Source organism: Enterocloster alcoholdehydrogenati, assembly GCF_013282095.1.
Lineage (GTDB): Bacteria > Bacillota > Clostridia > Lachnospirales > Lachnospiraceae > Enterocloster > Enterocloster alcoholdehydrogenati.
This window is the reverse complement of the sequence record NZ_BLTJ01000001.1, coordinates 57,672-114,525: the sequence shown is the minus strand read 5'-3', so window position 1 is coordinate 114,525 and position 56,854 is coordinate 57,672. Positions and strand designations below refer to the sequence as shown.

At 48.2% G+C, this 56,854-nt stretch carries 59 protein-coding genes, 1 tRNA gene and 1 pseudogene (2 of these 61 only partly in view); 6 read left to right on the top strand and 55 right to left on the bottom strand.

Going from position 1 to position 56,854, the window contains the following annotated elements:
- The 35 genes from plsX to HW447_RS00385 all read right to left on the bottom strand — a co-directional run.
- Window positions 1–110: the 5' end (the start) of a phosphate acyltransferase PlsX gene (gene plsX, locus HW447_RS00555; protein WP_176253378.1), read on the bottom strand. 910 nt of this gene lie to the left of the window's left edge; 110 of the gene's 1,020 nt are visible here — the first part of the coding sequence; it begins with the start codon at window positions 108–110; its stop codon lies beyond the left edge, outside the window.
- A 157-nt stretch (window positions 111–267) separates the two neighbouring features.
- The gene (locus HW447_RS00550; RefSeq protein ID WP_176253377.1) at window positions 268–1,458 is read right to left on the bottom strand and encodes a phosphopentomutase; all 1,191 of its coding nucleotides are present in this window, start codon (window positions 1,456–1,458) and stop codon (window positions 268–270) included.
- A 27-nt stretch (window positions 1,459–1,485) separates the two neighbouring features.
- Complete coding sequence (gene cdd / locus HW447_RS00545) at window positions 1,486–1,920, bottom strand: cytidine deaminase (protein ID WP_330588918.1); 435 nt, start codon at window positions 1,918–1,920, stop codon at window positions 1,486–1,488.
- Window positions 1,921–1,938: 18 nt separating this feature from the next.
- A complete protein-coding gene (gene deoC / locus HW447_RS00540) occupies window positions 1,939–2,604 on the bottom strand; it encodes a deoxyribose-phosphate aldolase (protein WP_176253376.1) in 666 nt (221 codons plus the stop codon).
- Between the two features lie 27 nt (window positions 2,605–2,631).
- Entirely contained in the window at window positions 2,632–3,342 is a 711-nt protein-coding gene (gene deoD / locus HW447_RS00535; RefSeq protein ID WP_176253375.1) for a purine-nucleoside phosphorylase, read from the bottom strand.
- A gap of 36 nt (window positions 3,343–3,378) precedes the next feature.
- Window positions 3,379–4,314, bottom strand: coding sequence for an ABC transporter permease (locus HW447_RS00530; protein ID WP_176253374.1), 936 nt, complete (start codon window positions 4,312–4,314; stop codon window positions 3,379–3,381).
- Between the two features lies 1 nt (window position 4,315).
- Window positions 4,316–5,386, bottom strand: a complete 1,071-nt coding sequence (locus HW447_RS00525; RefSeq protein WP_176253373.1) for an ABC transporter permease — start codon at window positions 5,384–5,386, stop codon at window positions 4,316–4,318.
- Window positions 5,379–6,923, bottom strand: a complete 1,545-nt coding sequence (locus tag HW447_RS00520; RefSeq protein ID WP_176253372.1) for an ABC transporter ATP-binding protein — start codon at window positions 6,921–6,923, stop codon at window positions 5,379–5,381. Before HW447_RS00520 ends, HW447_RS00525 begins: the two co-directional genes overlap by 8 nt.
- Window positions 6,924–6,939: 16 nt before the next feature.
- Entirely contained in the window at window positions 6,940–7,782 is an 843-nt protein-coding gene (locus tag HW447_RS00515) for a YjjW family glycine radical enzyme activase (protein ID WP_176253371.1), read from the bottom strand.
- Complete coding sequence (locus HW447_RS00510; RefSeq protein ID WP_176253370.1) at window positions 7,782–9,326, bottom strand: YjjI family glycine radical enzyme; 1,545 nt, start codon at window positions 9,324–9,326, stop codon at window positions 7,782–7,784. The genes HW447_RS00515 and HW447_RS00510 overlap by 1 nt, the downstream gene beginning before the upstream one ends.
- A 30-nt stretch (window positions 9,327–9,356) precedes the next feature.
- Complete coding sequence (locus tag HW447_RS00505; protein ID WP_176253369.1) at window positions 9,357–10,478, bottom strand: BMP family lipoprotein; 1,122 nt, start codon at window positions 10,476–10,478, stop codon at window positions 9,357–9,359.
- 122 nt (window positions 10,479–10,600) lie between these two features.
- Window positions 10,601–11,380 (bottom strand): uridine phosphorylase, encoded by a 780-nt coding sequence (udp, locus tag HW447_RS00500; RefSeq protein WP_176253368.1) that lies wholly within the window; start codon window positions 11,378–11,380, stop codon window positions 10,601–10,603.
- Window positions 11,381–11,416: 36 nt separating this feature from the next.
- Window positions 11,417–13,246, bottom strand: coding sequence for a 5'-nucleotidase C-terminal domain-containing protein (locus HW447_RS00495; protein ID WP_243176165.1), 1,830 nt, complete (start codon window positions 13,244–13,246; stop codon window positions 11,417–11,419).
- 136 nt (window positions 13,247–13,382) lie between these two features.
- Window positions 13,383–14,180, bottom strand: coding sequence for a Crp/Fnr family transcriptional regulator (locus HW447_RS00490; RefSeq protein ID WP_176253367.1), 798 nt, complete (start codon window positions 14,178–14,180; stop codon window positions 13,383–13,385).
- 502 nt (window positions 14,181–14,682) lie between these two features.
- The gene (rpmF, locus tag HW447_RS00485; RefSeq protein ID WP_176253366.1) at window positions 14,683–14,865 is read right to left on the bottom strand and encodes a 50S ribosomal protein L32; all 183 of its coding nucleotides are present in this window, start codon (window positions 14,863–14,865) and stop codon (window positions 14,683–14,685) included.
- A 3-nt stretch (window positions 14,866–14,868) separates the two neighbouring features.
- Window positions 14,869–15,396, bottom strand: a complete 528-nt coding sequence (locus HW447_RS00480; protein ID WP_176253365.1) for a YceD family protein — start codon at window positions 15,394–15,396, stop codon at window positions 14,869–14,871.
- A 36-nt stretch (window positions 15,397–15,432) separates the two neighbouring features.
- Window positions 15,433–16,467, bottom strand: a complete 1,035-nt coding sequence (locus HW447_RS00475; RefSeq protein ID WP_176253364.1) for a response regulator — start codon at window positions 16,465–16,467, stop codon at window positions 15,433–15,435.
- Window positions 16,442–17,800 (bottom strand): PocR ligand-binding domain-containing protein, encoded by a 1,359-nt coding sequence (locus tag HW447_RS00470; protein WP_176253363.1) that lies wholly within the window; start codon window positions 17,798–17,800, stop codon window positions 16,442–16,444. The genes HW447_RS00475 and HW447_RS00470 overlap by 26 nt, the downstream gene beginning before the upstream one ends.
- A 147-nt stretch (window positions 17,801–17,947) precedes the next feature.
- Complete coding sequence (locus HW447_RS00465; RefSeq protein ID WP_176253362.1) at window positions 17,948–19,063, bottom strand: 1-propanol dehydrogenase PduQ; 1,116 nt, start codon at window positions 19,061–19,063, stop codon at window positions 17,948–17,950.
- 38 nt (window positions 19,064–19,101) lie between these two features.
- Window positions 19,102–20,517 carry an aldehyde dehydrogenase family protein gene (locus tag HW447_RS00460; RefSeq protein ID WP_176253361.1) on the bottom strand — a complete coding sequence of 472 codons (1,416 nt, stop codon included), beginning with the start codon at window positions 20,515–20,517 and terminating at the stop codon, window positions 19,102–19,104.
- Between the two features lie 24 nt (window positions 20,518–20,541).
- Window positions 20,542–21,366, bottom strand: coding sequence for an ethanolamine utilization protein EutJ (eutJ, locus tag HW447_RS00455; RefSeq protein ID WP_176253360.1), 825 nt, complete (start codon window positions 21,364–21,366; stop codon window positions 20,542–20,544).
- A gap of 22 nt (window positions 21,367–21,388) precedes the next feature.
- Window positions 21,389–22,030 carry a phosphate propanoyltransferase gene (locus HW447_RS00450; RefSeq protein WP_243176164.1) on the bottom strand — a complete coding sequence of 214 codons (642 nt, stop codon included), beginning with the start codon at window positions 22,028–22,030 and terminating at the stop codon, window positions 21,389–21,391.
- A gap of 51 nt (window positions 22,031–22,081) precedes the next feature.
- A complete protein-coding gene (gene pduA / locus HW447_RS00445; RefSeq protein WP_176253359.1) occupies window positions 22,082–22,360 on the bottom strand; it encodes a propanediol utilization microcompartment protein PduA in 279 nt (92 codons plus the stop codon).
- Window positions 22,361–22,394: 34 nt separating this feature from the next.
- Window positions 22,395–23,579, bottom strand: coding sequence for a methionine adenosyltransferase (gene metK, locus HW447_RS00440; RefSeq protein ID WP_176253358.1), 1,185 nt, complete (start codon window positions 23,577–23,579; stop codon window positions 22,395–22,397).
- A 22-nt stretch (window positions 23,580–23,601) separates the two neighbouring features.
- Complete coding sequence (locus HW447_RS00435; RefSeq protein ID WP_176253357.1) at window positions 23,602–24,915, bottom strand: aldehyde dehydrogenase family protein; 1,314 nt, start codon at window positions 24,913–24,915, stop codon at window positions 23,602–23,604.
- Window positions 24,916–24,960: 45 nt separating this feature from the next.
- Entirely contained in the window at window positions 24,961–25,224 is a 264-nt protein-coding gene (locus HW447_RS00430; RefSeq protein WP_176253356.1) for a EutN/CcmL family microcompartment protein, read from the bottom strand.
- 43 nt (window positions 25,225–25,267) lie between these two features.
- Window positions 25,268–25,837 carry a BMC domain-containing protein gene (locus tag HW447_RS00425; protein WP_176253355.1) on the bottom strand — a complete coding sequence of 190 codons (570 nt, stop codon included), beginning with the start codon at window positions 25,835–25,837 and terminating at the stop codon, window positions 25,268–25,270.
- Window positions 25,838–25,856: 19 nt separating this feature from the next.
- Window positions 25,857–26,579 (bottom strand): hypothetical protein, encoded by a 723-nt coding sequence (locus HW447_RS00420; RefSeq protein ID WP_176253354.1) that lies wholly within the window; start codon window positions 26,577–26,579, stop codon window positions 25,857–25,859.
- Between the two features lie 93 nt (window positions 26,580–26,672).
- A complete protein-coding gene (gene pduA / locus HW447_RS00415) occupies window positions 26,673–26,951 on the bottom strand; it encodes a propanediol utilization microcompartment protein PduA (protein WP_002568824.1) in 279 nt (92 codons plus the stop codon).
- A 43-nt stretch (window positions 26,952–26,994) separates the two neighbouring features.
- A complete protein-coding gene (gene pduB / locus HW447_RS00410) occupies window positions 26,995–27,789 on the bottom strand; it encodes a propanediol utilization microcompartment protein PduB (RefSeq protein WP_176253353.1) in 795 nt (264 codons plus the stop codon).
- A 28-nt stretch (window positions 27,790–27,817) separates the two neighbouring features.
- The gene (locus HW447_RS00405) at window positions 27,818–28,735 is read right to left on the bottom strand and encodes a glycyl-radical enzyme activating protein (RefSeq protein WP_176253352.1); all 918 of its coding nucleotides are present in this window, start codon (window positions 28,733–28,735) and stop codon (window positions 27,818–27,820) included.
- Between the two features lie 36 nt (window positions 28,736–28,771).
- Window positions 28,772–31,309 (bottom strand): glycyl radical protein, encoded by a 2,538-nt coding sequence (locus tag HW447_RS00400; protein ID WP_176253351.1) that lies wholly within the window; start codon window positions 31,307–31,309, stop codon window positions 28,772–28,774.
- A 157-nt stretch (window positions 31,310–31,466) separates the two neighbouring features.
- Window positions 31,467–32,039, bottom strand: coding sequence for a DJ-1/PfpI family protein (locus HW447_RS00395; RefSeq protein ID WP_176253350.1), 573 nt, complete (start codon window positions 32,037–32,039; stop codon window positions 31,467–31,469).
- Window positions 32,036–32,506: a EutP/PduV family microcompartment system protein gene (locus HW447_RS00390; RefSeq protein WP_176253349.1), complete on the bottom strand. Its 471-nt coding sequence runs from the start codon at window positions 32,504–32,506 to the stop codon at window positions 32,036–32,038. Before HW447_RS00390 ends, HW447_RS00395 begins: the two co-directional genes overlap by 4 nt.
- Window positions 32,507–32,527: 21 nt before the next feature.
- On the bottom strand, window positions 32,528–32,908 hold the full coding sequence (locus HW447_RS00385) for a BMC domain-containing protein (RefSeq protein ID WP_176253348.1): 381 nt from the start codon (window positions 32,906–32,908) through the stop codon (window positions 32,528–32,530).
- A 278-nt stretch (window positions 32,909–33,186) separates the two neighbouring features.
- On the opposite strand from HW447_RS00385, the gene HW447_RS00380 reads away from it, so the two are divergent.
- Entirely contained in the window at window positions 33,187–33,648 is a 462-nt protein-coding gene (locus HW447_RS00380) for a GlcG/HbpS family heme-binding protein (protein WP_176253347.1), read from the top strand.
- Between the two features lie 49 nt (window positions 33,649–33,697).
- On the opposite strand, the gene HW447_RS00375 is transcribed toward HW447_RS00380, so the two are convergent.
- Window positions 33,698–33,856: a hypothetical protein gene (locus tag HW447_RS00375; protein ID WP_176253346.1), complete on the bottom strand. Its 159-nt coding sequence runs from the start codon at window positions 33,854–33,856 to the stop codon at window positions 33,698–33,700.
- 89 nt (window positions 33,857–33,945) lie between these two features.
- Between HW447_RS00375 and HW447_RS18480 the strand changes: the two are divergent.
- Both HW447_RS18480 and HW447_RS18475 read left to right on the top strand, forming a co-directional pair.
- A pseudogene (locus tag HW447_RS18480) lies at window positions 33,946–34,467 on the top strand (peroxiredoxin); the annotation flags it as partial.
- A complete protein-coding gene (locus tag HW447_RS18475; protein ID WP_408609670.1) occupies window positions 34,462–34,749 on the top strand; it encodes a glutaredoxin family protein in 288 nt (95 codons plus the stop codon). The pseudogene HW447_RS18480 and the gene HW447_RS18475, both read left to right, overlap by 6 nt.
- On the opposite strand, the gene HW447_RS00365 is transcribed toward HW447_RS18475, so the two are convergent.
- From HW447_RS00365 to HW447_RS00335, 7 genes are all read right to left on the bottom strand, one after another.
- Window positions 34,746–35,630 (bottom strand): hypothetical protein, encoded by an 885-nt coding sequence (locus HW447_RS00365; RefSeq protein WP_243176163.1) that lies wholly within the window; start codon window positions 35,628–35,630, stop codon window positions 34,746–34,748. The genes HW447_RS18475 and HW447_RS00365 overlap by 4 nt on opposite strands.
- A 229-nt stretch (window positions 35,631–35,859) precedes the next feature.
- Window positions 35,860–37,050, bottom strand: coding sequence for an acetate/propionate family kinase (locus HW447_RS00360; protein ID WP_176253344.1), 1,191 nt, complete (start codon window positions 37,048–37,050; stop codon window positions 35,860–35,862).
- A 25-nt stretch (window positions 37,051–37,075) separates the two neighbouring features.
- Entirely contained in the window at window positions 37,076–38,068 is a 993-nt protein-coding gene (pta, locus tag HW447_RS00355; RefSeq protein WP_176253343.1) for a phosphate acetyltransferase, read from the bottom strand.
- A 131-nt stretch (window positions 38,069–38,199) separates the two neighbouring features.
- Window positions 38,200–39,543: a [FeFe] hydrogenase, group A gene (locus tag HW447_RS00350; protein ID WP_176253342.1), complete on the bottom strand. Its 1,344-nt coding sequence runs from the start codon at window positions 39,541–39,543 to the stop codon at window positions 38,200–38,202.
- Entirely contained in the window at window positions 39,536–41,413 is a 1,878-nt protein-coding gene (gene cooS, locus HW447_RS00345; protein WP_176253341.1) for an anaerobic carbon-monoxide dehydrogenase catalytic subunit, read from the bottom strand. Before cooS ends, HW447_RS00350 begins: the two co-directional genes overlap by 8 nt.
- A gap of 192 nt (window positions 41,414–41,605) precedes the next feature.
- Entirely contained in the window at window positions 41,606–41,938 is a 333-nt protein-coding gene (locus HW447_RS00340; RefSeq protein ID WP_176253340.1) for a cyclic-di-AMP receptor, read from the bottom strand.
- 76 nt (window positions 41,939–42,014) lie between these two features.
- Window positions 42,015–43,553, bottom strand: a complete 1,539-nt coding sequence (locus tag HW447_RS00335) for a S1C family serine protease (protein ID WP_176253339.1) — start codon at window positions 43,551–43,553, stop codon at window positions 42,015–42,017.
- A gap of 222 nt (window positions 43,554–43,775) precedes the next feature.
- On the opposite strand from HW447_RS00335, the gene HW447_RS00330 reads away from it, so the two are divergent.
- Window positions 43,776–45,035, top strand: coding sequence for a nucleotidyltransferase (locus tag HW447_RS00330; protein ID WP_176253338.1), 1,260 nt, complete (start codon window positions 43,776–43,778; stop codon window positions 45,033–45,035).
- 73 nt (window positions 45,036–45,108) lie between these two features.
- On the opposite strand, the gene HW447_RS00325 is transcribed toward HW447_RS00330, so the two are convergent.
- From HW447_RS00325 to HW447_RS00280, 10 genes are all read right to left on the bottom strand, one after another.
- The gene (locus tag HW447_RS00325; protein WP_176253337.1) at window positions 45,109–46,371 is read right to left on the bottom strand and encodes a class I SAM-dependent methyltransferase; all 1,263 of its coding nucleotides are present in this window, start codon (window positions 46,369–46,371) and stop codon (window positions 45,109–45,111) included.
- A 26-nt stretch (window positions 46,372–46,397) separates the two neighbouring features.
- Window positions 46,398–47,048 carry a histidine phosphatase family protein gene (locus HW447_RS00320; protein ID WP_176253336.1) on the bottom strand — a complete coding sequence of 217 codons (651 nt, stop codon included), beginning with the start codon at window positions 47,046–47,048 and terminating at the stop codon, window positions 46,398–46,400.
- A gap of 1 nt (window position 47,049) precedes the next feature.
- Window positions 47,050–48,414, bottom strand: a complete 1,365-nt coding sequence (locus HW447_RS00315; protein WP_176253335.1) for a PFL family protein — start codon at window positions 48,412–48,414, stop codon at window positions 47,050–47,052.
- Between the two features lie 31 nt (window positions 48,415–48,445).
- Window positions 48,446–48,718, bottom strand: a complete 273-nt coding sequence (locus tag HW447_RS00310; RefSeq protein WP_176253334.1) for an ACT domain-containing protein — start codon at window positions 48,716–48,718, stop codon at window positions 48,446–48,448.
- Between the two features lie 93 nt (window positions 48,719–48,811).
- A complete protein-coding gene (locus HW447_RS00305) occupies window positions 48,812–49,609 on the bottom strand; it encodes an MBL fold metallo-hydrolase (protein ID WP_176253333.1) in 798 nt (265 codons plus the stop codon).
- A complete protein-coding gene (coaE, locus tag HW447_RS00300) occupies window positions 49,606–50,217 on the bottom strand; it encodes a dephospho-CoA kinase (RefSeq protein WP_176253332.1) in 612 nt (203 codons plus the stop codon). The genes HW447_RS00305 and coaE overlap by 4 nt, the downstream gene beginning before the upstream one ends.
- Before the next feature lie 84 nt (window positions 50,218–50,301).
- The gene (gene polA, locus HW447_RS00295; RefSeq protein ID WP_176253331.1) at window positions 50,302–53,040 is read right to left on the bottom strand and encodes a DNA polymerase I; all 2,739 of its coding nucleotides are present in this window, start codon (window positions 53,038–53,040) and stop codon (window positions 50,302–50,304) included.
- A gap of 38 nt (window positions 53,041–53,078) precedes the next feature.
- Window positions 53,079–53,423 carry an anti-sigma factor family protein gene (locus HW447_RS00290; RefSeq protein WP_176253330.1) on the bottom strand — a complete coding sequence of 115 codons (345 nt, stop codon included), beginning with the start codon at window positions 53,421–53,423 and terminating at the stop codon, window positions 53,079–53,081.
- 169 nt (window positions 53,424–53,592) lie between these two features.
- Window positions 53,593–53,675 (bottom strand) — tRNA-Leu (locus HW447_RS00285).
- Between the two features lie 189 nt (window positions 53,676–53,864).
- Window positions 53,865–54,080 (bottom strand): bacteriocin, encoded by a 216-nt coding sequence (locus HW447_RS00280; protein ID WP_176253329.1) that lies wholly within the window; start codon window positions 54,078–54,080, stop codon window positions 53,865–53,867.
- A gap of 195 nt (window positions 54,081–54,275) precedes the next feature.
- Between HW447_RS00280 and HW447_RS00275 the strand changes: the two genes are divergently transcribed.
- Together HW447_RS00275 and upp are read left to right on the top strand one after the other, a co-directional pair.
- A complete protein-coding gene (locus tag HW447_RS00275; RefSeq protein WP_176253328.1) occupies window positions 54,276–55,103 on the top strand; it encodes a hypothetical protein in 828 nt (275 codons plus the stop codon).
- 106 nt (window positions 55,104–55,209) lie between these two features.
- Window positions 55,210–55,839 (top strand): uracil phosphoribosyltransferase, encoded by a 630-nt coding sequence (gene upp / locus HW447_RS00270; RefSeq protein WP_176253327.1) that lies wholly within the window; start codon window positions 55,210–55,212, stop codon window positions 55,837–55,839.
- A gap of 105 nt (window positions 55,840–55,944) precedes the next feature.
- On the opposite strand, the gene HW447_RS00265 is transcribed toward upp, so the two are convergent.
- Together HW447_RS00265 and HW447_RS00260 are read right to left on the bottom strand one after the other, a co-directional pair.
- A complete protein-coding gene (locus tag HW447_RS00265; protein ID WP_176253326.1) occupies window positions 55,945–56,733 on the bottom strand; it encodes an acyltransferase in 789 nt (262 codons plus the stop codon).
- A protein-coding gene (locus tag HW447_RS00260) for a DNA topoisomerase (protein ID WP_176253325.1) crosses the window boundary here: on the bottom strand, window positions 56,730–56,854 show its end. Its footprint extends 1,945 nt past the window's final position; only the last 125 of its 2,070 coding nucleotides appear in the window; its start codon lies beyond the right edge, outside the window — the gene reads right to left on this strand; it ends in the stop codon at window positions 56,730–56,732. Before HW447_RS00260 ends, HW447_RS00265 begins: the two co-directional genes overlap by 4 nt.

Below are 56,854 nucleotides of genomic sequence, written 5' to 3'. Positions count from 1 at the left end.
ACTAAGAGAACATGAATTTCCGGTCTTATCTTTACCGCTTCAACAGCCCCCGCAACCATTTCCACAGGCGCGTTATCCCCGCCCATGGCGTCTACCGCTACTTTGATCATAAAAAAGACTCTCCTTTCGTCTTTGCGATACAATTTATAATATACTAGATATCAGATCATAAATCAATACGTTTTTGCAGGGACGGAAGGGATAAAAGAGCGGCTGACCGAATCCAAAATCCGGTCAGCCGCCAGAAGCGAAAACCTATGATACTGCTTATACAATCTGGTTCAATACCGAAGAGCCGATGGTTCCCCTGGGCATGGCAACGCCGAAATTATCGGCTGTTGTAGCGCCGATCACCGCAAAGGTATCCCCTTCAGCAAGTGCGCCATTGCCCTTCATGGAAGGAGAATAAGCCAGGAAGGGAACTCGTTCTCTTGTGTGATCCGTTCCTGTGTAGGTGGGATCGTTTCCATGGTCTGCGGTGATAATCAGCAGATCATCCTCACGCAGGGTGTCTAAGAGGATTCCAAGCTTTTGATCAAAGCGCTCGATTTCCTTTGCATAGCCCTGCGGATCTCTGCGGTGTCCCCAGAGCGCGTCAAAATCCACCAGGTTTACAAAGCAGAGGCCGTGGAAGTCTCTGCCCGCGGTTTCAATGGTCTGTTCCATACCGTGAACAGAGGATTTTGATTTTAAAGCTTCTGTGATGCCTTCGCCGTCAAAGATATCGTTGATCTTTCCAATGGAGATCACATCCAGCCCTGCATCTTTTAAGGCGTTTAATGCGGTCTTTCCAAAGGGCTTTAAGGCATAGTCATGACGGTTGCTGGTACGTTTAAACTCGCCCTTTTTCTTCCCTACATAGGGCCTTGCAATCACACGGCCTACCTTCCACTCATCCTTTAAGGTCAGCTCTCTGGCAATCCTGCAGCAGCGGTAAAGTTCTTCCAGTCCGAAGGTTTCTTCATTTCCGCAGATCTGAAGTACGGAATCTGCGGAGGTATATACAATCATGTGGCCGGTGGCAATCTCCTCCGGAGCCAGCTCGTCTAAAATCTCTGTTCCGCTGGCGCTTTTATTTCCGATTACCTTATGTCCGGTGCGCTCCTCAAGCTCTCTGATCAGTTCCGGCGGGAAACCTGTTTCCGTAAAAGTCTTAAAGGGGGTTTTAACCTCTAATCCCATCATCTCCCAGTGACCGGTCATTGTGTCCTTGCCCCGGCTCTTTTCCCGGAGAGTTCCGTAGTAGCCGATAGCCTTTTCTACCGGCTCCACCTGTTTTAAGGGGGTAAGGTTTGCCATTCCCATTTTTCTTAAATGAGGAATCGTAAAGGAATCTACGGCCTGAGAGATATGGCCCAGCGTGTTAACGCCCACATCTCCGAACTCTAAAGAATCTTCCATGGCCCCTGCACCCAGAGAATCCATTACAATTACAAATATACGTCTGTACTGTTCCATTTCCTGCTCCTTATATATGCAACGGTTCTATTTGCTTTTCAGATTGCCAGGGCCAAACCCCATGGGGAGAAGCTCCTGCAGCGTCTTGATCACATAATTGTCCTCATCAATAGCCACAATGATCTGAAATGTTTCAGGATCGCAAAACTCCATCATTACCTGACGGCAGACGCCGCAGGGGGTGGTAAACTCGGTCACCTCGCCGTTCATGCCGCCGGTTACACAGATGGCATCAAAATCCGTAACGCCTTCGCTGACTGCCTTAAAGATAGCTGTGCGTTCTGCACAGTTGCAGGGGGTATAGCCTGCATTTTCAATGTTGCAGCCAGTATAAACCGTGCCGTTTCGGGCAAGAAGAGCCGCTCCTACATGAAAATGGGAATAGGGCACATAGGAATATGCAAGCTGTGCCCGGGCAGTACGGATCAGCTGCCGGATCTGTTCCTGTTCCAGTTGTTTCATTATCCGTCTCCTCCTGTATCAATAGCCGGAGGCAGACTCATTTTTTGCCAGCTTTACCATGCGGCTGGTACCAAGGCGGTCTGCGCCAAGCTTAAGAAACTGCTCTGCGTCATCCATAGTGGAAATGCCGCCGGCTGCCTTCATCTTCACATTCTTGCCAATATGGGCTGCGAAAAGTTCAATGTCAGCAAAGGTCGCGCCTGCTTTGGAAAAACCGGTGGAGGTTTTGATATAATCGGCTCCTGCCGCCGTTACGACCTGACACATACGGACCTTTTCTTCCTCAGTCAGCAGGCAGGTCTCGATAATGACCTTTAAGATCTTATCCCCGCACACTGCCTTCAGACGGCGGATTTCCTCTTCAGCCTGGTCGTAAAGTCCATCCTTTACCCAGCCGATATTGATCACCATATCGATCTCATCGGCTCCGTTTTCAAGGGCATCCCTTGTCTCAAATTCCTTTGCTTTTGTGGTCATGTATCCGTTGGGGAAACCGATGACGGTGCATACGGCCATTTTAGTTCCCACATATTCCTTCGCCTGTTTTACATAGCTTGGCGGGATGCAGACAGAAGCGGTATGATATTCCATGGCTTCGTCGCAGATTCTTTTTATATCTTCCCAGGTGGCTGTCTGTGACAGCAGCGTATGATCTACATGACGCATGATCTCTTTGATTTCCATACGATTAAATCCTCCTTGTGAAATGCCTTAAGCCAACTCCAGCGCGATTTCCATCATTTTACCAAAGCCCAGCTGCCGGTCTGCTGCGCTTAGGGCCTCCGGGCGGTAAATGTGGTCGGAAATGGTAAACATACAGAGGGCCTTCTTTCCTGCCCTGGCAGCGTTCATATACAAAGCGGCTGCTTCCATTTCCACAGCCAGAACCCCCATGGAGCGCCACTTGTCATTGGCGTCCGGGCAGAGGTTGTAGAACACGTCAGAGGACAGGATATTTCCCACCGCTACCGGTGTTCCCTGCTTCTTTGCAATCTCCACAGCCCTGCTTAAAAGTCCGTAGTCAGCGATGGGGGCAAAGGTGCCCGGCAGGCCGTACTGGTAGGCATAATTGGAGTCTGTGCAGGCTCCCATACCGATAACCACATCCATCAGATGCAGGGAATCCTGCAGGGCGCCGGCAGAACCTATACGGATAATATTTTCCACATCATAAAAATGGAACAGCTCATAGGAATAAATTCCAATAGAGGGCATTCCCATGCCCGCGCCCATGACGGAGATTTCCTTTCCTTTATAAGTTCCCGTATACCCGAGCATATTACGCACGGCGGTCACCTGCCTTGGCTGTTCAAGATAGGTTTCAGCGATATATTTTGCCCGCAGGGGATCCCCGGGCATCAGAACCGTCTTGGCGAAGTCGCCCTGTTTGGCACTGTTATGGGGAGTAGGTATATTTGACATAGTTCATTCCTTTCCAGGTCCGGAAACAGTCCGGCCTTATTTAGACTTGACAAAGATCTTTCCATTTGCTGCCGGTGTGTGGGCTTTGCCGACAAAGAAGATCAGGGCCAGCAGCGTTACTACATAGGGGATCATGGAGATCAGATTCGGTGATATCATGTTGCTCTGGCTGGCAAGACTCTTGATGCCGCTGCAGAAACCAAAGAGCAGGCAGGCCAGCATAGAGCCGCCGGGAGAAAACTTACCGAAAATGACAGCCGCGATGGCGATAAAGCCCTGTCCTACGATTACGCTTGGACGGAACTGGTTGATAGTGGCCAGCGTTACAAACGCGCCGCCCAGGCCAGACATAAAGCCGGACAGAATCACACAGAGATAGCGGACGCGGTAAACATCAATACCCAAAGACTCACAGGCCTCTGGATGCTCTCCTACGGCCCTCAGATGAGCGCCGAAACGGGTTTTATAGAAAATGAACCAGCACACAGCCGCCAGGATAAATACCAGATAAGCCACCGAGTATACGTTCAGCACATTGTTTAAAAAGGAACCCGTGGGGAACATTCCGTCAAACAGCTTTGGAAGCTTGCTGGCCGGATCCATGGCAGGCGTATCGGAAGAGTTATCGTACATGGCCTTGCACAGAAAGACCGCAAGACCGGGGCCAAGGAAATTGATGGCAGTTCCGGCAATCGTCTGGTCTGCATGGAAGGAAATGCAGGCTATGGCGTGGATCACTCCAAAGAGCGCGCCGGCCAGTCCGGCGCCAAAGAAGGCCAGCCAGCCGTTTCCGGTTTCCAGACCGAGCACGGCGCCGGTAAAGGCGCCTATGGTCATCATTCCTTCAATACCGATATTAATTACGCCGCTGCGTTCCGAAAAACAGGAACCAAGAGCCGCCAGAAGAAGGGGCGGCGTGGCAATCAGCGTAGCGTTGATCAAAAGGCCGAGATTTTTAATGAGTACATCCATATTAATTTGCCTCCTTCTTCGCTGTGAGTTTCTTTAAAATGATGCGGAAGAGCTGGGCAATGGCAATAAAGAGAATCACACAGCCCATGATAATGTCAACAACCTCGGAAGGCGCTTTGACGATACTGAGTTTGGAACCGCCATATTTCATGGCTCCATAGAACAGTCCGGCAAATATACAGCCAATGGGATTGGAGGAACCGATCAGTGCTACGGTAATTCCCTGGAATCCATAGCCCTCCTGACCTGCGAACTGGCTTAAACGGCCGGACATTCCCAGAATCTGTACGGCTCCGCCAAGTCCTGCCAGGGCTCCGGATATACTGAGAGCGGTCAGGATAGAGGCATCAGAATTGATACCGGCATAAAGAGCGCCGTTGCGGTTAAAGCCGACTGCTTTCAGCTTATAGCCCAGTGTAGTTTTTTCGATGATGATCCAGATGATAATTGCTGCGGCAACCGCCAGAACAATGCCCCAGTTTGCTACCTTGCAGCCAAGCAGATCTCTTAGGCCGTCCGGGAACAGGATACGGGCTGTCTCCGCCACATCCTTTGTGGCCTCACCGCCGCCGTCCTTATGGATTGCAGGAATATTTACCACATAGTTAGACAGATAAAAAGCAATCCAGTTAAACATGATAAAGGACAATACCTCATGGATTCCCCGCCTTACCTTTAAAAGCCCTACTAAGAAAGACCAGATGGCTCCCGCCGCAGCCGCAGCCAGCAGACAGAGGGGGATGTGGATAACTGCCGGAAGCTTTAGGGTAATTCCCAGAACGCAGGCCACCAGGCTTCCCACCACAAACTGGCCCTCCGCCCCGATATTAAACACACCCGTACGGAAGGAAAATGCCACGCTTAAACCGGTAAAAATCAGCGGACTTGCATAAGTCAGAACCCATACCAGATATTTTGGTTTGCTGAATACGCTGTCGATCAGCTTCCCATAGGCAACGGCAGGACTGATCCCGGCAATCAGAAGGAACACAGCTCCTATCAGAAAGCCGGCGATGATCGCAATCACCGTATAAAGTACGTTGGATTCAAGGATACTCTTCTTTTTATTCATTCTTGCGTCCTCCTGCCATCATGTAGCCAAGCTCTTTCTCGTCTGCGTTCTTTCCGGGAACGCTTCCTGTGATCTGGCCGTCAAAGATGACCTCAATACGGTCGGAAAGACTCATGATTTCATCCAGCTCAAAGGAAACAAGGAGAACGGCCCGGTTTTTATTTCTCTGCTCCACCAGATATTTGTGGACAAATTCGATTGCGCCCACATCCAGACCGCGGGTCGGATTCACCGCAATCAGCAGATCCTTGTCATTTGTCACCTCTCTGGCAATAATTACTTTCTGCTGATTTCCGCCGGAAAGTGTGCCCGCAGGCGCAGCCTCGCAGCCTCTGGGCCTTACATCAAAGGCTTCGATCAGTTCTGTGGCATGGGCGCGGATAGCCCTGCGGTTTAAGATTCCCTTATTGGAATAGGGCGCTTCTTCAAAATGCTGCAGGATCAGATTATCCTCGTTGGAAAAATCAAGAATCAGTCCATGCTTCTGGCGGTCTGCAGGAATACTGGAAATGCCGCTCTCAAAGGTCTCCTTGGGAGTATGGTTGATCACTTCTTTTCCCAGCATCTTAACGCTGCCGGATTTGGCTTTCTTTAACCCGGTCAAAATCTCCACAAGCTCTGTCTGGCCGTTTCCGTCTACACCTGCAAGGCCTACGATCTCGCCCCGGCGCACCGTCAGATCCAGTCCCTTTAAGACCTCTACATCTCTGTAGTCTCTTGCATGGATGTCCCTTACTTCCAGCACCACCTCGCCCGGCTCCTGATCCTTTTTATCCACCTTGAAATTCACATCGCGGCCTACCATCATGGCTGCGAGATCATTCTCTGTTACCTCGTCTACCTTGACGGTGCGGATATACTTACCCTGGCGGATAATGGTACAGTAATCCGATGACGCAGTAATTTCCTTCAATTTATGAGTGATCAGGATGACGCTTTTTCCATCCTTTGTCAGGTTGTCAATGATCTCCATAAGCCCTTCGATCTCCTGAGGCGTCAAAGACGCTGTAGGCTCGTCTAAGATCAGTGTGTCTGCTCCACGGTAAAGAACCTTTAAAATCTCCACTCGCTGCTGCATACCGACAGAAATGTCCTCGATCCTGGCGTCAGGATCCACCTTCATTCCATAACGTTCAGAAAGTTCCATTACCTTTTTTCTGGCAGTCGTCTTGTCAATGGCAAGCCCTTTTACAGGCTCGATCCCCAGAATAATATTATCTGTAACCGTAAATGGCTGAATCAGCATAAAATGCTGATGAACCATACCGATTCCGATATCAATAGCGTCCTTGGGGCTTGAAAAATGCACTTCTTTTTCTTTAATAAAGATCTGTCCGCTGGTAGGCTTATACAGGCCGCAGAGCACATTCATCATGGTGCTCTTTCCGGCGCCGTTTTCTCCCAGGATCGCGTGTACCTCACCCTTATGCACCGTCAGGTTAATATGGTCGTTGGCTGTAAAGGTCCCGAATTTCTTTACAATATCCTTCATACGGACCATGACCTGACTTTCATCCATATGGCTGGTTTTTCCCATGTCCGTTCCTCCTTTTTCATATGATGATAATGTCCTGAAAGCCCATCTCCCTCAGTATGTCAGCCAGATGCCTGAGAAATTCAGGTGATGGAACCGTGTAGTGAGAATACTCCTCTCTCACTCCCATGGGCCGGTACGCGATCAGTTTAATACGGATCTCCCGTATGCTTCGGTATGGAGCCAGATAAGCTCCTATTGCGCGTATGCTTTCCTCCCCGTTATAAAGTTCGGGGACGATCACTGCCCTGACCTCCTCAAGTTTTCCAAGTTCTGCCAGATATGCCGCGTTCTTAAGAACGGTATCATTGCCTTCGTCGGTGATACGCCGGTGAGCATCGCCATCAAAGGCCTTGATATCCAGCATCATGCCGTCTGAACACTCCACCAGCTCCGGATAATCCCAGAAAGGGATTGTGCCGTTGCTGTCAATCAGACAGCTTAGATTGTCCTTTTTTGCCAACTTGAAAAGTTCCTTTAAAAAATCCGGCCAGAGCATACATTCTCCGCCGGATACTGAGATACCCCGGATAAAAGGGATCTGTTTTTTGACACAGTCATACACTTCTTCCGGTGTCATTTCCCTCACTCTTGGGGAGCTGTCATGGGGACAGACATGGATACAGGCATCGCACTGGACGCAGGAGTTCTGCGTCCAGTTCACCCGTCCATTTTCTCCCAGAGACAGTGCCCCGGCGGGGCACTGCGCCACACAGGCCCCGCAGCTTATGCAGAGCCGTCTGGTTTCGGGATTGTGACAGTATTTGCAGTTGATATTGCAGCCCTGAAGAAAGACTGCCGTTCGGTTGCCCGGGCCGTCTACGCTGCTGAATGGAATGATCCTGTTGACGACAGCTTTCATCAGCGCACCTTTCTCTCCAGAATATGGCCATTTTTAGAGGCTCCCAGTCCAAGACCGGTGGTATTTTGAAGAACTGCCTCGCCCTGATCCAGCTTTTCCATCTCAGAACGCTTTACCAGATAACCGGTTACGCGGATTACGTCGCTGTCGCTGGAGTAGAAGGACAGGTAGCGCAGATCCATTTTGAAAGCGCCTTTGATAATATCCAGTACGTATTCAGGATTGCGGTGTACCGTCAGGTCGATGGGGAAGATATCGCCGGTACCGGAAGTAAAATACTTATGAAAGTTCTCCAGTACCTTTAACTGATCGATCAGTTCTGCTGGTTCCTCTCCGATGGGGATACGGGTGCCGGGGGTCACGCCTACATCTTCTGCGATTCCTACCTGCGCATGAAGGAGGAAGTGACCTCCTGTTCCCTCGCAGTAGGGATTTACATGAGCTTCATTAAAGGCCTGAATCTGCTCCATGATTTCAACACCCAGCTTTGTGGCGATCTCGTCATGGCCGAAACGTCCCCTGATTCCTTCCTTTTCCAGAAGGATATTAACGCATTCTGCAAGGCCTACCAGACCATACATACCGGAGAAGCGGTCTCTGTGGATAAAGCCCTCCTTTGCGAGGAAATGGTTCTCAAAAAAACCGCTTTCCTCTACTTCAAAGCGAATCCGCTCATCCATATACCGCGCCATGATATCCAGCACATAGGGAAGCTCTTTTTCTTTAAAATCCTGGATGCTGTCAGCTCTTTTTGCGATATTTCCCAGGATCAGGCGGCACAGCGTATAAGCGCCGCCGCCGTAGAGCAGGCCGTTATAGCAGCTGGCAATTACATAGCCCTCTCCCAGCTCGCTCTTAAACATATTGTGATTGGCAAAGCTGGGCTTTGCACTGTGAAGTGCACAGCGGATGGCCTCCAGGGCAAACTCGTCCTCTGTCACGCCTTCTTCATATTTCATGGTGATATTAGGAACTGCATTTTCCAGTTCGGTTTCCACTTCCAGAAGCAGACGGCCGGCTTTTGTGGCCCTGGGGCCAATGTTTGCATGAGAGAAGGAATCCAGTACAGTGCGGTCAATGTGCGTCATAAACAGCTTTAACAGCTTTTTGGCCTGTGCCTCATCCACTGTGTCGATAAATGGCTCCAGCAGCTCGTCCAGCTGTCCTACATAGACCGGATAATTGGTCACACTGGGAACGTGCTTGTAAAAGATCAGCAGGCTGTTCAGTGCCTCATACAGATCCGTGGGCGGTTCCAGCTGGAGAAATCTGCTGCCTTCCTTCATAAATTTTGCGTAATCCGGAATGATATAACGCGGCCGCATAGGCGCATGGCCTTCTGCCAGATCACAGATGCACTTACGGTCAATGGGAACATTCAACAGCTCGTCCAGCCCTTCGGGAAGGTCCAGGACCTCCATCAGGGAATCTGCCTGGCAGGCTAAATTGGTCAGCTTCTGTTCATGGGTTAAAACAGGACTTTCAATGATATTTAAAATGTTCTCTCTTGTCTCGTTTACACGCTCCATTGAAATGTCACGCATTACGGTTCCTCCTTCTTGCTGCTGTAAAAATTAGTCTAACTGATATACGTCGCCGTATGCAGCCTCAAACTCTTCCTTGCTGGAAGGAACAGTTACTTCGCCTGCTACGATCTTCTTCTTAACATCCTCAACGGCCTTCTTAACATCCTCTGGGAGCAGATCCTGAGAAGGAGCAATATCAACGCCGCCTGCTGCCAGGTCATATGTATGAACGCCGCCCTTTAAGGTTCCGTTAATCAGAGACTCAACGCTGTCATATACGGCATTGTCAACACGCTTCATAGCGGAAGTAACTACAGTGCCTGGAGCATCGTTGTACTGATCTCTGTCAACGCCGATGGCATATACGCCGGCTTCCTGGCAGGCCTCGATTACGCCAAGTCCGGTTGCGCCTGCAGCGTGGAAAATAATGTCAGCGCCGTTGGTGATCGCTGTGCTTGCATTTGTTTTTCCGGTAGCGGGATCAGCAAAGGAGTTTGCGTTGAACTGCTGGATGGTGATGTCAGGATTTGCATCGATAGCGCCTGCGCAGTAGCCGTATCCGAAGAGATTCATGGTCTCGTTGGTCATACCGATTACAAAGCCGATGTTATTTGTCTTTGTCATAAGACCTGCTACATAACCTACCAGGTAGGCAGCCTGCTCCTGGCGGAACATCAGGCAGGTAACGTTTGGAAGGTCGATGGTTGCGTCATCAATGATAGCAAAGTTACAGTCAGGATTTGCCTCGGCCGCCTGTCTGGTAGCGTCTGCCAGCATATATCCTACGCTGATGATCAGATCGTAATCCTCATCAATAAAGGTCTCGATATTGGGAACATAATCAGCATCAGTAGAGGACTCCAGATAGTTCACCTCAACGCCGAAATCCTCAGCAGCCTTCTGCAGTCCCTCCCAGGAGGACTGGTTGAAAGAGCCGTCATTTACGCCGCCTACGTCTGTAACAAGGCCGATTTTAAGATCGGAATTGTCTTTCTTTTCTGCTGCGTCTGTGGTCTTTTCTGCGTCATCTGCTTTTGTGCTCTCCTCTTTTGCAGAACTGTCGGCTGCAGCGGTGGTTTTGGACTCGGCAGAGCTGCCGGAGCCTGCGCAGGCAGTCAGGGACGCTGCCATGGCAGCTGCTAACATCAATGCTACGGTTTTCTTTTTCATAATATTCTCTCCTTTAAAGGTGTATGATGGAGCGCCGTCTCCTGGACGGAACTCATGTAAAACCGGCCGGAGACCGCAGCCTGTGCAGCCCCCGGTCCGGAAATTACCATTGGGATTTACCATTAGGACTCTTTTTTATCCTGACGGATCAGTTCACGGATCGCGCCTATTGCAATGCGGATTGCCATATCCGTATCGTGGACGACCGGATTTTCAAGCCCCAGCTTCTCACGCTCCTGGTTCGCTACTACCAGGAACACAGAACCAGCTCTCACATGAAGAGCACCGGCTACAATAAAAAGCGCTGCAGATTCCATTTCTGATGCAAGACACCCCATCCGTTTCCAGGCTTCCCATTTGTTTAAAAGCTCATAGCTTACAGGCATCCGCTCCGGGGAGTGCTGCCCGTAGAAGGCATCCTTACACTGAACTACACCGGCAAAATACTCCTGCTTTAACTCTCTGGCAGAAAGAACCAGAGCGTTCGTAACTGCAAGGTCAGCTACCGCGGGAAACTCGATGGGAGCATACTCTCTGCTGGTGCCTTCCATACGAATGGCCCCGGTGGCGATCACTGCATCGCCGCTTTTTACTTCCGGCTGCATACCGCCGCAGGTACCCACGCGGATAAACGTATCAGCTCCGCAGTTTACCAATTCCTCCATTGCGATGGAGGCAGAAGGGCCGCCGATTCCGGTGGAGGTGACGCTTACCTTCACTCCGTCCAGATAACCGGTATAGGTTACATATTCCCGGTTGTCTGCGATCAGCACCGGATCATCGAAATACTTTGCGATCTTGGCGCAGCGCTTGGGATCGCCAGGCAGGATTACATAACGCCCCACCTCGCCTTTTCCCACCTGGATATGATACTGTTTATTGGGATCTTCTGAATAATTCAACTCTTATTCCTCCTAAATCTTACATCAGGGAAACCGTTATACAAGATCGGCTTCCGTAATGGATTTTACATTTGGTGTTCTTCCATCCTCAGAGGAAGGAATGGTCAGCTTGCCTTCTTTTAAAAGCTTCACTGCCTCATCATGCTTGGCTGCATCCCAGTCGTTGCCGACGATCTTCCAGTTATTGTCCAGAGACGGGGTGAGAACGCCGCCCTTTACTTCATTGATATAAAGGCCGATCAGTTCACGGACGCCGCCAACCTCACCACGGACATCGATCTCAAGCAGTTTGGGAAGCGCGTCACCCTCTTTATATACCTCACCCGCTGTCAGCAGCTGAGAGGAAGCGCGGTAATTATTCACTGCAATGGTAAATACATCCTCATCCTTTACAGGCGTCCCGTCTGGCCAGGTCAGATTCTGGATTCTGCTTCCTGGTTCATTTGCAATATTGATCTCATAATTGACACCTGCAAACATATCATACTGATAAGCGCGCATATCAGGATTAAAAGAAATGGTCAGATCCTTCGGCTTCCATGTATTATAGTAGGAAGCGGTCCACTCCATATACTGTTTTAACTGGGCTCCGGTCATTTCCAGCTTATACAGGGTATTTGCATATTTGTAAACAAGAGCCGTATCACATTTGCGGATATCGCCCACCTTCAGGTTGGCATTCATATTAAACAGAGCTGCAGCAGAAACATCCGCGTCTGTATAGTACATCTGCACTTCATTGATCAGGTCGATCAGGGCTGTGTCCTGAATCTGGGCCGTGGGTATCTCGGCAATCTCATTTTCAGGAGCCAGGTCGCCGCCCTCCAGCCGGCCGATCACAACTGCGGCGTCCTCCCTGGCCCGCTCATCATAGGGAGCCAGTTTAGCCATCAGTTCTTCATCCGGCGCATACTTACTCATATCCAGGCTTTCGGAGGTGCGGTCTACTACGTCCCAGCTTCCATCCTCCTGCTTTTCAAGCATCAGATGAACCTCAGCCAGTGTAGCCGCGCTGTTTTTGTTCATTACCACAAGAACGCCGTTTACCTCCTCACCGGGGATCAGCTGGTGTTCATGGGAAGCAACAATCAGATCCAGTTCCGGGCAGGCATTTGCCAGATCCGTTGCGCCGGAGTTCTTCACTTCATATTCATTGTTCATACCCATATGCATGGCAGCGATAAGAACGTCCGTCTGATCCTTGATCTCGGAAATGATCTTTTTCGTCTCTTCTACCGGATCTGTTACAGTCCAGCCCTCAAGGTTGGCCGAATCCCATCGTGTAATATTGGGCGTCACCATACCGATTACACCGATTTTTACACCGTTTTTTTCGATGATGGTGTAGCCGTCCGCCAGAGGGTTTCCCTCTGCGTCCTTTACATTTCCGGTCAGAACAGCAGCCTTCTGCTGAGAAATGATCTTCTTTAACACATCGCCGCCAAAGTTGTATTCATGGTTTCCCGTTACCCACACATCGTACTTCATTTCATTCATTGCCAGTACCATGGGATGGATCTCCTCGTCAAAGAACAGGTCTGCGGAATTATCCTGAATCGTATCGCCTGCATCCACCAGAAGGGTATTTTCTGTTCTTAATTCCTTTACAGCAGTGGCAATCTGAGCCATGCTTCCCGACTTGCTCTCTTCATTTAAGGCATAATCCCAGGGATCAAATTTTCCATGCAGATCGCTGGTTGCCAGAATCTGCAGATCCATGGTTTCCTTTTCCTGGGGCTGGGTTGCTGAAGCCGCCTCTGTTGCCTGTGCCGTGCTGGTTTCCTCCGCCTTTTTTTGCGTACTGCATCCTGCAAGTACCATCGCCGCCGCTGCAAATACGGCTGCAACTTTTTTCCACTGTTTCACCATAAGATTCTCCTTTTTCAGAAAATATGATATTTTATACAGGCATCTGCCTGCTGCTTAACAGAAAGGCCCGGATTATCCCTGCCGGCCGTAAAGGCCCCTCTGTCAGATCCATTCTGTTGCCGCCAAAGGCGTTCTAGCTTATGATTTCATTCATTCTGGAGTCTGCCAGCTTCTGCAGACGTTGGTACTGTTCCTGACTTAATGTAATATTCCATCCTTCTTTTGCAATATATCCTCCGGATTCCAGACTCTTGATGGTCCGGGTAATGGTCCGTTCTGAAAGCCCGGTCATTTCCGCAAAATCCTTCCGGCTGATGTGGGCACTGTATTTTCCGTTCACTTCATATGACCGGTATAGCTTAAGCAAAACCTGATAAATGCGCTGATTTCCGGGAAGAAGCACATAGAGGCGCTCTTTCCTGGCCTGTTCCAGAAGATAATTGACGATCTCCATCGTCTCCATCTGAAACGCGTTGCTGTCGCTTTTAAGCCACCGCTCATATTGATCACGTCCGATTTTCAAAAAAACACTTTTTTCCAGAGCCGCCAGTGTGGTTTTATACCGTTCCATTCCGCCTAAGATTTCCATAACTCCAAAAATCTCAATAGGATAGAACTGAAAGAAACCGTATACAGCTTCCTGCACCCGGTAATCTACGGCGGAAACCTGTCCCTGAAGCAGAACATATACGCGGTCAGCGCTCTCCCCTTCGCTGATAAAGATCGTTCCCGCAGGAATTTCTACAACCTGAAACTGCTTTAGCAGCCAGTGAGGAGCGCCTGCAAAATACCGGTTCAGGTACTCCTGCTTTTCTTTGTCCAGATTTAGGATCTGTTCAGCCGCTTCATCCATAAACCACCCTGTTGCAGAGCACTCATCCTCTCTTTTGTTTAAAGGCTGATACGTCTCTGTTTTGTATATTTTTGTCATTTCCGGTTTTCTCCATCATATCATATTTCCACAAAGAATAAAAGGACATATGGCACTTTTGTACGAAAAACAAAGTATTTTTATTATGTTTAGCACAAAAAAAACACCAGACCGACGAAGTATCTGGTGGTTTTTTCGTACCTGTCCGACCGCGGACTGTCTGTACCGTTAAGTTTATCACAAACGAGAGGGGGATTCAATCATTTTCTGAATAATGTCGGGCCTATTCCTCTATCTTCTCCAGAAACGCCCGAAATTCTTCTTTTGCCCGTTGGATTTCTCCATTGTCATACGAATTCAGCGCCCGCTCCAATTTGCGGATGGCTGCCTCTGCAAAATGGACACCCTTGGTCTTGGCTGTATCCTTCCCACTACCAGGGCAGATTGGGGACTTTCACCCGTTAGAAACGTGCGCCGCCAGGCGCACAACAAAAACAAGACGCTCAGAAAATATCTGAACGTCTTGTTTTTAAGAATTTTAATTTAATCCTGCAAGTATGAATTATTCCTCAATGCTTACGATCTCTCTCTTGTTGTAGCTTCCGCAAGCCTTGCATACTCTATGAGGCATCATCAGGGCTCCGCACTTGCTGCACTTTACCAGATTTGGTGCGCTCATCTTCCAGTTTGCTCTACGGCTATCTCTTCTTGCTTTAGAAGATTTATTCTTTGGACAAATAGACATGGTTTACACCTCCTTCAACTGCTTAAAAATATCCTGGATAACTGACATTCTCGGGTCTAGTGACTTGCCTGCGCAGTCACAAGCCCCACGGTTGAGATTTGTGCCACATCTATTGCAAATCCCCTTGCAGTTATCACTGCAGAGAACTCTCATAGGCAGGTTCAGCATCAATTCACTGCTAACCAACTGGTCGATATCCAGACTACAGCCATTCAAGTAGAACTGTTCATTCAAGTCGGCCATCCTCGCCTCATCCGTCAGGTTCAGATCCAGCTCCTGATCAAACTCCAGCAAAAACGGCACCTTGACCGGCTCAAGACAACGAGCACACGGAATCCACAGGCTCAATCTGGTCTCCCCTGTCACGGTAAAAACCCGATCTCCCTGATTGGTGATCACTAATCTTACCAATTCCCTGTCTGCAACTTTATAGTCATTCATGCCATCGCAAAAGATCTCCAGTTCCAGAGGTACTGTATACTCTTTTGCTTTTCCTTTTATAAAAAACAGTTCTGATAAATCAATCAGCATATTAACCTCCTAATACGCATCCGTTTCATTATAACCTTAAGGTTCTCCTTTGTCAACTGATTTTATATTCTTCTGGCGTATTTTATTTTTGTATTCTTTTACTGTCATTTTTTCATATTTTTTAAATACTTTGCTGAAATAACTGCTCTCATTATATCCCAGCCGGAACGCTACGTCTGCGATGCTGTCCTCTGTAAAATAAAAATATCCTTTGGCCAGGTGCATTTTTTTCATGTGAAGATACTCAGTTACGCTGACCCGGAACTGATCCCGGAAGATTCGGCTCAGATAGCCCTGGCTGATCGCGCAGTTTTCAATGACCGTATTCAGGGAAATATCCTCTTTAATATGCTGTTCAATATAAATAAAAATCTGTTCCAGAAGGGGATATCGGCTGATGCTGTTCTGGCAGAACAAATAGTCCATCACCCGGAAAAGCCATAATTCAGACGCCTTGGGATCCAGAATCAGCCCTTCATTGACAGGAAACATATCTGTCAGGTTATGATTGCCTCCGTATAGATTCCTGGTATTTAAAAGGCTTTGTCCAAGATAGGTAAAAACCTTGATAAGCCTGGCTGTGTCCATACCGCTGTCCTCGTAAATAGCCTTTATAATGTCAGGCAAAACCTCATAAAATTTTTTAAAATCCTTCCGTTTCAGAAGATCCACAAGAAGCTTCATGTGCTCGTGGGAATCATCCTCATGCTCGGTTTTATAATTTTCCAGAATCTTTTTAAGCATCTGATTTGTAATGGGTTTTTCCAGTACATCCTTTAAAGTCTCCTGTCCTGCATTTCGGATCAGGACGCTGGAGGCATGAGCCGATAAAATATAAATCGCAATATCCGGGTTGATCTGATGGATGATCCGGCTGGCTTCCAGGCCGGTTATTCCCGGCATCTGCATATCCAGAAAGACGATATCAACAGGAGCTGTCCGGCAAATAGAGACCGCGCTTTCTCCAGAGCATACCGCATCTGTCACTGTAAAGGCTTCTTCCCTGCTGATCATGACTTTCAATGCCTCTCTCATCAGAACGTCATCATCTGCAATCAAAATCCGATACATTTTTATTCAACCCTCTTTCTTCATAGCGCTCCGGCCAGACAAGGAGACTTTTACAGCCACTGTTCCTGCTGCATTCAACGGTTACTTCACATTTTTCTCCAAAAAAACGCTGCATTTTTTCTTTTGCGTAGTCCATGCCAAGATGGATGTAATACCCCTCATGCATATCCTTATAGGATTCGTATTTGATATCGATTTCTTCCTGGGTTAAGCCTAATCCGGTGTCCATAATTTCCAGAACCAGCGTATTATTTTCAAGATGTCCGGCAATCGTGATCCTGCCCCCTTCCTCTTTCAGCATAATCCCATTATATACTGCATTTTGGACAAACGGCAGCAGAACGTCCGAAGGCATCTTCTGGATATATATATCTTTTGGTATCTGGATCGAAAAGCGCAGGCGGTCTCCCAGCTTTTTCTGCTGAAAAGTCAAATAGCGCTCAGCCTGCTCCACTTCCTCGCCGATTGATACAAAGGTTCCCTTGTCTGAATATTTGTACTTAATATAGGCGATAAAAGAACTTAAAAGCTCGTTCGTCTGAGGCGCGTTTTCAATCACCGTCAAATTAAGGAGTGATGTGAACATATCCAGCAGTTCATAGGGATCTGAGTGGATCTTAAGCTCCTGCACCTCTCTGGTTTTTGCAATATTTTCTTTTATGTAACGCTGGTTTAATGACTGGATCTTTTTAATGTGCTTTTTAAGAGCATCCTCCTGCATATGCTGGCTGATCTCATTTTCACTCAGCTGATTGATAACAAGGAATACTAAATTTGCAATATCCATGAATTTTTCATATGAGTGAACGGGGATTTCCTCTAAAAGCCCCTTCAGCTCAGAGGCCACCTGATCCGACTCGGCAGAGTGCATGACAGCCGATAAACGGCTGACGGTCTCAGGCGCATCATTACAGCGAATCTGCCCCCCGATAAAGCCGCCAAGATAATGTCCTCTTACGATAATAGGAATGGCCACCTCCAGCAGACCGCATGGACAAAAATATACATTTGTCTTTTTGGTTACAGCCGCCTGTATGGAACCAAAGGCATCTGAGGACTTACAGCGTTCAAAGGCAACCGGGTTATTCCGCACTTCCCGGCAGAAACGACTGAAGGAGGTAGCTTCTGTAATGGGTTCTCCTTTAAAGTCTACCGTGATAAATGCCAATCCTGTGGCCTTAGAAAGCCGCTTCTGAATATCCTCCAGTTTATCTTTTCCAAAAAGGTGGATAATGTCTAATTTGCTCACCCCATTTTCAGCATTAGCACTGAAATAAGCATCTAACTGTTCTGCCTGAAACTCATCCGCTGGAAATATCTCAAAATAATCCACGGGTTACACTCTCCTTTTCCTGTTTACAATTTATTTTACCATCTTTTTCCACTATAAACAACTGACTTTTCAAACGCACCAAAACCTGAAACAGAACAGAATTTGGAATCTGTTCCATTTCAGGTTTTATGTATCTCCACATTCAGATCAATAAATTGAAAGCAAGATTTCCTTAATCGCAGCAGCTCCGATCGCTCTCGGAGTTGTACCCAGGCAAAAGTCCATAAGCGCATTTGCCGTCATGTTAGGGATCTGCTTTTCGTAGTCCTCTTTGCTGATTCCTAACTCCCTGATGGTAAAGGGCATTTTCATGCAGCGCATCAACAGGGTTATCATCTCTTTTAGTGCTGATACAGCCAGAGCCGGAGACTCACTGGACCCGGTCAGCTGAACCTTGCAGGCGAGCGCCCCATACTTACGCATGATGCCATAATCTGCACAGTTATAGTCGATCACCCGGTTTAAAAGTATGGCATTTGCCAGCCCATGGGGAATATGAAAGGTTCCTCCCAGCTGATGCGCAATACTGTGATTGACGCCAAGACCGGCTGTGTTAAAGGCCATTCCCGCCAGGGTTGACGCCTCATGCATACAGGTTCTGGCTTCCAGATTTTTGCCGTTTTGGAAGCAGCTTAAAAGAGACTTTGTAAGAAGCTCCACCGCTTTTTCAGCCAGCGCATCCGAAAATGTATTTGCATTATATGCCACATAGGCCTCTAATGCGTGAGTCAATACATCCATGCCTGTATTGGCAGTCACAGACGGAGGAACCGATAAAGTAAGGCCTGCATCTAAAAGAGCCGTATCTGCCAGAATATCATCCGATGCAATTAAATGCTTTGCCCTGCTTTCAGGATCTGTGATAACTGCAACGGAAGTAACCTCTGATCCAGTGCCGCTGGTAGTGGGAATCGTAATAAACTGCGGCTTGGAGATCAACTTCTTAATCCCTGCAAAATAAAGAATTCCTTTGGCTGTATCAATGGCGGAGCCGCCCCCAAAGCCAATCACAATGTCAGGGTGTATTCTGCAGATCATGGCTACACCCTTTCCCACTACTTCAATGGTGGGATCAGGAATGGCCTGATCAAAAATGACCACTTCATTGCTGGAATCCAAAGTTTCCGTCACATAGCGGACTGCACCGCTTTCAGATAAAAATTGATCGCAGACCACCATGATACGCTTCCCGTGGATATTTCTCATATATTCCACTGCATAATGTCCGCTGAAAATCTTTGTTTTAATAAATACATTTGACATTTGCATCTCTCCTTAACTGCCGGTTGAAATGCTGATGGTTATCGAATGCTGAAGGCATCCGTCATAACGCACTTGCGTTTCCGGCAGAAGCTTCTGGCAGAGGTAAGCCCCTCGCCTGTAGGCCCTGCGATCGTGAACGTAGTGTGGCCTTCTCCGCCGACTCCGATTCCGGCATAGGAAGGAGCATTTTTAACAAAAATCGTAGTTTCCATGATTTTTGCCATTTTACTCAGTTTTTCAACATCCCTGGAGTGCATCATAGCCGTATGGCGATTGCCGTGTTCTGCCTCATGTGCGTATTCAATTGCAGTATCTACATCATCGACTCTCACGATTGGCAGAATCGGCATCATAAGCTCTTCCTGCACCAGAAGGTGATCCTTCGGCACTTCTGTGATAATGACCCGGATCGAATCATCCACAGAGATACCCAGCTGATTTAAAATGTATTTTGCGCTCTTACCGACAAATGATGTTTTCGGGCCGCCTTTTTCTGTCGTTACAAGAGCGACCAGCTTTTGAGTCAGGCTTTGATCGGTAATTTCAAAGGCTCCGTTTAGCTTCATGCAGTGAATCAGATAATCGCAGATAGAATCAACCGCAAATACTTCCTTTTCCGCAATACATGGAACATTGTTGTCAAAACTGCAGCCTGCTATAATATCTGCGGCTGCCTTTTCAATATCTGCGGTGCTGTCCACCACAACCGGAGGATTGCCGGCGCCGGCGCCGATGGCCTTTTTCCCGGAAGAAAGCACCTTTTTAACAATAGACGGGCCGCCTGTAGCCACCAGAAGCCGAACCTTGGGATTTTCAATCATATGGTTGGTATTTTCAATGGAAGGCTCTTCAACCATAGTGATCAGATTCTCAGGCGCTCCCGCCTCCAATAAGGCCTTATTCAACATTTTTACCAGCATCTGAGACACTTTTTTCGCTCTTGGATGAGGACTGAATACAACGGTATTGCCTCCTGCAATCATTGAGATGGAGTTGTTGATAATTGTTTCCGTCGGATTCGTCGTTGGTGTAATGGCTCCAATTACACCAAATGGGCAATATTCTACCAGTGTAAGACCGTGATCGCCGGTTACAGCCTCTGTTGCAAGATCTTCTGTTCCTGGAGTTTTCTCCGCTGCCAGACGGTTTTTAATCAGCTTGTGCTCATAGCAGCCAATTTCTGTTTCTTCTACGGCAAGTCTGGAAATCAATTCAAGATTTTCTTTTTTGAGAACTGCTGCACGGATCGCATCCACATATTTCTGCCGCTGCTGGATTTTGGAGAACAATAATTCTTTCTGCGCTTTTTCGGAAGCGGAAATTGCCTCATCCATGGTCTTGAAAACTCCGTAATGCTCCACCGGAGCAGGAGCAAAAGCCTTTGGCTGCTCGTTTTTTAATTCTTTTAACGCCTGTTCTATCATCTGTTCAATTACTTTGATATCCATATCCAAGCGTATCACACCTTCTTTCATTTATTATACGGGATCCATTCGGGCATTCCATGCGATTCCCAATGGAGTAACCAGCAAAGCGTCATTTGTTTTAACGGTAGTGATTCCAAGTTCTTTTTCAAAGACGGAATCAAATTCCGTAAAACAGGATGCGCCGCCGACTACATACACCCGGTCAACGTCGAAATTCTTTAAAAAGCTTTTTACAATAGCGGCCATTTTCTGAACCACCGGTTTGATTACAGGAAATACATCCGGTTCTTTTGCAGGATCCTTTTTCAGATTCTCAGCTTCTTCTATGGAAATTCCATAATAGCCAGCCAAAACAAGCGTCATATGGGTGCCGCCGGTGGGTTCGTCCGCAGTAAATATTACCTGCCCGTCTTTTAAAATACTGATGCCCGTAGTTCCGCCGCCCACATCCACAACAGCTCCGTCTGTAATGCCTAAGACGGAAGCGGCTGCCGTGGGCTCATCCATCACATTTGTGACCTCAAATCCGGCGCCCTCTACTACATTTGAGATGCATCTGACATTTCCTTCTATAATCCCTGGAGGGACTGCTGTGGCCGCCCGTTCCAGAGAAACTTCCAGAAGTTCCTCTAACTGAGCTTTCAAACGCCGCACTGTCTGCATGGCTCCTACGAAATCGACTACGATCCCATCCTTTACTGCCCTGGAAACTGCAGTTGCGCCTGCAACCGGCCGGTTTTCCTGATCCGCTACGGCAATTACAATATTTGCCGTACCAAGATCGACTCCCACCTTCAGAGGCCCGGAAAACGAACTGCATTTATTTTCTTCTATTAAACCGGCAAATTCTGACAGCACATCTTTGTTTATAAGCATACAATCCCTCTCTTCTGCTCTCTTACTGGCGACGGATCATCACATAGTCGTTGTTATTCAGTGCGCAGGCATTTGCCTCGTCTACGTCTATATGCATTTCCAGTGAAAACTGATCGGACACTCTCACGAGGACATCTCCAAAGATTCCATGCCGCTCTCCAAAGGTTTCCACTTCTACAATATCCTTATCCTTTACTCCCAGTGCCAGAGCCTGGGAGGGCGTCATATGGATATGCCGGAGAGCAATGATTGCTCCCTGAGAAAGCACAACCGTTCCCTTTGGCCCGATCACTTCAAGCCCCGGTGTCCCTGACAGACATCCGGATTCTCTGATGGGAGGCTTGATCCCAAGCCGAAAACTATCGGTTTTGGAGATCTCCACCTGGCTCTGCTTTCTCACCGGCCCTAAAATCCGTACCCGGTCAAATTCACCTTTTGGCCCCCGTATTGTTACAGTTTCATTGCAGGCGTACTGTCCGGGCTGTTTTAGGTCGCTTTTCTTTGTAAGTTCATAGCCTTTCCCGAAAAGAATCTCCAGGTCTTCCTGGCTTACATGAAAGTGCCGGTTTGAAACGCCGACAGGAATCCTGAACGAATGATAGTTCTGAATCTTTTCCATGACCCTCTGCGTTACCAGTTTCAGCAATTCTTCGTTCACCATCATATCCACCTCCTTTCAGCTGTGTTCATACCTGATTTTGATGGCGCAGGTTTTTTACAGTGTTTTCGGAAGAATCTTTTCTACATCTGTATGAGGTCTTGGGATTACGTGCTGAGATACTACCTGTCCAACATTAGCTGCAGCGGCAGAACCAGCGTCTACAGAAGCCTTAACAGCCCCGACATCGCCGCGTACCATAACGGTTACCAGACCGGATCCGATTTTCTCATATCCTACCAGTTCTACATTGGCTGCTTTTGTCATAGCGTCTGCCGCTTCGATTGCTCCTACTAATCCTTTTGTTTCAACCATTCCTAATGCTTCGTTTGACATATGCTTATCCTCCTGATTTGTGTTATTTATTTAACTAATATGCCAGCTGCCTTAATATCCACGCCTTATCGGTGTCTTCCCACCGAAACCCCTGATTCGTTCTTCCAAAATGTCCATATGCTGCTGTTTTAAGATATTGAGGCCGTCTTAAATCCAGTTCAGCAATGATATCTGCTACTCCAAAGGCAAATATATTCTTTGCAATTTCTTCTATGTGGCTGTCCGGGATGGTTCCCGTGCCAAAGGTATTTATGGTAACTGCTTCCGGCTCTGTCTGGCCGATTACAAAAGCCAGAGAAACCTCGCAGCGCTTTGCCAGACCTGCCGCAACCACATTTTTGGCAACATAACGGGCCATATAAGCAGCAGACCGGTCAACTTTTGTGGGATCCTTTCCCGAAAATGCGCCGCCTCCCTGCTTTCCTACGGTGCCGTAACTGTCTACCATCAGCTTTCTTCCTGTTACTCCCGTATCACCGGCCGGGCCTCCGATCACGAAACGTCCGGTAGGATTTACATGGATTCTGGTATCTGCCGTGATCCAGGCTGGATCTACCACCGGATCGATAACCGTACAGCGTATGAATGCCTCCAGAATTTCATGAGAAATTTCCTCGCTATGCTGGGCGGACACTACAATGCTGTGAATTGAAAGCGGAACTCCAGCCTCGTTGTATTTCATGGTAACCTGTGTTTTCCCATCAGGATAGAGGAAATCTGCCTTCTGAGATTTTCTCACATGGGCCAGCTGTTCTGACAGACGATTTGCCAGATAACAGGATAACGGCATAAGGCAGTCCGTTTCATCTGTGGCATATCCATACATGATGCCCTGATCTCCTCCGCCCAGCACTTCTTTCTCTCCCTGGCCGCTTTTTGTTACGCCCATGGAAATATCTGGCGACTGTTTATGTATATTGGTAAGGATCATGCAGCTGTCCGCATCAAATCCGGTCCCCTTTTTTACATAACCAATCCTCCGTATGACCTCTCTCGCTTTTGCCGCAGCGTCGACTGCGGCAGCAGATGTAACTTCGCCCGCCAGCATAACCGTATTCCGTGAAGCCATGACCTCAATTGCCACTCGCGCTTTCGGATCCTTTTCCAGATATGCATCTAAAATACCATCGGCAATCTGGTCACAGACTTTATCCGGGTGTCCCTCTGTTACCGATTCTGAAGATACATAAAAACACCGTTCATTCCCAATTTCTGCCATTTTATCACCTGCTCCCTGGCGCTTAACGGATGGAAAAACCGCTTGTCAGCGTACACCTGCGTCGTCTTGCAAAATGTCGGGCTGAAGTGGTTCCCTCACCGGTAGCGGTAGCTATTGTAAAGCTGGTGTGCCCTTCTTTATCAAAACCAATTCCCAGAAGAGATGCGCCGTTTTTTACAAATACAGAGGTCTGCATTTTCTTGGCTGCACGGTTCAGATGCTCAATGGACTCCGAATGGATCGTCGCTGTATGTTTGTACCCCTGTTCCAATTCCAGCGCTGTTTCCAGCATTTCCTCAAAGGATTCTGCCTTTACTAAGGCGACCAGAGGCATCAAAAGCTCCATGGTAGCGAATGGATGGATCCGCTTTGTCTCTGCTACGATCAGCTTTACAGAGGAAGAACACTTAATGCCGGCATAGGCAAGGATTTCATCTGCGCTCTTTCCCTCCAGCTTTTTGTTGATCAGGCCGTCCTCTGTTACTGCGGCTTTCATAAGCTTTTCTGTTTCAGCGGCATCTTTTACATAATAGACGCCATTTTTCAGAAGTTCATATATAAAAGGCTCTGCCACATCGTTTACCACTACGATGGATTTTTCAGAGGTGCACATTAAATTATTATCAAAGGCTGCTCCCTGAACAATATCCCGCGCAGCTTTGGCAAGATCAGCGGTACTGTCTACCATTGCAACCGGATTGGCAGGACCGGCTCCAATTACTTTCTTTCCGCATGACATCGCCTGACGCAGGGAATTGTTTCCTCCTGTGCATACCACCAGATCCACATCGGGATGGCTCATCACCTCTGCAGTATAGCCCATAAGGCTTTCGTGCAGAGTCACTACCAGGTTATCAATGCCGCATACATCACGGACGGCATCGCTGATCAGACGGATCAGAAACTGTGAAACCTTAACGGCCCTTGGATGGGGGCAATGAATGACCGAATTGCCTGCTGCCAGTATTCCAATGGTATTGCTGATTAAAGTAGCACAGGGATTGGTACATGGCTGTACAGCACACACAACGCCGAATGAGGACAGTTCGTACAGCGTCATGCCATGATCCCCTGTATTAACCTCAGTAATCAGATCCTCTACGCCTGGGGTTTTCTCCAGGGCAAGCTCTATTTTGGCTGCCTTATCCCGAACATTTCCCATTCCGGTTTCCTCTGCCGCCATTGCTGCAAGCTTGCTGATATGAGGGCGCAGAACTTGCTTTATATGCTCCAGAATTTCCTGGCGTTCATTTAATGTCAGTTCCATATATCTGCAGTAAGCGCCTTTTGCCGCCGCAACAGCATCGGTTACGCTTGAGTAAATACTGCTTTCCATGCCTTTTATCCCCTCCTTCCTTTTAAAATCAAGATAAATCACGGATTAAATATCCATTGTATCGACAATTCCTATGATTGCCATATCAATGGCGGCTTCCCGTTTTGTTTTATCAACACGAACAGCGGATCCCTGCCCTATAAGTACGATTTCACCGATCCCGGCCCCGACATAGTCTACGGCCACTTCTTCTGAATCAATAAATTCCCCTTTGCCGTCAATCCTTCGGATGATCATCAGTTTGTAGCCTACAAGGGATTCGTCCTTTCGGGTGGCTACCACGGTACCGATTATTTTAGCCAATTTCATACTGTATCCATTCCTTTCATAGGGATCAGGGATCCTTTAATGCTTATACTGTATCTGCATCGCCTTTGTTTTTACGGTTCGTACCGGGGCCTTTTCTGGCAGTACCGCCTTTGGCCGTCGGACGCTTATTTTCAGCCTTAAGCGCTGTGTTGTTTTTTGTTTTTTCAGTTTCCTGCTGCCCCTCTTCTGAAACAATTTCCGGCTCTGCTGACGGCAAAATATCTTCCGGCTGAGCACAGCCAGCTTCGGCTTCTGTCAAAAGGGGATTGGCCTCTGCCTCCTGCTCCTGGGAAGAAAGCGCTGTTTTTTCCTCTGCGCTTTTTTCACTCACAGGAGATGCCGGACTGCAAAACGTATGTTCAACATAATCTGAAGGCCTCGGAATGACTTTCCAGGAAACCAGTTTCCGGTTTTCAATGGCTGTCTGACGTCCTGCCTGTACAGACGCGTTTACAGCGCCTACATCTCCGGTTACTTTGATGGTCATATATCCGGAGCCCTTTGTATTTTCCACTTCAAGAAGCCGGACGTTTGCTGCCTTTGCCATGGTATCCGCTGCTACAACGGCAGTAGAAAGCCCCTGAACCTCAAGCAAACCCAATGCCTGTTTCATCCTGTCACCTCACAATCTGTCATTTTAATATAATGTTCAAAAATTTTGCCCTGTCTTTGGCCAAGTCTGTAACAATATCATCCGGTTGTACATATAAAATTCCGTCTGAAGCCAGACTCTCCACATTAGACGCCGTTATGATCCGTTTTCTGCTTTTTGGCGCCTCCTGTGGGGAGGGCGTAGAGCAAACGGGCTCATTTTGGAACATCCGGCCGCTTTTTAATTCCTCATGACTGCAGATCTCAATTCCATATTCCAGTACCTGCCTGTAATAACTCATAATCCGATTTACATAGGCCGGCTTTTCTCTGCCGGAAAATCTTGGAATCCCGGAACGGAGAAAGATGATCCTTCCTCCTGCTTCCATGCAGTCGGCGATCCATGAGGTTTCATAGGTATCACTGATACAGAGCGCTGTCTTTGAAAGAATGTCTTTGGAAATAATGGGGAAAAAGCTGATTGACTGCTCCAGATCACAGGGATTTGCCTGGGAACGGAATATAACCTGACAGCAGGAGCCAAACGCGCTGAGCCTGCGCTCATACTCGGTGCCTTTCCAGTCATCGGGAATGACGGTACATACATAATATTCCTTAGAATCCCTTAGCTGCTTCAGCAGTTCTTCATACTCGCCGCGCCAAGAATCCAGACATATCATATATATCTTCTGCCTGTTGTTTCCATCCAGCTCTTTTAGGATACGCAGTACCAGCTCCTTTAAATACTCCTCGCTGATATGCATTTTATTCACCTCGTTTCAAAGAATTCCCCTATCCAACGGATAAGGGAATCCCCCGTTTCTGCCGCTGACAGTCCCGCGTTCTGTCTGCCGCTGTTATTCAAGATGTGGAAGAATTTTTTCAACATCTGTATGCGGACGTGGGATAACGTGGGTAGATACTACCTCGCCCACTGCGGCCGCGGAAGCTGCACCCGCATCCGTAGCTGCTTTGACAGCGCCCACATCGCCTCTCACCATAACAGTAACCAGGCCGGAGCCGATTTTTTCATATCCCACCAATGTTACATTAGCCGCTTTTACCATGGCGTCTGCCGCTTCAATCGCGCCAACCAGCCCTTTTGTCTCAACCATGCCTAATGCATCTGCATTCATATCAGAACCTCCTTAATGGATTTGTTTCTTTACCTGCACTTTTTCAGATATATGGAGTTGTTGTAGATTTAGGTTCATCTCCCAATGCGCCTAACATTTTTTTGCCAGCTTCGATTGCAGCCTTTACAGCCTGTCTTACAGCGCCGGAATCACCGGTGAATGTGAGAATCACCTCGTTTGAATAGCTGGTGCCGTGAGAAGGCGAGCTGTAGCCAACCACCTCTACGTTAGCAGCCTTTACGGCAATATCTGCAAGGACGGTGCCAATGGCCGCCGGTCCCGCACAGGTCATGCCGAACGCTCTTCCAAGAGGAGCGCCAAATGCCTTTTCAAGACAGTAGCTGGCTCTTGCCGTATACTGAAATTCAAGATGGCCAGCATCATTTCCATATACATCTCCAAAATATTTGGGAAGTACCTGAAGGGCAATCTCAACGGCTCTTCTTGCATCAGATACATCGTCAGCGCCGATATAGATTAAGCTGCCGTGTCCGGCGCCTCCCTTGGTATCTCTTGGGAGTTCTACAGAAATAATCTCTGTATTGGTAGCTTTTACTGCCTCGTCTACTGCCCAGATCTGGGGGCCGGCGCCAACTCTTCCGCCGATAATACCGATGGATCGGTATTTGCCCAATTTCATAATATCAACCAGCATGGGATCTACGCTTGCGATCACAAGGCCAATGGTATCCCCGATTGCGGTGCCTACAAATTCTGTAAGTCCGATTCCGCTGTTTGATGCAGCGGCTGAAGCTGTATCGGCTGCTGTCTCAGCGGGCTTAAGACCTAACTCATCAGAAACCTGCTTCATTACTTTCTCAATTAACTGTTGATCCATTATTCTTCCTCCATTCTTAAATTATCTTTCAGCCGCCAATGATGCATTGAAGGCCGCAGCTTTCGACGGCAGCTTTGCATTCCTCCAGATCTTCCGGATGCAGAGGTTTGATGTGGGTCAGCTGATATTCCTTTCCCATAAGGCCATATTTATTCTCACCAAACGAATGATATGGCAGTAAATGTATTGTTCTCACTCCTGTCAGTGTCTTTGCATATTCTGCAATCCTGCGGATTGCTTCTACGGAATAATTAAAACCGGGAATGACCGGAACGCGGACAACTGTGCTGGATATCTGACTGATACGGGGAGCATTTTTTAAAACCAGCTCATTCGTTCCGCCAGTATACATTTTGTGTATATCTCTGTCTGTATGTTTAATATCCAGAAGAACTGTATCCACATAAGGTATCACGCGTTCCACCGCCTCGGCGCTGCCGATACCGGTTGTTTCAATGGCTGTATTCCATCCCTGACCTTTACAGGCCTGTAAAAGCTCAGAAGCAAATTCATACTGCATCAACGGTTCGCCGCCGGATAAAGTGATCCCTCCGCCGGACCGGCGATATGTAGTAGCATCCTTTTTGAGTTCACAAATCACCTGCTGAACGGTCATGATCCTTCCCTTAAGCACCAGAGCTCCTCCGGGACACGCATTTACACATTCGCCGCAGCCGCTGCATCCCCCGCGGTCAATCCATGTTTTATTTTGGGGACTGATTGCCCCCCTTTTGCAGGCCGTTATACAGCGGCCGCAATGGAGGCAGTCATCCCTTTTATACATAACAACAGGCTTTACGCTTTGTGATTCAGGATTGCTGCACCACTGGCATGAGAGAGGACAGCCCTTTAAAAATACGATGGTACGGATTCCTGGCCCGTCATGCAGGGAAAATCTCTGTATATCAAATACGGTTCCCGTTAAATTATAATTGATTGAATCCATGCCAGACTCCCTTCATCCTGATACATGAGATAAAAATCAGAACGTCTGCTCGGTACGGCTGATAATATCATCCTGTACTTCCTTAGCAAGTACGGTAAACTGTGCACTGTAGCCAGCTACGCGGACGACCAGATCTTTATACTGCTCCGGATGAGCCTGAGCAGCCAGCAGAGTTTCCTTGTCAATAACGTTAAACTGTACGTGCATTCCCTTATGGTCAAAGTAAGAGCGCACAACCGATGCAAATCTCATCAGACCCTCATCTCCCGCCAGTGCGGATGGAAGGAATTTCTGATTGTACAGAGTACCGTTGGAATAATTTGCATGATCCAGTTTCGCTACGGACATTGCAGCTGCGGTGGGGCCGTTAGTGTCCATACCCTGCCTTGGAGATACGCCGTCTGCCAGAGGTGTTTTTGCAAGTCTGCCGTCAGGAAGCGCTGCAACGTCTTTTCCAAAGAGGACATTGGCCGATACAGGATAGCATCCGGCCTGGAACTGTCCGCCTCTTGGGTTCTTATACTTTTCTACTTCATAAGAGTAAATCTGTCCGCAGCGTCTGGCAATCATATCTACTTCGTCAATATCATTGCCGTACCATGGTGTGTTTCCCATGATTCTCCTGATATTTGCATAATCAGACTGACTGCAGGAAGGCGCAGAGGGCGCGATTGTCTGTGCTGTCAGCTGAGACTGAAGCTCCGCCAGATTGATAGAGCCATTGTTGCTGAGGATCTTCTTTACAGCCTCGTAAATTCTTTCCTCGTCCGTACAGCCAGAGACAGAGGCAGCGTTAGCAGTACCGCAGGAATAGCCGAAGTTATTAGCCAGCGCTTCCTTTAACTGAGCCATGGTTACTTCTCCGCTCTCAAATACGTGCTTCTTGATCGCACATAATGAATCGCCGGAATCTGCAACGCCGAACGCCTGAGGGCCGGTAAAGTTATAAATAGCGCCGCCCTCCTGAACGCTCTTTCCTCTTCCGATACAGTCATCAACTAATGCAGAGAGGAAAGGAAGCGGAGCGCGTTCTGCGTGTGCGAAATCAACACAGTTATCCGCCTCAGCCAGATGGTATACAAAATATTCCATCTGCTTTTTATATGCTTCAAATATATCTTCCAGACAGGTAAAGGAAGTCATATCGCCTGTCACCGGCCCCAACTGCTTGTCCCCTACCTTACCATTGTTCAGAGTGATCTCAAGCACCTTTGCGATATTGAAGAAAGCAGCGTCATGCCATCCCTCTGTCTTATGGGGGCACTGAGGCTCTACACAGCCAATAATGCAGTAGCTTCTTGCGTCTGCCAGAGACACACCCCGGTTGCACAGGGCGGGAATAATAACTTCATCGTTATACATGGCGGGAACACCCAGTCCTAAACGGGTTACTTCACAGGCCCTGTACAGAAATTCATCCGGCGTATTCTGATGGACACGGATGGAGAAGGACGGTGCAGGCAGCTGTACATGGGCGACTGCCTCCATGCACATATAGGAAACATCATTGGTAGCATCGAGACCGTCCTCTGTCTGTCCGCCTACAATCAGGTTCTGGAACACTGCATAACCGGCAAACGCCTGAGCGGATACCTCATCACGGGTTTTGTTTACATCATTTAATTTCACCCAGATACAGTCTACTAATTCCTGAGCAAATTCTTTGGAGATTCCAGTATCTGCCTTCAGGAACGGATACATATACTGATCAAAGCGGCCTGGGGAGATTGAGTGGCCGTTTGCTTCAATCTGCAGAAGGATCTGTACGAACCAGAATGCCTGACACGCTTCGTAGAAGTTGGTTGCTCCCCGCTCCGGAACTCTGTCGCAGTTGGATGCAATCTGGAGCAGTTCAGCCTTTCTTGCAGGATCCGGGCATACAGACGCCAACTCTCTTGCTTTTGCAGCATAGCGGTGTGCAAAATTGATGGCAGCAGTGTATGTAATAACGACTGCTTCATAGAAGTTTTTCTTCTTGATATATTCAGGATCACTGGTGTCAAGTTTTTCCATGGCATCAATTACCTGTTTAATAATTCCGGTAAAACCGATATTAAGAACCTTGCCGTAATCAACGCATACATGGCCTACGCCGCCGTAGAAATAATTACCTACGGTAAATACGCCGTTAGCGATGCAGTCCTTTGTTTCTTTTGACATATAAGAATCGGCCAGAGCGCTTGTAGTCTTGCCTTCCCAATATTTAAATGCCTCGCGAAGTTCATCCGCTGTTTCCTTTGGAATCTGGAAGGGATCTGCCATTCTGCTGCCCATGGTATCAAATTCCTTTTCAACCCAGTCATAAGAAAACTCAGGGCATATTTCCGTGGAACGCAGATTCTTTGTGATAGAACCTACGATTAACTCGTCATCATGGATAGTGACAGGCAGATTGTTAAAAATCTTTTCAGCCGCTTTTGCGCGTCTCATAATGGGAGACAGCCCCTCTGTCTCCTTGTAGGACTCTGTTACCAGTACCGCTCTTTCAGACTCAACATATGGAACAGCATCCACAATTGCTCTTTTCAGTCGCTTTACTCTCTCGGTAGGCTCTGTAAACCCTTTTGCTAACATAAACATCCTCCTTTATAAATAGTTTTCTGAATCCAAAGGAATAACCAGGATCAAGGATCAGCCCCGTACCCCTCTCTGTTTCATCATACAATATTTACCATTAAAAACGGGCATATTATTAAAACGTAAAAAATGCAAAATCCAAACTTTTTGTGTTTCAGGCAAAGGTAATCCCTAAAAGCTTTAGGAAACCTTTTAACAGTTCTGCGTTTCCGGGCCATGCGGGAGAAGTGACAAGATTTCCGCATACAACGGCTTCATAGGGCTCCTTTTCTGCAAAGACAGCGCCCGCTGCCAGAACCTCCGGCTTAACAGCCGGGTAAGCCGTTACGGTTTTCCCTTTCAGCACATCCGCAGCCGTTAGAATCTGGACTCCATGGCAGATTGCAGCTACCGGTTTATTCAGGTCCATGAAAAAACGGACAAGATCGATCACCCGGCTGTCCAGACGCAAATATTCCGGCGCCCTTCCGCCGGTGAGAAACAGCCCGTCATATCGGTCCAGCTTTAAATAATCAAACGATGCGTTTAGCAGGAAATTATGCCCCGGCTTTTCAGAATACGTCTGATCGCCTTCAAAATCGTGGATCGCTGTTTTGATCGTATCTCCTTTCCGTTTGTCGGGGCAGACCACATCCACCTCTGCACCAGCCATCTTAAGAGCCTGGAAAGGCACCATGACCTCATAATCTTCTGTGTAGTCGCCTGCCAGCATAAGCACATATTTCATTCCTGTACCTCCTTTTTTATATCCCAGGGAAGAACATCTCCGTCCTGGCGAAGATATTCCAAGATATCGCCTACCCCCTGTCCGGTAACTGAACTCACATAAAAAATTTTTTTGCAGCCGCACAGTTCTAACCACATGGTGGCCAGATCCGTCCTTGCTTCCGCTTTATCAATCTGCGTTACGATTCCAATGACCTCTCTGGTAGCCATGGAAACAATATTAGGACTATACAGTGAATAATCCTCTACCGCACTCATCAGGAGTCCTATGACATCCGCCTCATAGGAGTAGAGGATCAGCGCCCTGGCCAGGGTCTTGTTTTCTGCATATTCCCCCGGCGTATCAATGATTACATCATAATGGTTAATGTATTGCGTTTTATGATATGTGATCTTTTTTCCTTTAAGCGCCTGGGTCAAAGTTGTTTTTCCGGCTCCGCTGCGTCCTACCAGCATAATTTTCTTCATAATATCTTTATCACGATCCTTTCAGGCTTTCGTAATGCGGCAGACATTAAAACCCAGTTCAGATGCCGCGTATGCCAGGATGCGTTCAAATGCAATGTTTACATCGGATATAGTCCCGGTAATAATTAAGGTCCCGCTGAAACGGTCAATAAAACCAATTTCAATCGCAGAAGCCTTTATTGCAAGATCCGCCGCTATGATAGCTGTTTCGCTGGGGGTCAAAGTAAGAACGCCGATGGCCAGGCGATGATAATCTACTTTGGGATCCAGCCCCAGCTTTTTATAGATAATTTCGTCAGGACTGGCGATGATGTGAGCCATTGTAATTTGTTTTCCCGGCACGGATTCCTGGATAATCCGCATTAAATCTTCCTGACTGCCATTCCATTTTTTTATCTCCATCCCTTGCTCCGCCTTTCATATTAAACTAAAGCTGTTTTCCCGCCGTTTTGAACAGTTACAATCATTTTAACATTCGTCCGAGGATTTGGTTTAGCAATAGACAGACGGATTTTATGTAAAATCCAAACCATTTTCTCTCCTGGCGAAAAGGGATTGGATTCTTCAATTTTTTAGGCGTTCGTGTCATTGTATTCGCATGAGATTTCTTCTATAATAAAATATAACGGTTCAGGACAGCGTAAAAAAATAATCAATACTGTTTTGTGAGGAGGTTTGAGATGGAACATTCAAATGAAATCCACGCTATTGCCTCGGCGGTTGCCGGGGTTTTAAGGCAGGAGCGTTTAGGACTGCAGAAAGCACTGGAAATGATACGGCGCGCCGAACAGATGTCATTGGAGATACAGGTTCCAATGGCTATATCTGTGGTGGATGAAGGCGGAAATCTGATAGCATTTCACCGAATGGACGATTCGCTTTTAGCCAGTATTGCGGTTTCACAATCCAAGGCATATACTGCGGCCGCACTGCGATGCTCAACCAAGGATGCCGCAAAGATGATCCTTCCTGGAGAAGCACTTTATGGTCTGCAAAATACGCATCCCGGACGGTTCTGCCTTTTCGGAGGAGGTGTGCCGATCATGGTAAACGGACGGTGTATCGGCGGTTTAGGCGTATCCGGGGGGACCGCCGAACAGGATACAGCCGTGGCCGAGTATGCAATAAAACAGGAGACCTGACAGGAAAACATAAGAATGCCGCCAGACGGATCCGGCGGCATTCTTATGTTTAATCACTCTTTTTTGTGGGTTTATAATGGCAGTTGGGGCACTCCTCTACCCCTTTTTGGATATCTTTTTTCTGATACAGGCAGTTAGGGCACTCATCCGGCAGTTCCTCCACTTTGTCTGCTTCGTAGAAATTACCGGAATACTCTTTGTCTTTCATCGCATTTTCCTCCTTCAAGCAGTTTACAACTCTTTAATTTATGATATGATTATAGCACATATAATTTTTTAATAACAGGAGGGACTCTTATGGTAAATCGAATCGTCGGAAAACAGGCTCCTCATTTCTGCATCAAAGCGGTATCTGGAGACGGTGAATATTTTCTCAGGCTTTCTCTTGATACGTATAAGGGACGCTGGCTTGTCCTGTTTTTTTATCCCATGGATTTTACGTTTATCTGCCCTACGGAAATCACTTCTTTCAGCCGTGATTTTGCCCGTTTTAAAGAAGCAGGCGCAGATCTTCTTGCCGTAAGCACAGACAGCGAATATTGCCATCAGGCCTGGATAAGAAATGGCCTTGGAAAAATATCCTATCCATTAGGCTCGGATAAAACCATGTCTATGGCAGCAGATTACGGCGTCCTGTCAGAAGATGAAGGCATAGCTCTTCGCGGGCTGTTTATCATTGACCCGGATCAGACGATCCGTTATAGTGTGGTCCATGATAACAATGTAGGACGCAGTACAAAGGAAACGCTGCGCGTCTTGAAAGCACTGCAGACAGGAAGTCTGTGCGGCGCTGACTGGTCCATCAACTCCCCTGTGCTTAAGTCTGCAGCGTCTGAACATATTTCAGTCTCTCCTGTGCCTTCTTATCATGGAACCATACGGATCTACACTCAGCCAAACTGTTCCTACTGTAGCCAAATAAAGCAGTTTCTATCGGATCATCAGCTAGCGTACGAAGAGATTGATTTGAGCAGCGATCAGGAAGGGCAGCGATTTATGGAAAAGCGCGGCTATTCTGCCCTCCCTGTAACCGTCATTGGGAATCAGGAAATCTCCGGTTTCCGTCTGGATAAGATAAAGGAAATCCTACATATTGATTAAACACTGAAGAAGCCTGTTCCAAACAACAGATTAATAATAAATGTAAAAACAAAAATTGTAAATGCAGGCGGATCAATATGAGAGTCACAGTGGCTGTTAAAGGTCTTTCCCACAAAATCGCCGAATAAAGACGCCAGAATACCAAATACCGTTCCCATCACCGGATTTGCAGAGGTCACAGCTGCAAGCGCTGAGATCAGGGCAATATGATGAGTTCCGGGCATGGCAAATCCTGTCTGTGTAAAAATAAGCGATACAGCGGCAATGCCAAAGCAGAGCACGGGATAGCTTCCAAGAACCGCTGCCGATGCTCCTGTATCCGCTAACGCCTGATATACAAAACCGGAGGCTGTGCCGATTCCAAGGCCTAAAAGAATATTACATACCATGCCTTTTCCGCGGGTAAAATATGCTCTCACCTGTCCGGCCGGGGCTTTTCCGAGCAACCCGCTGGTTCCAAATACAAGACGTGCGATAATTCCCGAAATGATAACTGTACAGCCGGGAAGATCTGTATTCAGATGCAGTACGCTTCCCAACACGTAATGAATCAGAAAACCCAATACGCCAAAAATACCTCCAACCACCAATGTGGCCGGATCAGAAAGCCCATTCAGACAGGACAGGATATCGGTTCCGTCCCCCAGCTTTTTGTTTCTGGCCGCATAGGCTGCCGCTGCTACACCGCCTGCAAAGGCGATATGCGGTCCAAGGTATGACCCAAAGGCGACAAAACCAACCGTCAGATCCGCTCCGCCTGCCATTGAGACAGCGGCTCCCGCAATAGCTACTACACCTGTCAGGATAAACGCAGGAAGCGCCCCCATATACGCTCCTATGATACCTCCTCCAAATGATGCGATTAATGCAAACATATTCATAAAGCAACGATTCTCCCTTCTCTTTTATCTTGCCTGTGAGCAGGCTGCACAATCCCTTGACGATCCCCCTTTCCAATGTGAATTAAGTCAACTTAATTTTACCATTTATATCGATTTTTACTATTATTCTATCTGTACGAAAAAAGGGTAATTTCAAAACCATTTGCACAGACGTGCAAATAATCAAAAAAAGCCAGCGTCTTAAAACGCCGGCTTTCTTTCTATCAGCTTATACTAATGCAAGAGTTTCTCTTGCGATAGCAAGTTCTTCATTTGTCGGTATTACCAGAACGGATACCTTGGAATCAGGAGTAGAAATCACGATCTCTTCTCCGCGCTTTGCATTTGCCTCGTCATCAATGGTAATCCCAAGGAAACCAAGATAGTCACATACTTTCTTGCGGGTGATCTTATCATTCTCACCTACGCCTGCCGTAAAGGCGATTGCATCTACACCGCCCATGGCTGCGGCATAAGCGCCTACATACTTGGCAACTCTGTACACGAATGACTCCAGAGCTGTCTCTGCTCTCTTATTGCCTTCATTTGCAGCGTTTTCAATATCACGGAAATCGCTGGATACGCCGGACATACCGTATACACCGGACTTCTTATTGAGAACATTTAACATTTCATTAATATCCATGTTTTCCTTATGCATCAAAAACTGCATCACGCCCGGATCGATGTCACCGCTTCTGGTTCCCATCACAAGACCTTCCAGCGGTGTTAAGCCCATGCTTGTATCAACAGATTCGCCATTTTTCACTGCAGAAATACTGGAACCATTTCCCAGGTGGCATACAATTGTCTTTAAATTATCGTATGGTTTCCCAAGGAACTCTGCGGCTCTCTTAGATACATAGCTGTGGCTTGTACCATGAAAACCGTATCTTCTGACCTTATACTTCTCATAGTATTCATAGGGAAGTCCATACAGATATGCCTTCTCCGGCATTGTCTGATGGAAAGCTGTGTCAAATACAGCAACCATTGGCGTGTTTGGCATCAGCTCCTGACACGCACGAATACCGATCAGGTTGGCCGGATTGTGAAGAGGAGCCAGATCGTTGCAGGCTTCAATTGCAGCAATCGTTTCTTCTGTGATCCGTGTGGATGAGGTAAATGCCTCTCCTCCATGAACGACTCTGTGTCCTACTGCCCCAACCTCATCCAGACTCTTGATCACGCCTGTTGTGCTGTCAGTCAATGCCTCCAATACAAGCTGAATCGCCTGTGTGTGGGTTGGCATCGGAGACTCCTTTACGATCTTTTCTCCGCCCTCAGGCTGATAAGTAATGCGGCTTCCGTCAATGCCGATTCTCTCACAAAGGCCCTTTGCCAGCACTGCCTCGGAGTCCGAGTTGATCAGCTGGTATTTTAAAGAAGAACTTCCACAGTTAATTACTAATATGTTCATTTAATACATCCTCCAAAAATCCTCATTATGCCTGAGCCTGTACAGCGGTGATCGCTACTACTCCCACGATATCATCAGCACAGCAGCCTCTGGACAGATCGTTGACCGGTTTTGCAATACCCTGGGTAACCGGGCCATAGGCCTCTGCCTTAGCCAGTCTCTGTACAAGCTTGTAGCCGATATTTCCGGCATCCAGATCAGGGAACATAAGCACATTGGCCTTGCCTGCAACCTCGCTGCCTGGAGCCTTTGAAGAACCTACGCTGGGGACAATAGCCGCATCCAGCTGAAGCTCTCCGTCTACCTTAAGCTCAGGATAGGATTCTTTTGCGATTCTGGTTGCCTCTACTACCTTATCTACATCTGCGTGCTTTGCAGAACCCTTGGTAGAATGGGAAAGCATGGCAACAACCGGCTCTTTCTGAACAAGCAGCTCAAAGGACTCTGCGGAAGACTTTGCAATTGCCGCTAATTCTTCGGAAGTCGGGTTCTGGTTCAGACCGGAATCTGCAAAAATAAAGGTTCCGTCAGCGCCGTATTCACAGTCAGGCACAACCATCAGGAAAAATGCAGATACTAACTTTGTGCCGGGTTTTGTCTTGACAATCTGCAGACATGGTCTTAATGTATCAGCAGTAGAGTGGCAGGCACCGGAAACCATTCCGTCTGCATCTCCGTTTTTGATCATAAGGCAGCCGTAGTAGGCATAGTCGGATAAGATAATCTCTTTTGCCTTTTCCGGCGTCATGCCTTTTGCTTTTCTGAGTTCAACAAACAGATCTATATATTCCTGAGTCTTTTCGTATGTCTGAGGATTGATGACAGTGGCGCCTGATACATCCAGGCCGTCTGCCTTATCCGCAATATCTTCCGGTGTTCCGATGATCACCAGATCTGCAATATCCTCTTTTAAGATTTTCTCTGCAGCTTCCCAGGTTCTTCTGTCCATTGACTCCGGGAGCACAATTGTTTTTTTGTCGGCTTTTGCACGTGCTTTAATTGTATCAATAAATCCCATGTAAATAATGCCCCTTTCCTTTATGTTTTAAAAATACATCATTATTATATACTGATGGAAAAAAGGATACAAGCCGATTTTGCGTAAATATTGCACTTTTTTGAATACCTTTTATGAATCTATATCTTTTTTTATGCCCGGCTGTAATAATGCGTGTGCAGCAGCTGTTCGCTGAGCGGACTCATGGGGTTTCCCAAAAATGTATCATAGAGCGTTTTAACTTCGCCGTTATCCAGCGCATTTCGGATTTTACGCATCTGATCTGCCCCATATAAAGAACGGATCCTTGCATTCCGAACACTATCCGGCACTGGAACCACTTTGCAGCCCGGCTGCCCTGCCCCGCTGATACAGCCGCCGGGACAGGTCATAACCTCCACAAAATCAAACTTTTTAATCTCACCGCTTTCAAGCATCTCATGGGCCGCTTTTGTTCCATAAATGACAGCGAGATTCAGTTTTTTTCCTCCCAGCAAAAGAGAGGCGCACTTGACCTGCTCCATCCCCCGCACAGATTCATATTCCCGTATAAACGGAGGCGGATCCTGACGGTTTACTGCGGAATATGCCATTCTTACAGCTGCCTCCATCACACCGCCGGTATTGCCGAAAATAAGACCAGCCCCGCTGCTCTGCCCCATCAGCCCGTCAAATTCAGAGGGTTCAAGAGAATCCAGATCCAGACCTTGCTGATCCATCCATTCTGCCAATTCAGCGGTCGTAAGGACGTAATCGTTGTCCCGCAGTCCGGGGATCTTCCAGTACATTGAGGAGGAACACATCTCCTCTCTGGCAATTTCTGCCTTTTTTGCAGCGCAGGGAGCGATAGCCACGCTGACGATTGTCTGAGGATCTATGCCCTTTTCTTTTGCAAAATAGGTTTTAATTAAGGCTCCCTGCATACTGATGGGGCTTTTTGCGCTTGAAAGATGGTTTACATATTCAGGATGAAATGTTTCTGCGTATTTTACCCAGGAGGGACAGCAGCTTGTAAACTGAGGAAGAGGCCCTTTTCCTGTGAGAAAACGTTTCAAAAATTCAGTTCCCTCTTCCATAATCGTAAGATCCGCGGCAAATGCAGCATCAAGCACATAATCCGCCCCCAGCGCCCGCAGCGCTGAAACCATTTTCCCCTCCACAAATCGGCCTTTTTCTCCGCCAAAACACTCTCCAAGTCCGACTCTGACGGAAGGGGCGGCAGATATGATTACAACCTTATCAGGATCCTTCACCGCTTCTTTTACAAGCTCCCAGTGCCTCCTTACATACAGCGCCTTTTCAGGACAAACGGCTGTGCATTGGCCGCAGTTAATACAGAATGACCGATCCTCGTTCCCGGCGGCCATGTGCATAAGTCCGATCTGCTCTGTACAGACAGAAAGGCAGTGACCGCAGTTTGCGCACAAAGAGGGATCTTTCTGAACAGAGGGATGATTAGCAGCAATAAAAACACAGTTCAGATTTTTATCATCCATTCAGCTTCAGCCCCCTTCTTTTTTCTGCAATTACTTCAAAGATTTTATCAGCTGCTGCATCGATCTCCGTTTCAATTATAAGTTTTCCTCCCGTAATCTGCTCTATCCCCTCTCCAAGAGTTTCCATGATGAAGGGACTGCCTGTAACAAACGGGGGAAGGCCCAAATGAACGTTAAATCCCATGGCAAGTGCAAAAACACCGTCTGCAAGCGCCTGTTCCTCTAGCCACTGAGGCGCTGACACAACAACAGGCAGCTGCGGGATATCCACCCCCAGTTCTGCTGCCAGTTCTGCCGCAGCACATTCAATCCGTCCAATTGCCAGACATGGGCCAAAATTGAGAACCGGAGGGATGCCAAGACTGCGGCATACGCCAGAAAGGCCCGGCCCTGCCTTGGAGACCGCTTCTCTGGACATCAGGCCACAGTTTCCAAGGCTTCCGCAGGTACATCCGGCGGATATTACAAGGATATCGGCAGCTATCAGCTTTTTGACCAGTTCAACCGTAAAAACATCATGCCCCTTGGCCCGAAGATTCGAGCAGCCAACGACTGCGGCTACGCCTTTGATGGTTCCCTTTCTGATCTGTTCCAAAAGAGGCTTAAAGGTTCCTCCTAATGCCTGTTTTAAGGTAATATCCGTTAAGCCAGTCATCGCCTCATGGCAGCCGTGGTGCTTCATGGGGTTGTGCCTGTCCGCTTTTTTTCTCCGGTTATAAGAAGCAATGGCAGAAACAAGGACTGCGATATTTGAATCTTCTCTCCCTGTCCGGGCATAGGAAATCAGATCTGCCCCCTTTTTCTTTGCCGCGTCATCCAGACAGATCATGGAAATTCCCAAATCTTTGCAGATGGGTTCGATTCCCGGAAGAGAACAGTTAAATTCAGATACAACCAGATCAATACACCCGGTAAGCAGGACAGCCTCGCTGGTATAGTTATTGCCGGCATGACCGCAGAACGTATCCTGAAAGAGACCGCTTCGTGCCTGAAAATCCTGTCCCACGCAGGTACAGCCAACCAGGCGGATCCCCTTTGCGCCCACCTGTTCTGCCATTTTCTGTATGGCCGGATTCTCTAAAAGCTCCGTCAGATATCCAAACATGGAATGCTGATGCCCGGTTATCATAACATTGACATATTCAGGATCAATTACCTGCATTCCCACAGGATCAAAGCTGATCTGAGGCTCTCCCATGAGGATATCATTTATCATATTGACCAGAACCAGTCCGTAAATACCGGTAGAAATCCCCAGCCTTAAACACTGCCGCAGCATATCTTCGGGATCGGAGTTAAGATTGGTTGACGTTTTGATGACAGCATTAAAAATCTCATCTTTAGCTCCGCCGGGAAGAAGATCTGCATTGAGCCAGGCCTGAACTCTCATTCCATATGCCAGTTTTTCTGTCAGAACCATTTTTTCCTCGGCCGGCCTTCTGATATCTTCCAACAGGAGATTTGCCAGGTGCAGCGCTTTTTCTTTGTCGCTGTCTCCTGAAATTTCCGTCATACTGCATAACCGTAAAAGGGTATCGCGGCCTTTAAACGGGCGCCCTGAAATCGCAGCCTGCCTAAGCTCCTTTACTGCATTTTCCAGAACATGGATATAGCAGCCGGAACCTGCCGCTACAGAACGCAATAGATTTCTTGCGGCAATTGTATCTGCGTCTGCGCCGCATACCCCTTTGGGGCGGCTCTTTGATATACGGCAAGGACCATTGGAACAGAGCCTGCAGCAGACTCCATCCAGGCCGAACCCGCACTTAATCTCCTGCTGCACCATTCTGCGGTGGGAATGGTCACAGGGCACAGACTCCAAAAAAGTCTGTAATGTCTGATCCGCGCTGCCACACAAAATATTCTTCATACAGCATCTCCTTTGTCATATGGTTTATCTGTTGATGTTGTAATTTATTGTACCATTGTTTGGAACAGATCCAGATGTATTATCAAAACGTAAAAGGGGTAAAATCCACTCTTTTCACAGGGTTCTGACAATATGCGCAGGCAAAATAAACGGCGGATACCTAAAACAGATATCCGCCATAAAAGCTGAAACTCAGATTTTCTCGTAATGATCCACATTGATCACAAAGATGGTAGCTCCGCCTACCTCAACGGTCATAGGCATAGTGGCGTAGTTTACCATGGTAGTACCGGAGATGTAGGGCATATTGACCGTCAGCTTCTGGTGCTGTCCGCACTCCTGCTTGATGATAGAGATCACCTCGTCTACCTTATCATCTTCCGCGCCGATCATCAGAGTCGTATTCCCTTTTTTCAGGAATCCTCCGGTGGTGGAGAGACGGGTTACACTGTAGCGGTGTTTTGTCAGCTGGCTCACTACATCATCCTCATTGTCATTGCGCACGATTGCGTATATTAACTTCATATAGCCAAAACCTCCTTTTTCAGTTTAGGCTTATTATACCATATCCCAGGGGAAAATGGTGTAAAATTTTGCGTATTTATGAATTAGAAGCAGGTTTTGTGCCAAGGGTGACTGTTACATCATGCTCTACATAAGCGCCGTTTACCAGGGACTGTACGGTCATGGTAACAGTAGAACCGCCCTCGTAATAAGTCAGCATATTTTTCAGTTCTTCCATCGTGGTAACGGACTGACCGTCAAATTTTGTAATAATGTCCTTTTCCTTTAAGTCGGAGGAAGCCGCTGCTCCGCCTGGTACGATCTTATAGATATAGATACCGACAGGCATACCGTAAGCCTTTGAGGTGTTTGCGTCAATATTGGTGCCCTGGATGCCCAGATAGCCCTGGGAGGCTTCATCTACCGTCTCTCTGGTTTTCTTTGTCATCAGGTTGTTTAAGATCTCCTGTGCCTTTGAGATGGGGATGGCAAAGCCCATGCCCTCTACCTCCGTAGAGGCGGTTTTTGCTGCGTTGATACCGATCACATTTCCGGCAAGATCGATAAGAGCACCGCCGCTGTTTCCGGGGTTGATGGCTGCGTCAGTCTGGATATAGGTATGGGAAATACCGTTCTCGTCGGTGATATCACGGTTTAAGGCGCTGATATAGCCTACCGTGACGGACTGGCCGTAACCAAGGGCATTTCCAATGGCAATCACCTGCTGGCCAACTTTTACATCATCTGAATTTCCAAGGCTGGCAATCTGAATCTTGCTCATGGTATCGTCTGGAATGTCAGAAAGTTTTACGGCGATAATGGCCAGATCGGTAGCGGAATCCGTGCCCTTTACAGCTGCAGCCGCGTCCTTATTGTCAGAAAATGTAACTGTCAGATCGGTTGCTCCGGATACCACATGGTTATTGGTGGCGATTAAAAGCTCTGTGTCATTCTTGCCTACAATGATGCCGGAGCCGCTGCTCTGGGCCTGAAAAGCCTGAGTCCTTCCAAAGAAATCCTGCTGCTCCACAGTCATGGTATCATTGATGGCAACAATGGAAGGCATCGCCTTTTCCACAATAGCAGACACATCAGAAACGGTTGAAACCGTGGTAGTGTTCTGGCTGCTGTTTGCAGAATTAGCTACAGCCGGTGAGGTCTGAAGGCTACCGGACTGTGTCTGTGTATCCGTCTGGGAACTGATGCCGGAAAGGCTCATCAGCCGGGAACCTGCATAATTGACTCCAACCATCGTTCCTCCGGATATAACACCAAACAACAGGGCAGCAGCGGTAATGCCGGCAGCCTTTTTCATAAAGCGTCCCTTGGCTCTGCGGGTTTTGCGGTTTTCATGATCGGGATCGTTTCTGCGAGGCTCCTGCGTAAAATGATTCTGGGAACCGCCACCGTATGCGTTGTTTTCTCTCCAGGCTGCATTGTCCGTGCGGGGCTGGCTCCAGGTCTGCTGACGTTCCTGAGTATGGGAAGGTCTGCTGACGCTTTCTGTGTTTGTTTTGGGCTCCGGACTTCTTTCAGCCTGTGTTCCCTGCTCAAGCTTATCTGGTGTGGTCCAGTTTACGTTCTGCCCCTCTCTCTGATTCTGCTCCATGTTCTCTCTATCTTTATCTTCGTACATAACGAACGCTCCTTTCGTCTGCTTCCCTTTGGGGGATGTATTTTCTTTTGATGGTATCAATATACGGAATAGAATTGATGTATTTGTGAAATAATTATGGATATTCTGTGTTCACTTTCTTATAAAAGTATAAACTGCTTTTAGAAACTGCTTCTGGACGCCCGTGCCATTTCCCTATATAATGGGCATAAATGCCGGAAAATAAGAAAAAAGGAGCAGCCTATGAATATAACGGGAATCATTGCGGAATATAACCCCTTTCACGGAGGACACAGTTTTCACATAAAAGAGGCAAAGAAACAGACCGGAGCCGATTACTGCGTGGTGGTTATGAGCGGGGATTTCGTTCAGAGGGGGGAACCGGCCATTTTCAGCAAATATCTGCGCACGAAAATGGCGCTTGCCAAAGGGGCAGATCTAGTGGTGGAAATGCCGTCTGTTTTCGCAGTCAGCAGTGCTGAGGATTTTGCGGCCTGCGGAGTCATGCTGCTGGAGCGGCTGGGTGCAGTGACCCATCTCTGTTTTGGGAGTGAAGAGGGAGATATCGCCGGGATACAGATGGCGGCTGGGATTTTTTCCAAAGAAACACCCGCATTTTCAGCGCGTCTGCAGGAAGGTCTAAAAAAGGGCCTGAGCTGGCCCCAGGCCAGGAGCCAGGCCCTGGGCGCGCTGACAGCGGATCAGGATTCTGTCGGAGCACAACGTATTAACCGCCTGCTTCTCTCGCCCAACAATCTGCTGGGAATCGAATACTGCAAGGCTATTTTACGTTTTGGCAGTTCGCTCCGTCCTGTAACGATCCAAAGAAAAGGAAATGGATATCACGACAGCGCCATAGAAGGCGGACAGGCCTCTGCCTCTGCTATCCGCAGAAGCCTTACAGAGAAAGGGGACTGTGGTAAAGCATCCACGCTCTCTTTTAAAGCCCATGTCCCGGAAGAAGTGCTTACTCTGTATCATCAGGGCCGGATCCTGGGGCCGGAGGACGGCGCGGCGCTTTTGAACTACCGCCTCCTTACACTTTTACATGAAGGTGCAGATCTGACCGCATACTGGGACGTATCAAAAGAGCTGGCAGACCGTTTAAAAAAGCGGCTGCTGGAATACGACGGATGGGAGGGACGCATCCGGCAGCTTAAGACAAGACAGTATACCTATACCCGCATCAGCCGTGCGCTGACCCATATTTTACTTGGAATCACAGATGCCCAGATCTCTCAGGCCAAAGAAGCGGGATACGCCCCTTATGCAAGGATCCTGGGGTTTCGCCGGGAGGCGGGGCCGCTGCTCTCGGCACTGAAGGCGCATTCACAGATTCCCCTTATCACAAAAACAGCGGATGTATCCAGGCTCCTTACCGGTGCTGCCCTGGAGCTTTTTTATCAGGATATCTATGCTTCCCATATCCGCCAAAGTATGGAAACGGCAAAATACGGCGGCCCGGTACAAAATGAGTATAATCAGCCCATCTGCATTATCTGACAAAATGAAAACCGAAACAGCTGCCCTTTTTGCGGGGGTGTTTCGGTTTTTTTGTGTCTCAGATGGTAATGCTTCAGGATAGGGCATCTATCGGTGGTTCCTTTAAAATCAGCTCTGGTGCCAGAAGGCGCACGATGGTAGGCTCTGCATTTAAAAATGCCAGCAGACTGCGGAGCTGTTCCCCCATTTTTTTGCGGCTGTTTTCACAACTGCCTTTCTTATCCTGCCGCACTGCCCGGATCAGGATATTTTTTGGAGTGTGCTCCATATCGATAAATTCCAGAATCTGGGTACGATAGCCCTCATATTCCAGCACCTGTGCGCGTATGGCATCCGTATACAGAGCAGCCATGCGCTCTTTGATCAGGCCGTAGCCCATTATGGGGCTCATCAGCGGATTATTGATCTGCCGGTTCAGTTCGTGCTGGCAGCAGGGGACGGACAGGATGACCTTTGCTCCCCATCCCACTGCCTTTTCCAAAGCATAATCGGTAGCCAGATCGCAGGCATGAAGCGTTACCACCATATCCACCTGGTTCACTCCTTCATAGGACGCGATATCACCGCAGAAAAAGCTCAGGCGGTCATAGCCGTAAGTTTCTGCCAGAGCGCTGCAGCGGCAAATCACCTCTTCCTTCAGGTCAAGGCCGATGATCCGCACAGGATAGCCTTTTAATTCCCTCAGATAATAATACATGGCAAAAGTCAGATAGGATTTTCCACAGCCGAAATCCAGAATAACAGACTCCCTCGAAGCATTCAGATGAGGCAGGATATCTTCGATAAACTCAAGAAACCGGTTGATCTGACGGTACTTATCATAACGGCTTCGAATAATCTTCCCCTCTGCTGTCATAACCCCCAGGTCAATGAGAAACGGAACCGGACGTCCCTCTTCCAGAATGTAGCGTTTCCTGCGGTTGTGTTCTAAAAGGGCGGATGCTTCCTGGAACTGGGGGCGTATCTTTGCGGTATTTGCTTCTTCGGCCATGTTCTCTCTGGCCGCCTTCCTGCGCAGCTTTACGGTCACTTTTCCTTTTTTGCTTACTAAAACAACGCCGGTGCCCCAGCCCCCGCTCATCTCTGCCTGACGCAGCGTGCCGTCCAGCATTCCACAGATATAGGAAACCGCCTGTTCCTTTGTCATGTTTCGATGAAATGCCTGCCTTCCCACCTGTTCTTCTGCCTGAAATACAAGCTCTCCCTTAAGCAGCAAAGGCCGGATCCGGCTGCAGCCGGACGGGTCTGCCGGATGGCTCAATGTTAAACGCTCCAGTCCCTCATTTAAAAACAGTTCCAGTCCTTCTTTAAGTTTTTTTCTTTCGCTCTGCTCCATAGGGCTGCTCCTTTTGTCTCATTCTTTCAGCTGTGTGATGCGGGCGGTTCTGCCCAGCTGCTTCTTAAAAGCAGGGGATGGCCCTCCAGATGGGCATAGTCATTAAATCGCTCCACCGTAAAGCGCCGGTGAACCGGATCCCATTTCAGCTCCGTGATACTGGTATTTTCCAGATCCTTTCCCAAAAGCCTCCATTTTTCCAGAGGCATTCCCAGGCAAAGGGCGGTCATGGCCCGGATCACGCCTCCATGGGTGACAACCGCAATCCGTTTGTAATGGCTTCGGGTCATTTCATCCAAAAACGGTTCTACCCTGCGGACTACATCGCCGGCGCACTCTCCGCCCGGATAAGGCAAATCGGCAGTCATAGTCTCCTGCTGTTTTTTAAATTCTTTAAAACGAACTCCAATCTCCTCGTTGGTCAGCCCTTCCATTTCCCCAAATGAGATTTCTCTCAGATCCGGACAGATTGTGTGGGGAAGGGACAGAAAGCGATTGATCTCCCTGGCTGTCTGGACAGCCCGGATAAGATCGCTTGAATAAAGGGCGTCGATGCCCCAGTCTGTGAGCCGACAGCCAAGAAGGGCTGCCTGGCGGCGGCCCTCCTGGGACAAATCTACATTCACATTGCAGCGTTTGCTGCTTTGACGGCCGTGCCGTATAAAATAAAGTCTCATATCAATTCTTAAAGCTGTGGATGGGAGCCGGAATACGGCCGCCTCTGGTAACAAACTTCTCACAGGAGAATGGATTAACCGGAATAATGGGGGCATAGCCTAAAAGGCCGCCAAACTCTGCGGTATCGCCCACCTTTTTGCCGATCACAGGGATCAGGCGCACGGCTGTGGTTTTCTGGTTGATCATACCGATAGCTGCCTCATCGGCGATTATGCCGGCAATGGTGGCAGCAGATGTATCTCCGGGAATGGCGATCATATCAAGCCCCACAGAGCAGACACAGGTCATGGCTTCCAGCTTTTCCAGAGTCAGTGCGCCCAGACTGACTGCATCGATCATACCCTGATCCTCACTGACTGGGATAAATGCACCGCTTAAGCCGCCTACATAGGATGAGGCCATAACACCGCCCTTCTTAACCTGATCATTTAACAGGGCAAGGGCCGCTGTGGTACCGGGAGCGCCTACACGCTCCAAGCCGATCTCCTCTAAGATCTCTGCCACGCTGTCGCCTACGGCAGGCGTTGGCGCCAGAGAAAGGTCGATAATGCCAAAGGGGATACCAAGGCGTCTGGATGCCTCCTGGGCCACCAGCTGGCCTACACGGGTGATTTTAAACGCTGTCTTTTTGATGGTTTCGCAAAGCACCTCAAAATTAGCTCCTCTGGCCTTTTCAAGGGCTACTTTTACAACGCCGGGGCCGCTGATGCCTACATTGATGATGGCGTCTGCTTCTGTAACGCCGTGGAAAGCGCCTGCCATAAAGGGATTGTCATCAGGAGCGTTGCAGAATACCACCAGCTTGGCACAGCCTAAGGAATCTCTGTCCTTTGTGGCCTCAGCCGTTTCTTTTACGATCCGTCCCATCAGTTCGACTGCGTCCATGTTTAAGCCCGTCTTTGTGGATCCTACGTTGACGGAGCTGCAGATCCGCTCGGTCTGGGCCAGAGCCTGGGGGATCGAAAGAATCAGATTCTTATCCGCAGCCGTCATGCCCTTGCTGACCAGGGCAGAATATCCGCCGATAAAGTTGACGCCTACTTCTCTGGCTGCTTTATCCAGAGTTTTTGCAATGGTGACAAAGTCCTCCAGGGTTTTGCAGGCGGACTGGCCCACCAGGGCGACAGGCGTTACGGAAATACGCTTATTTACAATGGGAATGCCGAAATCTCTCTCAATATCTCTTCCGGTTGCTACCAGATCCTTTGCCAGTGTGGTGATCTTTTTGTAAATCTTTTCATTCAGGGCGTCAAGATCGCTGTCCGCGCAGTCTAAAAGGCTGATGCCCATGGTAATGGTGCGCACATCCAGTTTTTCACGCTCGATCATATTGTTGGTTTCATTTACTTCATAAATATTTAACATAGCCCGTCGTTCCTTCCCTTATGCGCGGTTATCAGATTCTGTGCATCTTTGTAAAGATCTCTTCTCTCTGGATCTTAACGGCAACGCCGATCTCTTCCCCCAGCTTTTCAAGATCCTCTGCCGCCTGGCCGAAGGAGCGGTTTACCGCACTTACATCTACGATCATCATCATGTTAAAGTATCCCTGAACAATCGTCTGGGAAATGTCCAGGATGTTGATCTGACACTCCGCCAGATAGGTACATACCTTTGCGATGATGCCGACAGTGTCCTTTCCGACTACGGTAATGATTGCTTTGCTCATATTCATTCTCCTCTTTTTATATGATTTTATTGCAGCTGTTCAGGCTGGCGGAAAGCAGTTGCAAAAATACGCCATATCCTGAATCGTTACATTTTATAGGTAAACCACATCGCTCATCTGGTCTCTGGATGCCACGGAAATGGAAAAATCCGATGCGCCGTAAGGGCAGCTTCCCTCATCAATCTCCAGACGGACTGTTTCATAGGCTAATTCCGGGTAATTATTTTCTCTAGATAAGTGTCCTAAAAATATTTTTTTCAAATGATCGTGAAGGATACGGTTTAAAAGCCTGCCCGCATTTTCATTGGATAAATGGCCGCGATCCCCAAGGATGCGGCGCTTCAGGTGATAGGGATACGGCCCTGTTTCCAGCATACGCACGTCATGGTTGGATTCCAGCAAAACTGCGTCCAGTCCTTTAAGATTCTCTACAATATATTCGTCATAATGGCCCATATCCGTAGCCACGGCTACGGATTTTTTCCCGTTCTCCACCCGATAAGCCACGGGATCCGCCGCATCATGGTCGATTTTAAAGGGTCGGATCTTTAAATCTCCTACCATAAAATCCACATCCGGGTCAATGGGCTTTAAAAGCCCTTTATCAAAATTCCCCAGACTGCTGCAGGAGGAGATTTCATTTAATGTTTTTTGGGTTCCATAGATAGGCAGGTGGTATTTTCGTGAAATAACTCCCAGCCCCCGGATATGATCCGAATGTTCATGGGTGATCAGGATACCGGCCATGTCGGTTCCGGCCAGCCCCAGGTCGTTCAGTCCTGCCATGATCCGCTTGTTGCTGATGCCTGCGTCCACCAGGATATGCGTGTCATCGGAACCTATGTAAATGCAGTTTCCGCTGCTTCCGCTTGCTATGCTTACCATTCTCATGTGTATCTGATTCCTTCCCGTCCCTTTAACAGCGCCTTTACCTGATATTTGGTGTGCTCTGGACTGCCATTGTTGTCAATAACAGCGTCTGCCAGATCTCTGAACTCCTGGTCAGCAGCCTGGCTTTCCATAATCGCCCTGGCTTTCTCTTCTGAATATCCGCGGCTTTCCATCAGGCGGTCTGTGCGGTTTTCTTCTGATGTATAAAGATACCACATTTCGTCGCACTTGTCACGAAATTCTTTTGACGGAAGAGCGGTTTCGATGACAACCGGACATTTTTTACAGGCGTATGCCTCCTCCATAACCGCCTTCCAGGTAAGAGGATGGGTGATGGCGTTGACTGCCTGCCGCTTTGTTGGATCTTTAAATATCATTCCGGCCATAGCTGTACGGTCAATGCTTCCATCCGGCCCAAGGACACCAGGGCCAAGAAGAGATACAACCTTTTCATAGGCTGCCTCTCCCGGCTCTAAAAGGCGGCGTGCAGTCAGATCCGTCTGGATCACATGGAAATGGTAATGTTTTTCTAAAAATGAAAGAACGGTGCTTTTTCCTGCTCCTACTCCTCCGATGAGTCCAAGCAGAAAGGGGCGCTTATGCTCCATGAATTCAATTCCTCCTGACAATTTCGCGTATGGGTTCATGGCCGCGGCCAGTGTCTGCATCTCATCCGCGGCCATAGAGAAAAACTATTTTGCGTCAAACCAGGAATCACCAGTCTGCGCCTCTACCTCCAGAGAAACTTTAAGACTGGCGGCGTGTTTCATCTGATCCACCAAAAGCGCCTTTACCTCCTGTTCCTCCTCTTTTGGAGCTTCGATAAGCAGTTCGTCGTGGATCTGCAGAACGATCCGGGATTTTAATCCTCTGGCACGCAGTTCACGGTCTACAGTAATCATGGCGATCTTCATAATATCTGCCGCAGAACCCTGGATAGGGGAATTCATGGCTACCCGCTCGCCGAACTGACGCTGCATAAAGTTGGAGGACTTAAACTCCGGAATCGGCCTGCGCCGCTTGTACAGAGTGGTTACATAGCCCTGCTCCTTCCCCTGCTTTACCAAACCGTCCAGGAAGGCTTTTACACTGGGATACGACTCAAAATACCGCTCAATATACTCCTTTGCCTCTTTTCGGGAGATGCTTAAGTCCTCGCTGAGGCCAAAGGCGCTGATGCCGTAGACAATACCAAAATTTACAGCTTTGGCGTTGCGCCGCTGGAGCGAAGTCACCTCCTTAAGGGGTACATGAAAGACCTGAGAGGCCGTAGCCGCATGGATGTCTCTGGATTCCCGGTACGCTTCAATCAGGCCCGCATCATCGGACATATGGGCCAGAATACGAAGCTCGATCTGGGAGTAATCGGCGTCAATGAACACGCAGCCGTCCTTTGGAACAAATACCCGCCGGATCTCCCGGCCCAGCTCCATGCGCACAGGGATATTCTGAAGATTGGGCTCTGTACTGCTGATACGTCCGGTTGCAGTGATGGTCTGGTTGAATTTGCCGTGGATCCGCCCATCCTCGCTGATATAGGCAGCCAGCCCTTCGGCATAGGTAGAATTTAACTTGGTCAGCTGACGGTAATCCAGAATCTTTTGCACCACGGGATGATCAGGAGCCAGCTTTTCCAGCACATCGGCTGCAGTAGAGTAGCCTGTTTTTGTCTTTTTTCCGCCGGGAAGCTTCATTTCGCCAAATAAGATCTCACCTAACTGTTTCGGGGAATTGATGTTAAATTCCCTTCCTGTATCCTGATAAATCTCCGTCTCCAGCCGGGCGATGCCGGTTTTGAGCTTGTCGCCATACTCTTTTAATTTTTCTCTCTGAACCTTAACGCCCTCCTGCTCCATATGGAACAGGCTGTAGATCAGAGGCATTTCAATCTCTGTGTAAAGGGAATACATATCCTCCTCACACAGCCGTTTTTTAAGAACCTCTGCAGCCTTCCAGGCAGTGTAGGCCATATAGCAGACACAGTCTGCCGCCTTTTCATCCTCCTGAACCAGGCGATCGCCCAGGAGCGCTTTCCCTATAAGATCACTCTGTGAGGGAATCTCCATGGCCAGATAATCCCTGGCCAGATCGTCGTAGCCATAGGCATCCTTTAAAGGATTTAACAGATAACCAGCTACTCCCGCATCATAGACAGGAGCGGTATCCTCCAGCTTCAGCACTGGCAGCATGGCTTTTAAATCCAGTACCCAGACCGGCTTATCCTTCTGACACAGCTCCCTGGTCTGACGGATCAGCTCATCCTGCCCCAGTTCTCCCTGAGCCCGAATGCAGAAAATGTCCTCCGTTCCCAGGCACAGGCCCAGCCCGACTACCAGAGGACAGCCGCTTTTTGCCTTTTTTCCAGACCTCAATTCGCCGGAAGCGTCAAAGGAAAAGGACAACTGTTCATTATGTTCTTCCCCTTGTGAGGTCTCTGTTCCGAATATAAGCTGAAGGCCCGTCCAGTCTGCCTTTTTCGCCTTCTTAAAAAGCTGGTCTGCCTCCTTTTTATCCGTCACTACCCGAAAATGCTCTTTTGCCTTTATTGTGTCCTCCTCTGCTGCTGAGGCGTCAAATCGGGTTAAAATGGATTTAAAGCCCATGCGTTTCATAAACTTAAAGGCCTCGGCTGTGTAGAGATTCTCTACCGCTGCATCCTTATAGGTAAAATCTACCGGACAGTCAGTGCAGATGGTTGCCAGTTCCTTGCTCATCTGAGCCATATCGTAATGCTCAGCCAGAGCCTTCTGGGCTCTGGGCGGGCGGATCTCTTCTACATGGGCGTAGGCATTTTCAATCGATCCATAGGCGGCGATGAGGCTGGTAGCCGTTTTTTCACCAATAGAGGGAACACCGGGAATGTTGTCGGAGGAATCGCCCATCAGGGCCTTCACGTCAATAAATTCCTGAGGCGTCACCTGGTATTCCCGTTTTACATCTTCTGGATAATAGTCATGGATCTCCGTAGTGCCCCGGCTCGTCTTGGGAATACGGATCTTAATGTGTTCGTCCGCAAGCTGCAAAAGATCCCTGTCACCGGAGACAATGGCTACGTCAATCCCCTCCTTCTGGCACCGTTTTGCCACAGTGCCCAGAATATCATCGGCCTCAAAGCCCTCCAGGGTCAGGGTGGGAATATCCATGGCCGTCAGGGCCTCCTTCATCAGGGGCACCTGCTCTCTTAACTCCTCAGGCATGGGCTTGCGTGTACCTTTATATGCGTCAAACATTTTGTGGCGGAAGGTAGGGGCCGGCAGGTCAAAAGCCACAGCAAGATGATCCGCCTTTTCCTCCTCCAGTATCTTTAACATGATATTCAGAAAGCCATATACTGCATTGGTATGAAGTCCTTCTGCGTTGGTCAGATCCGGTACTCCGTAAAAGGCACGGTTTAAAATGCTGTGCCCGTCGATCAGTACAAGTTTATCCATATTGAGTTAAAATCCTTTCGTTGTTGTAATAGGCGCTCCTAAAATCCAAACTGTTCCCAGATGCGAACCTGCAGAAACAGCACCATAAGCACAGACCAGAAACACAGGGTATTCACCGCATATACAGCCGTGCGAAGCAGTTCCAGCGTGTGAATCCTCTGTCTGGACAGCTCCAGGGCCGTCTCCAGCGCTCCCTTGATGTTGTAGGTTCCTGTCCCCTCGTCCAGCTGCCGGATGCCTACGTCTACTGTAAAATAAATCTCCAGTTCTTCCCTGCACTCCGGGCAGTGCTCGATATGTTTTAAAAAGCCTTCCAGTTCTTCATCCGTAATACTTCCGTTAATATAGGGCATTACGAGACGCTCCGCTTCCTCACAGGTCATCCAAGCACCTCCTTTGGGCTTTTATTATTATGCTGAACTCTATCATACAATAAAATAACCCTGTTTTCAATCAATCATAACAAATTGCGGACAATTTGCCGTTCATAAGGGCACATACGCAAAAAGATCCCCGTATTTATCAGAAACTCCAATAAATACGGGGATCTTATGCCGGCAGCGGGACTTGAACCCGCACGCGGTTACCCGCAACAGATTTTGAGTCTGCATCGTCTGCCATTCCGACACGCCGGCCTTGCTTTTGCAACGGTAGTTATTCTACCATAGGAATAAACATTTGGCAAGTGTTTTTATCAGAATTCAACGAATTTGTTGTAACTATTCAGCCATGCGGCAATTTGTAGGGAAATATGTGCTGCACTCCGGCTTGCATAAGCATATTTCCCTACAAATTGGCATATGGCAGGACTGAGCCGCTACATTTTATTTCCCGGCTGTATCCTCTGTACAGGCAGTTTCCAGAGAGGCTGTACCCACTGTTCTCTCTTTCCACTGCTGCTTATAATCCTCTACGATCCCTGCCCGCCTGCCTCCGATCACATTATTCAGCTCTTTTTCTGTGAGCATCCCCTTAAAATACATTTTCACCACATCCATGGGACTGGTCCCTACCTTGGCGATCAGTTCAAGATATGTCATGTGTCTCTCCTCCTTCTGCCTGTTATGAAGCCCTGCCCCGGAGGACTTTTTACTTAACACGCTCTAATACTATATGCAGACAGGCGCACCGATATGACCGTTTTTTTCTTTCCTTCACGAATTTGTAAGTTTTTCTTCAAACCATGTCCATGAGTTTCCTGTATAATGATTAAAAATACCCTAAGGAGGAACCATATGGATAAGAACAAAAAGATTATGATAGGAGTCATCGGTGCGGCCGTAGTGGCAGGAGGCGTAGCCATCGGGCTGATCGTAAGCCGGACGCCTCCCAAGGCAGATCTTTCCACCTTCCACACGGAGGCATCCACCAAAGCGCCCACAGAGACAGAGGTGAAACCACAGGAAACGACGGTTTCTGAGACGGAAACCACTGCAAAAGCAGAGGAGAATGCCTCCCGCCTGTCAGCTGTCACCGCAACCTACACTTCAGGAAAGGTATCCATCCAGTATCCGGTAATTGAAGATATGGAGGATACGCAGAAGCAGGAGCAGATCAATGAACATTTAAAAGCAAATGCGCTTTCTGTTCTGAAGGGATATGAGATTAACGAGGAGACAGATTCTCTTACGGTTTCCTGCGAGATCGTATCCGCAGACCGCAAGCGCCTTACTGCCGTTTATACCGGCAGCCTGATGGTAGAAAACGGCGCTCATCCAACAAACATTTTCTATACGAACACGGTGAACCTGGCCCAGATACAGGACATGGGATTAAACGATTTTACAGATGCCTATACCATGGCCGGCTATGTGCTCAGCGACGATGTTCAGTTCCCGCAGCTGAATGCTGAAGAGACCAGCGCAGCCCTGGAATACCGCAGCACCCAGACGCTGGAGGATCTGACAGCCCTTTTTAAGGATGCGGATTTCCCTGTATCTGAAGGTGAGAACTGGCCGGAATCATTCAGCTACGAAAAACAGGGCCGTGTCTACTTCTCCCTTCCTGTCCCCCATGCGCTGGGCGACTATGTAATCGTAGCCTTTGATCCGGCTACCAAATAGCGCAGCAGGAAACAGGCTTAAACCTTTTCCGATTTTCATTGCTATATGACCGCCTATCAGTTATAATAGACATATGTTTAAAATTATACAAAGGAGCTGTACATTTATGGAAAATGTAATGGTTTTTAATCATCCGCTGATCCAGCACAAAATTTCGATCCTGCGCAATAAGAGCACCGGAACAAACGAGTTTCGTGCTCTTATTGAGGAGATCGCCATGCTCATGGGCTATGAGGCGCTGCGCGATCTTCCCCTGGAGGATGTAAAGGTCGAGACTCCGTTAGAGACCTGTATGACCCCTATGATCGCAGGCCGGAAGCTGGCAGTGGTTCCGATTCTGCGGGCGGGCCTTGGCATGGTAAACGGCATCCTGGCGCTGGTTCCCAGTGCAAAGGTAGGCCATATCGGTCTTTATCGGGATGAGGTAACACATGAGCCTCACGAGTATTACTGCAAGCTTCCAAGCCCCATCGAGGAGCGTACCATCATTGTCACGGATCCCATGCTGGCTACCGGGGGATCTGCAGTCTCTGCCGTAGACTTTATCAAACAGCACGGCGGAAAAAAGATCAAATTCATGGCTATCATCGCAGCGCCTGAAGGCCTGGAGCGGCTTCATAAGGCCCATCCTGACATTCAGATCTATGTGGGACATTTAGACCGCTGTCTCAATGAAGATGCCTACATCTGCCCTGGTCTGGGCGACGCAGGTGACCGGATCTTCGGCACAAAGTAACTCAGGTCTGATACACTTTAGAATATAAAAAACCTCCTCCGGCCCCATGGTTTTCCACGGATTCGGAGGAGGTTTTTTATATGCATTTATCTGCGTACGGAAGGTTTATTTTACCACCTTTACAGTGCTGCTGCCTGCGGTGCTCTTCTTTGCTCTTGTTCTCTTTGGCTTTGGAGCTGGCTCTTCCGGCTTGGATTCTTCCGTCACGGATGCGTCATCTCTGTTTTCCTTCACAATGATATTTTCCTGGTTCTTGAAAATAGAATTGGCCGGAACACAGCCTCTTACGCTGGAAAGAGGATATACCACCGTGTTTTTGCCGATCACCGTGCCTGGGTTTAATACGCTGTTGCACCCAATCTCAACACCGTCGCCCGCAACAGCGCCGAACTTCTTAAAGCCGGTGGTTACATCACCGTCTTCTGCGTGAACCTTTACAAGACTCTTGTCAGACTTAACGTTGGAGGTGACAGCCCCTGCGCCCATATGAGCCTTGTAGCCCAGAATGGAATCGCCTACATAGTTAAAGTGAGGAACCTGAACCTCATCAAACAGCAGAGCGTTTTTCAGCTCACAGGAGTTGCCTACAACAGCCTTTTCACCAATGATCACGTTGCCTCTTAAAAAAGCATTGTGGCGCACATTGGCACCTGCACATATGATCATGGGGCCTGTCATCATAATAGTCGGGGCAATCTTTGCAGTCTTGTGGATCCAGATGTCCTTACCGATCTTACGGTATTCATTTTCAGGAAGGAGGGGACCCAAAGAACGGATGAAATCGCCAATCTCCGGCAGTACCCCCCATGGATATACGTGATTGTCAAAGATTCTCTCTGCAATCGTATGACTCATGTCAAAAAGCTCTTTCATCTTCATTTCTTCCAATTTCATTGATCAGTTCTCCTTTTTTGTTTATAAAATACGGCAGCCGCGTCAAACAGCCCTTTCATATCATACTGGTTGTTCAGGCGGATCACATTTACTGTCCTTCCTGCCACAAAGCGTTCCAGCT

What these genes read in the sequence shown, in the direction of transcription:
- HW447_RS00550 (WP_176253377.1), bottom strand. Translation starts at nt 1,458, where the DNA reads ATGGAACAGTACAGACGTATATTTGTAATTGTAATGGATTCTCTGGGT.
- cdd (WP_330588918.1), bottom strand. Translation starts at nt 1,920, where the DNA reads ATGAAACAACTGGAACAGGAACAGATCCGGCAGCTGATCCGTACTGCC.
- deoC (WP_176253376.1), bottom strand. Translation starts at nt 2,604, where the DNA reads ATGGAAATCAAAGAGATCATGCGTCATGTAGATCATACGCTGCTGTCA.
- deoD (WP_176253375.1), bottom strand. Translation starts at nt 3,342, where the DNA reads ATGTCAAATATACCTACTCCCCATAACAGTGCCAAACAGGGCGACTTC.
- HW447_RS00530 (WP_176253374.1), bottom strand. Translation starts at nt 4,314, where the DNA reads ATGGATGTACTCATTAAAAATCTCGGCCTTTTGATCAACGCTACGCTG.
- HW447_RS00525 (WP_176253373.1), bottom strand. Translation starts at nt 5,386, where the DNA reads ATGAATAAAAAGAAGAGTATCCTTGAATCCAACGTACTTTATACGGTG.
- HW447_RS00520 (WP_176253372.1), bottom strand. Translation starts at nt 6,923, where the DNA reads ATGGGAAAAACCAGCCATATGGATGAAAGTCAGGTCATGGTCCGTATG.
- HW447_RS00515 (WP_176253371.1), bottom strand. Translation starts at nt 7,782, where the DNA reads ATGAAAGCTGTCGTCAACAGGATCATTCCATTCAGCAGCGTAGACGGC.
- HW447_RS00510 (WP_176253370.1), bottom strand. Translation starts at nt 9,326, where the DNA reads ATGCGTGACATTTCAATGGAGCGTGTAAACGAGACAAGAGAGAACATT.
- HW447_RS00505 (WP_176253369.1), bottom strand. Translation starts at nt 10,478, where the DNA reads ATGAAAAAGAAAACCGTAGCATTGATGTTAGCAGCTGCCATGGCAGCG.
- HW447_RS00490 (WP_176253367.1), bottom strand. Translation starts at nt 14,180, where the DNA reads ATGACAAAAATATACAAAACAGAGACGTATCAGCCTTTAAACAAAAGA.
- rpmF (WP_176253366.1), bottom strand. Translation starts at nt 14,865, where the DNA reads ATGTCTATTTGTCCAAAGAATAAATCTTCTAAAGCAAGAAGAGATAGC.
- HW447_RS00480 (WP_176253365.1), bottom strand. Translation starts at nt 15,396, where the DNA reads ATGCTGATTGATTTATCAGAACTGTTTTTTATAAAAGGAAAAGCAAAA.
- HW447_RS00475 (WP_176253364.1), bottom strand. Translation starts at nt 16,467, where the DNA reads ATGTATCGGATTTTGATTGCAGATGATGACGTTCTGATGAGAGAGGCA.
- HW447_RS00465 (WP_176253362.1), bottom strand. Translation starts at nt 19,063, where the DNA reads ATGTCAAATGTATTTATTAAAACAAAGATTTTCAGCGGACATTATGCA.
- eutJ (WP_176253360.1), bottom strand. Translation starts at nt 21,366, where the DNA reads ATGCTTATAAACAAAGATGTGCTGTCAGAATTTGCCGGTTTAATAGAA.
- HW447_RS00450 (WP_243176164.1), bottom strand. Translation starts at nt 22,030, where the DNA reads ATGATGGTGAACGAAGAATTGCTGAAACTGGTAACGCAGAGGGTCATG.
- pduA (WP_176253359.1), bottom strand. Translation starts at nt 22,360, where the DNA reads ATGTCAAACGAAGCATTAGGAATGGTTGAAACAAAAGGATTAGTAGGA.
- metK (WP_176253358.1), bottom strand. Translation starts at nt 23,579, where the DNA reads ATGGCAGAAATTGGGAATGAACGGTGTTTTTATGTATCTTCAGAATCG.
- HW447_RS00435 (WP_176253357.1), bottom strand. Translation starts at nt 24,915, where the DNA reads ATGGAAAGCAGTATTTACTCAAGCGTAACCGATGCTGTTGCGGCGGCA.
- HW447_RS00430 (WP_176253356.1), bottom strand. Translation starts at nt 25,224, where the DNA reads ATGAAATTGGCTAAAATAATCGGTACCGTGGTAGCCACCCGAAAGGAC.
- HW447_RS00425 (WP_176253355.1), bottom strand. Translation starts at nt 25,837, where the DNA reads ATGAAACAGGCATTGGGTTTGCTTGAGGTTCAGGGGCTTTCTACTGCC.
- HW447_RS00420 (WP_176253354.1), bottom strand. Translation starts at nt 26,579, where the DNA reads ATGCATATCAGCGAGGAGTATTTAAAGGAGCTGGTACTGCGTATCCTA.
- pduA (WP_002568824.1), bottom strand. Translation starts at nt 26,951, where the DNA reads ATGAATGCAGATGCATTAGGCATGGTTGAGACAAAAGGGCTGGTTGGC.
- pduB (WP_176253353.1), bottom strand. Translation starts at nt 27,789, where the DNA reads ATGGATCAACAGTTAATTGAGAAAGTAATGAAGCAGGTTTCTGATGAG.
- HW447_RS00405 (WP_176253352.1), bottom strand. Translation starts at nt 28,735, where the DNA reads ATGGATTCAATCAATTATAATTTAACGGGAACCGTATTTGATATACAG.
- HW447_RS00400 (WP_176253351.1), bottom strand. Translation starts at nt 31,309, where the DNA reads ATGTTAGCAAAAGGGTTTACAGAGCCTACCGAGAGAGTAAAGCGACTG.
- HW447_RS00395 (WP_176253350.1), bottom strand. Translation starts at nt 32,039, where the DNA reads ATGAAATATGTGCTTATGCTGGCAGGCGACTACACAGAAGATTATGAG.
- HW447_RS00390 (WP_176253349.1), bottom strand. Translation starts at nt 32,506, where the DNA reads ATGAAGAAAATTATGCTGGTAGGACGCAGCGGAGCCGGAAAAACAACT.
- HW447_RS00385 (WP_176253348.1), bottom strand. Translation starts at nt 32,908, where the DNA reads ATGGAGATAAAAAAATGGAATGGCAGTCAGGAAGATTTAATGCGGATT.
- HW447_RS00380 (WP_176253347.1), top strand. Translation starts at nt 33,187, where the DNA reads ATGGAACATTCAAATGAAATCCACGCTATTGCCTCGGCGGTTGCCGGG.
- HW447_RS00375 (WP_176253346.1), bottom strand. Translation starts at nt 33,856, where the DNA reads ATGAAAGACAAAGAGTATTCCGGTAATTTCTACGAAGCAGACAAAGTG.
- HW447_RS00365 (WP_243176163.1), bottom strand. Translation starts at nt 35,630, where the DNA reads ATGAATATGTTTGCATTAATCGCATCATTTGGAGGAGGTATCATAGGA.
- HW447_RS00360 (WP_176253344.1), bottom strand. Translation starts at nt 37,050, where the DNA reads ATGAACATATTAGTAATTAACTGTGGAAGTTCTTCTTTAAAATACCAG.
- pta (WP_176253343.1), bottom strand. Translation starts at nt 38,068, where the DNA reads ATGGGATTTATTGATACAATTAAAGCACGTGCAAAAGCCGACAAAAAA.
- HW447_RS00350 (WP_176253342.1), bottom strand. Translation starts at nt 39,543, where the DNA reads ATGGATGATAAAAATCTGAACTGTGTTTTTATTGCTGCTAATCATCCC.
- cooS (WP_176253341.1), bottom strand. Translation starts at nt 41,413, where the DNA reads ATGAAGAATATTTTGTGTGGCAGCGCGGATCAGACATTACAGACTTTT.
- HW447_RS00340 (WP_176253340.1), bottom strand. Translation starts at nt 41,938, where the DNA reads ATGAAGTTAATATACGCAATCGTGCGCAATGACAATGAGGATGATGTA.
- HW447_RS00335 (WP_176253339.1), bottom strand. Translation starts at nt 43,553, where the DNA reads ATGTACGAAGATAAAGATAGAGAGAACATGGAGCAGAATCAGAGAGAG.
- HW447_RS00330 (WP_176253338.1), top strand. Translation starts at nt 43,776, where the DNA reads ATGAATATAACGGGAATCATTGCGGAATATAACCCCTTTCACGGAGGA.
- HW447_RS00325 (WP_176253337.1), bottom strand. Translation starts at nt 46,371, where the DNA reads ATGGAGCAGAGCGAAAGAAAAAAACTTAAAGAAGGACTGGAACTGTTT.
- HW447_RS00320 (WP_176253336.1), bottom strand. Translation starts at nt 47,048, where the DNA reads ATGAGACTTTATTTTATACGGCACGGCCGTCAAAGCAGCAAACGCTGC.
- HW447_RS00315 (WP_176253335.1), bottom strand. Translation starts at nt 48,414, where the DNA reads ATGTTAAATATTTATGAAGTAAATGAAACCAACAATATGATCGAGCGT.
- HW447_RS00310 (WP_176253334.1), bottom strand. Translation starts at nt 48,718, where the DNA reads ATGAGCAAAGCAATCATTACCGTAGTCGGAAAGGACACTGTCGGCATC.
- HW447_RS00305 (WP_176253333.1), bottom strand. Translation starts at nt 49,609, where the DNA reads ATGAGAATGGTAAGCATAGCAAGCGGAAGCAGCGGAAACTGCATTTAC.
- coaE (WP_176253332.1), bottom strand. Translation starts at nt 50,217, where the DNA reads ATGGAGCATAAGCGCCCCTTTCTGCTTGGACTCATCGGAGGAGTAGGA.
- polA (WP_176253331.1), bottom strand. Translation starts at nt 53,040, where the DNA reads ATGGATAAACTTGTACTGATCGACGGGCACAGCATTTTAAACCGTGCC.
- HW447_RS00290 (WP_176253330.1), bottom strand. Translation starts at nt 53,423, where the DNA reads ATGACCTGTGAGGAAGCGGAGCGTCTCGTAATGCCCTATATTAACGGA.
- HW447_RS00280 (WP_176253329.1), bottom strand. Translation starts at nt 54,080, where the DNA reads ATGACATATCTTGAACTGATCGCCAAGGTAGGGACCAGTCCCATGGAT.
- HW447_RS00275 (WP_176253328.1), top strand. Translation starts at nt 54,276, where the DNA reads ATGGATAAGAACAAAAAGATTATGATAGGAGTCATCGGTGCGGCCGTA.
- upp (WP_176253327.1), top strand. Translation starts at nt 55,210, where the DNA reads ATGGAAAATGTAATGGTTTTTAATCATCCGCTGATCCAGCACAAAATT.
- HW447_RS00265 (WP_176253326.1), bottom strand. Translation starts at nt 56,733, where the DNA reads ATGAAATTGGAAGAAATGAAGATGAAAGAGCTTTTTGACATGAGTCAT.